Annotated in this window: 56 protein-coding genes and 3 pseudogenes (2 of these 59 only partly in view); 18 read left to right on the top strand and 41 right to left on the bottom strand. The window is 41.0% G+C overall.

Annotated features, from left to right (window positions below; all coding sequences use genetic code 11):
- Both cmk and ACLNCV_RS05490 read right to left on the bottom strand, forming a co-directional pair.
- Positions 1–431, bottom strand: partial view of a (d)CMP kinase gene (gene cmk, locus ACLNCV_RS05495; protein ID WP_084925647.1) — the 5' portion only. The gene continues 241 nt to the left of window position 1, outside the view; 431 of the gene's 672 nt are visible here — the first part of the coding sequence; it begins with the start codon at positions 429–431; the stop codon falls past the left edge of the window.
- 8 nt (positions 432–439) lie between these two features.
- A complete protein-coding gene (locus tag ACLNCV_RS05490) occupies positions 440–925 on the bottom strand; it encodes an SAG1386/EF1546 family surface-associated protein (protein WP_084925649.1) in 486 nt (161 codons plus the stop codon).
- A 45-nt stretch (positions 926–970) separates the two neighbouring features.
- Here ACLNCV_RS05490 and ACLNCV_RS05485 point away from each other — a divergent pair, with 45 nt between their 5' ends.
- A complete protein-coding gene (locus tag ACLNCV_RS05485; RefSeq protein ID WP_004235080.1) occupies positions 971–1168 on the top strand; it encodes a ferredoxin in 198 nt (65 codons plus the stop codon).
- A 57-nt stretch (positions 1169–1225) separates the two neighbouring features.
- Here the strand turns inward: ACLNCV_RS05485 and ACLNCV_RS05480 are convergent, their stop codons facing one another.
- The 6 genes from ACLNCV_RS05480 to ACLNCV_RS05455 all read right to left on the bottom strand — a co-directional run bounded on the left by ACLNCV_RS05480 (position 1226) and on the right by ACLNCV_RS05455 (position 8531).
- Positions 1226–2191, bottom strand: coding sequence for a glycosyltransferase family 2 protein (locus tag ACLNCV_RS05480; protein WP_084925651.1), 966 nt, complete (start codon positions 2189–2191; stop codon positions 1226–1228).
- Position 2192: 1 nt separating this feature from the next.
- Positions 2193–3212 carry a UDP-glucose 4-epimerase GalE gene (galE, locus tag ACLNCV_RS05475; protein WP_024057477.1) on the bottom strand — a complete coding sequence of 340 codons (1020 nt, stop codon included), beginning with the start codon at positions 3210–3212 and terminating at the stop codon, positions 2193–2195.
- A gap of 299 nt (positions 3213–3511) precedes the next feature.
- Positions 3512–4615 (bottom strand): NAD(P)/FAD-dependent oxidoreductase, encoded by a 1104-nt coding sequence (locus ACLNCV_RS05470; protein ID WP_084925653.1) that lies wholly within the window; start codon positions 4613–4615, stop codon positions 3512–3514.
- A gap of 16 nt (positions 4616–4631) precedes the next feature.
- On the bottom strand, positions 4632–5429 hold the full coding sequence (locus ACLNCV_RS05465) for a Nif3-like dinuclear metal center hexameric protein (RefSeq protein ID WP_084925655.1): 798 nt from the start codon (positions 5427–5429) through the stop codon (positions 4632–4634).
- Positions 5416–6093, bottom strand: coding sequence for a tRNA (adenine(22)-N(1))-methyltransferase (locus ACLNCV_RS05460; protein WP_084925657.1), 678 nt, complete (start codon positions 6091–6093; stop codon positions 5416–5418). Before ACLNCV_RS05460 ends, ACLNCV_RS05465 begins: the two co-directional genes overlap by 14 nt.
- A gap of 101 nt (positions 6094–6194) precedes the next feature.
- Positions 6195–8531 carry a cation-translocating P-type ATPase gene (locus tag ACLNCV_RS05455; RefSeq protein WP_261126273.1) on the bottom strand — a complete coding sequence of 779 codons (2337 nt, stop codon included), beginning with the start codon at positions 8529–8531 and terminating at the stop codon, positions 6195–6197.
- 132 nt (positions 8532–8663) lie between these two features.
- On the opposite strand from ACLNCV_RS05455, the gene ACLNCV_RS05450 reads away from it, so the two are divergent.
- Complete coding sequence (locus tag ACLNCV_RS05450; protein WP_084950107.1) at positions 8664–9413, top strand: lysophospholipid acyltransferase family protein; 750 nt, start codon at positions 8664–8666, stop codon at positions 9411–9413.
- Between the two features lie 43 nt (positions 9414–9456).
- Here ACLNCV_RS05450 and ACLNCV_RS05445 read toward each other — a convergent pair whose 3' ends face one another.
- From ACLNCV_RS05445 to rpsO, 6 genes are all read right to left on the bottom strand, one after another.
- Positions 9457–10149, bottom strand: coding sequence for an alpha/beta hydrolase-fold protein (locus tag ACLNCV_RS05445; protein WP_424844951.1), 693 nt, complete (start codon positions 10147–10149; stop codon positions 9457–9459).
- Positions 10130–11140 carry an ABC transporter substrate-binding protein gene (locus ACLNCV_RS05440; RefSeq protein ID WP_424844950.1) on the bottom strand — a complete coding sequence of 337 codons (1011 nt, stop codon included), beginning with the start codon at positions 11138–11140 and terminating at the stop codon, positions 10130–10132. Before ACLNCV_RS05440 ends, ACLNCV_RS05445 begins: the two co-directional genes overlap by 20 nt.
- A 19-nt stretch (positions 11141–11159) precedes the next feature.
- The gene (locus ACLNCV_RS05435) at positions 11160–11915 is read right to left on the bottom strand and encodes an ABC transporter ATP-binding protein (protein WP_049499573.1); all 756 of its coding nucleotides are present in this window, start codon (positions 11913–11915) and stop codon (positions 11160–11162) included.
- A gap of 1 nt (position 11916) precedes the next feature.
- Entirely contained in the window at positions 11917–12963 is a 1047-nt protein-coding gene (locus tag ACLNCV_RS05430; RefSeq protein ID WP_153209865.1) for a FecCD family ABC transporter permease, read from the bottom strand.
- A 233-nt stretch (positions 12964–13196) separates the two neighbouring features.
- On the bottom strand, positions 13197–13817 hold the full coding sequence (locus tag ACLNCV_RS05425) for a CadD family cadmium resistance transporter (RefSeq protein WP_000531713.1): 621 nt from the start codon (positions 13815–13817) through the stop codon (positions 13197–13199).
- Positions 13818–14559: 742 nt separating this feature from the next.
- Complete coding sequence (gene rpsO / locus ACLNCV_RS05420) at positions 14560–14829, bottom strand: 30S ribosomal protein S15 (RefSeq protein ID WP_001018251.1); 270 nt, start codon at positions 14827–14829, stop codon at positions 14560–14562.
- Between the two features lie 202 nt (positions 14830–15031).
- Between rpsO and ACLNCV_RS05415 the strand changes: the two are divergent.
- The 3 genes and pseudogenes from ACLNCV_RS05415 to thrS all read left to right on the top strand — a co-directional run bounded on the left by ACLNCV_RS05415 (position 15032) and on the right by thrS (position 17670).
- Positions 15032–15405, top strand: a pseudogene (locus tag ACLNCV_RS05415) (hypothetical protein).
- A gap of 100 nt (positions 15406–15505) precedes the next feature.
- A pseudogene (locus ACLNCV_RS05410) lies at positions 15506–15686 on the top strand (hypothetical protein).
- 40 nt (positions 15687–15726) lie between these two features.
- Positions 15727–17670: a threonine--tRNA ligase gene (gene thrS / locus ACLNCV_RS05405; RefSeq protein WP_261126272.1), complete on the top strand. Its 1944-nt coding sequence runs from the start codon at positions 15727–15729 to the stop codon at positions 17668–17670.
- Positions 17671–17913: 243 nt separating this feature from the next.
- Here the strand turns inward: thrS and ACLNCV_RS05400 are convergent, their stop codons facing one another.
- The 6 genes and pseudogenes from ACLNCV_RS05400 to ACLNCV_RS05375 form a co-directional block, all read right to left on the bottom strand.
- Positions 17914–18963 (bottom strand): DUF389 domain-containing protein, encoded by a 1050-nt coding sequence (locus ACLNCV_RS05400; protein ID WP_049516469.1) that lies wholly within the window; start codon positions 18961–18963, stop codon positions 17914–17916.
- Positions 18960–19283, bottom strand: a complete 324-nt coding sequence (locus ACLNCV_RS05395; protein ID WP_000825751.1) for a potassium channel family protein — start codon at positions 19281–19283, stop codon at positions 18960–18962. The genes ACLNCV_RS05400 and ACLNCV_RS05395 overlap by 4 nt, the downstream gene beginning before the upstream one ends.
- Positions 19284–19364: 81 nt before the next feature.
- Positions 19365–19562, bottom strand: a pseudogene (locus ACLNCV_RS05390) (DUF389 domain-containing protein); the annotation flags it as partial.
- 290 nt (positions 19563–19852) lie between these two features.
- A complete protein-coding gene (locus ACLNCV_RS05385) occupies positions 19853–21364 on the bottom strand; it encodes an ATP-binding cassette domain-containing protein (protein WP_004242726.1) in 1512 nt (503 codons plus the stop codon).
- Positions 21365–22162: 798 nt separating this feature from the next.
- Positions 22163–23137 carry a sensor histidine kinase gene (locus tag ACLNCV_RS05380; RefSeq protein WP_049551324.1) on the bottom strand — a complete coding sequence of 325 codons (975 nt, stop codon included), beginning with the start codon at positions 23135–23137 and terminating at the stop codon, positions 22163–22165.
- Complete coding sequence (locus ACLNCV_RS05375) at positions 23130–23807, bottom strand: response regulator transcription factor (protein WP_049551323.1); 678 nt, start codon at positions 23805–23807, stop codon at positions 23130–23132. Before ACLNCV_RS05375 ends, ACLNCV_RS05380 begins: the two co-directional genes overlap by 8 nt.
- A gap of 155 nt (positions 23808–23962) precedes the next feature.
- Between ACLNCV_RS05375 and ACLNCV_RS05370 the strand changes: the two genes are divergently transcribed.
- Positions 23963–25036: a DUF2974 domain-containing protein gene (locus tag ACLNCV_RS05370; protein WP_004255618.1), complete on the top strand. Its 1074-nt coding sequence runs from the start codon at positions 23963–23965 to the stop codon at positions 25034–25036.
- Positions 25037–25123: 87 nt separating this feature from the next.
- Here ACLNCV_RS05370 and ACLNCV_RS05365 read toward each other — a convergent pair whose 3' ends face one another.
- From ACLNCV_RS05365 to ACLNCV_RS05355, 3 genes are all read right to left on the bottom strand, one after another.
- Positions 25124–26143: a YdcF family protein gene (locus ACLNCV_RS05365; protein ID WP_004255616.1), complete on the bottom strand. Its 1020-nt coding sequence runs from the start codon at positions 26141–26143 to the stop codon at positions 25124–25126.
- A 68-nt stretch (positions 26144–26211) separates the two neighbouring features.
- Positions 26212–26649 carry an Rrf2 family transcriptional regulator gene (locus ACLNCV_RS05360; protein WP_261126270.1) on the bottom strand — a complete coding sequence of 146 codons (438 nt, stop codon included), beginning with the start codon at positions 26647–26649 and terminating at the stop codon, positions 26212–26214.
- Positions 26650–26724: 75 nt separating this feature from the next.
- Positions 26725–27567, bottom strand: a complete 843-nt coding sequence (locus tag ACLNCV_RS05355; RefSeq protein ID WP_261126269.1) for a metallophosphoesterase family protein — start codon at positions 27565–27567, stop codon at positions 26725–26727.
- Positions 27568–27678: 111 nt separating this feature from the next.
- On the opposite strand from ACLNCV_RS05355, the gene ACLNCV_RS05350 reads away from it, so the two are divergent.
- The 4 genes from ACLNCV_RS05350 to ACLNCV_RS05335 all read left to right on the top strand — a co-directional run bounded on the left by ACLNCV_RS05350 (position 27679) and on the right by ACLNCV_RS05335 (position 30132).
- Positions 27679–28329, top strand: a complete 651-nt coding sequence (locus ACLNCV_RS05350; protein ID WP_261126268.1) for a metal-dependent transcriptional regulator — start codon at positions 27679–27681, stop codon at positions 28327–28329.
- Positions 28330–28449: 120 nt separating this feature from the next.
- Positions 28450–29157 carry a nicotinamide mononucleotide transporter family protein gene (locus tag ACLNCV_RS05345; protein ID WP_261011806.1) on the top strand — a complete coding sequence of 236 codons (708 nt, stop codon included), beginning with the start codon at positions 28450–28452 and terminating at the stop codon, positions 29155–29157.
- Positions 29158–29286: 129 nt separating this feature from the next.
- Positions 29287–29700, top strand: a complete 414-nt coding sequence (locus ACLNCV_RS05340; protein WP_153208917.1) for a hypothetical protein — start codon at positions 29287–29289, stop codon at positions 29698–29700.
- A gap of 18 nt (positions 29701–29718) precedes the next feature.
- Positions 29719–30132: a hypothetical protein gene (locus ACLNCV_RS05335; protein WP_024057131.1), complete on the top strand. Its 414-nt coding sequence runs from the start codon at positions 29719–29721 to the stop codon at positions 30130–30132.
- 38 nt (positions 30133–30170) lie between these two features.
- On the opposite strand, the gene dtd is transcribed toward ACLNCV_RS05335, so the two are convergent.
- Complete coding sequence (gene dtd / locus ACLNCV_RS05330; RefSeq protein ID WP_000691419.1) at positions 30171–30614, bottom strand: D-aminoacyl-tRNA deacylase; 444 nt, start codon at positions 30612–30614, stop codon at positions 30171–30173.
- Positions 30615–30643: 29 nt separating this feature from the next.
- Complete coding sequence (locus tag ACLNCV_RS05325; protein ID WP_261126266.1) at positions 30644–32866, bottom strand: bifunctional (p)ppGpp synthetase/guanosine-3',5'-bis(diphosphate) 3'-pyrophosphohydrolase; 2223 nt, start codon at positions 32864–32866, stop codon at positions 30644–30646.
- On the opposite strand from ACLNCV_RS05325, the gene ACLNCV_RS05320 reads away from it, so the two are divergent.
- The 4 genes from ACLNCV_RS05320 to ACLNCV_RS05305 all read left to right on the top strand — a co-directional run bounded on the left by ACLNCV_RS05320 (position 32817) and on the right by ACLNCV_RS05305 (position 34526).
- The gene (locus ACLNCV_RS05320) at positions 32817–33017 is read left to right on the top strand and encodes a bacteriorhodopsin (protein ID WP_424844949.1); all 201 of its coding nucleotides are present in this window, start codon (positions 32817–32819) and stop codon (positions 33015–33017) included. The genes ACLNCV_RS05325 and ACLNCV_RS05320 overlap by 50 nt on opposite strands.
- 128 nt (positions 33018–33145) lie before the next feature.
- Positions 33146–33460 (top strand): hypothetical protein, encoded by a 315-nt coding sequence (locus tag ACLNCV_RS05315; protein WP_101782547.1) that lies wholly within the window; start codon positions 33146–33148, stop codon positions 33458–33460.
- Between the two features lie 64 nt (positions 33461–33524).
- Positions 33525–33773: a hypothetical protein gene (locus ACLNCV_RS05310; RefSeq protein WP_424844954.1), complete on the top strand. Its 249-nt coding sequence runs from the start codon at positions 33525–33527 to the stop codon at positions 33771–33773.
- Positions 33774–33896: 123 nt separating this feature from the next.
- A complete protein-coding gene (locus ACLNCV_RS05305; protein WP_045611185.1) occupies positions 33897–34526 on the top strand; it encodes an MBL fold metallo-hydrolase in 630 nt (209 codons plus the stop codon).
- Between the two features lie 126 nt (positions 34527–34652).
- Here the strand turns inward: ACLNCV_RS05305 and pepO are convergent, their stop codons facing one another.
- On the bottom strand, positions 34653–36545 hold the full coding sequence (pepO, locus tag ACLNCV_RS05300; RefSeq protein WP_424844947.1) for an endopeptidase PepO: 1893 nt from the start codon (positions 36543–36545) through the stop codon (positions 34653–34655).
- 180 nt (positions 36546–36725) lie between these two features.
- Between pepO and ACLNCV_RS05295 the strand changes: the two genes are divergently transcribed.
- The 4 genes from ACLNCV_RS05295 to tpx all read left to right on the top strand — a co-directional run bounded on the left by ACLNCV_RS05295 (position 36726) and on the right by tpx (position 39868).
- A complete protein-coding gene (locus tag ACLNCV_RS05295) occupies positions 36726–37448 on the top strand; it encodes a metal ABC transporter ATP-binding protein (protein ID WP_424844946.1) in 723 nt (240 codons plus the stop codon).
- Positions 37445–38293 carry a metal ABC transporter permease gene (locus ACLNCV_RS05290; RefSeq protein ID WP_049500957.1) on the top strand — a complete coding sequence of 283 codons (849 nt, stop codon included), beginning with the start codon at positions 37445–37447 and terminating at the stop codon, positions 38291–38293. The genes ACLNCV_RS05295 and ACLNCV_RS05290 overlap by 4 nt, the downstream gene beginning before the upstream one ends.
- A gap of 31 nt (positions 38294–38324) precedes the next feature.
- Entirely contained in the window at positions 38325–39254 is a 930-nt protein-coding gene (psaA, locus tag ACLNCV_RS05285) for a metal ABC transporter substrate-binding lipoprotein/adhesin PsaA (protein ID WP_125455043.1), read from the top strand.
- A gap of 122 nt (positions 39255–39376) precedes the next feature.
- A complete protein-coding gene (tpx, locus tag ACLNCV_RS05280) occupies positions 39377–39868 on the top strand; it encodes a thiol peroxidase (RefSeq protein WP_424844945.1) in 492 nt (163 codons plus the stop codon).
- A gap of 95 nt (positions 39869–39963) precedes the next feature.
- Here tpx and ACLNCV_RS05275 read toward each other — a convergent pair whose 3' ends face one another.
- The 15 genes from ACLNCV_RS05275 to ACLNCV_RS05205 form a co-directional block, all read right to left on the bottom strand.
- The gene (locus ACLNCV_RS05275; RefSeq protein ID WP_424844944.1) at positions 39964–42672 is read right to left on the bottom strand and encodes an FtsX-like permease family protein; all 2709 of its coding nucleotides are present in this window, start codon (positions 42670–42672) and stop codon (positions 39964–39966) included.
- 1 nt (position 42673) lies between these two features.
- The gene (locus ACLNCV_RS05270; protein ID WP_424844943.1) at positions 42674–43375 is read right to left on the bottom strand and encodes an ABC transporter ATP-binding protein; all 702 of its coding nucleotides are present in this window, start codon (positions 43373–43375) and stop codon (positions 42674–42676) included.
- A 245-nt stretch (positions 43376–43620) separates the two neighbouring features.
- Positions 43621–46032, bottom strand: a complete 2412-nt coding sequence (locus ACLNCV_RS05265) for a glycoside hydrolase family 95 protein (RefSeq protein WP_424844942.1) — start codon at positions 46030–46032, stop codon at positions 43621–43623.
- Between the two features lie 52 nt (positions 46033–46084).
- Entirely contained in the window at positions 46085–46777 is a 693-nt protein-coding gene (locus ACLNCV_RS05260) for a phosphoglycerate mutase (RefSeq protein WP_000240129.1), read from the bottom strand.
- 238 nt (positions 46778–47015) lie between these two features.
- The gene (locus ACLNCV_RS05255; RefSeq protein WP_049546526.1) at positions 47016–47492 is read right to left on the bottom strand and encodes a hypothetical protein; all 477 of its coding nucleotides are present in this window, start codon (positions 47490–47492) and stop codon (positions 47016–47018) included.
- A gap of 13 nt (positions 47493–47505) precedes the next feature.
- Positions 47506–47886, bottom strand: coding sequence for a hypothetical protein (locus ACLNCV_RS05250; protein ID WP_000837844.1), 381 nt, complete (start codon positions 47884–47886; stop codon positions 47506–47508).
- A 401-nt stretch (positions 47887–48287) separates the two neighbouring features.
- Positions 48288–51080, bottom strand: a complete 2793-nt coding sequence (gene ileS / locus ACLNCV_RS05245) for an isoleucine--tRNA ligase (RefSeq protein WP_424844941.1) — start codon at positions 51078–51080, stop codon at positions 48288–48290.
- A gap of 252 nt (positions 51081–51332) precedes the next feature.
- Positions 51333–52208, bottom strand: coding sequence for a DivIVA domain-containing protein (locus tag ACLNCV_RS05240; RefSeq protein ID WP_049502424.1), 876 nt, complete (start codon positions 52206–52208; stop codon positions 51333–51335).
- An 8-nt stretch (positions 52209–52216) separates the two neighbouring features.
- Complete coding sequence (locus ACLNCV_RS05235) at positions 52217–53002, bottom strand: RNA-binding protein (protein ID WP_265484964.1); 786 nt, start codon at positions 53000–53002, stop codon at positions 52217–52219.
- Complete coding sequence (locus tag ACLNCV_RS05230; RefSeq protein WP_261099492.1) at positions 52999–53262, bottom strand: YggT family protein; 264 nt, start codon at positions 53260–53262, stop codon at positions 52999–53001. The genes ACLNCV_RS05235 and ACLNCV_RS05230 overlap by 4 nt, the downstream gene beginning before the upstream one ends.
- Positions 53262–53795, bottom strand: a complete 534-nt coding sequence (locus ACLNCV_RS05225) for a cell division protein SepF (RefSeq protein WP_424844940.1) — start codon at positions 53793–53795, stop codon at positions 53262–53264. The genes ACLNCV_RS05230 and ACLNCV_RS05225 overlap by 1 nt, the downstream gene beginning before the upstream one ends.
- Before the next feature lie 9 nt (positions 53796–53804).
- Positions 53805–54476 carry a YggS family pyridoxal phosphate-dependent enzyme gene (locus ACLNCV_RS05220; protein ID WP_024057152.1) on the bottom strand — a complete coding sequence of 224 codons (672 nt, stop codon included), beginning with the start codon at positions 54474–54476 and terminating at the stop codon, positions 53805–53807.
- Between the two features lie 4 nt (positions 54477–54480).
- Complete coding sequence (ftsZ, locus tag ACLNCV_RS05215; protein WP_024057151.1) at positions 54481–55737, bottom strand: cell division protein FtsZ; 1257 nt, start codon at positions 55735–55737, stop codon at positions 54481–54483.
- A gap of 17 nt (positions 55738–55754) precedes the next feature.
- Positions 55755–57134, bottom strand: a complete 1380-nt coding sequence (gene ftsA / locus ACLNCV_RS05210) for a cell division protein FtsA (protein WP_004257776.1) — start codon at positions 57132–57134, stop codon at positions 55755–55757.
- Positions 57135–57348: 214 nt separating this feature from the next.
- Positions 57349–57671 carry the end of a YwaF family protein gene (locus ACLNCV_RS05205; RefSeq protein ID WP_125454885.1) on the bottom strand. 382 nt of this gene lie beyond the right edge of the window, so the window shows 323 of its 705 coding nt (coding positions 383–705); the start codon falls outside the window, past its right edge — the gene reads right to left on this strand; it ends in the stop codon at positions 57349–57351.

The raw sequence follows: 57671 nt of genomic DNA, 5'->3' as shown, positions 1-57671 counted from the left end.
ATTTTTAATTCTGCTTGTGGCAATACAACAGTCCCAATATCGCGACCATCCATGACAATCCCACCTTGCTGGGCAATCTCTTGTTGGAGAGAAACTAGTTTCTCACGCACTTCAGGAATTGCTGCGATGGCAGAAACATGATTGGTCACTTCATTTTCACGGATAGGATGGGTAATATCCACATCTCCTACAAAGACAAGCTGTTCTCCAGTTTCTGAACGCCCAAAACTGATTGGATGCTGGTCCAATAAGTCTAAGAGTTCTTCAACTTGTTCAACTCCTAATTGGTTCCTGAGAGCCATGTAGGTCGCTGCACGATACATAGCACCTGTATCTAGGTAGGTGAATCCAAAATCCTTGGCAATAATCTTTGCGACCGTACTCTTGCCACTTGAAGCAGGACCGTCAATAGCAATTTGAATTGTTTTCATATCAACTCCTATTTGATTTTGACAACATCACCTGGATTAGCAAACCAAGATCCTGTAGCCATATGGCCAGGATTCAAAGCCTCTAGCTGAGCAATCGAGATTCCTGCACGAGCGGCAATGGCTGCTTCTCCTTCTCCAGCTAAGACTTTTGTAGTTCCTTCTGGATCAGTTGGATGTTCTGAGCTACTAGATGACTCTTCTACCTTCTCCTCTGAACTAGAAGATGCCTGCTCTGAACTACTAGAAGATGAAATCTGTACTACATTTGCATCAGAATCGTGAAAATCTTTTAAGGCTGCCGTGCGATTGCTCCCACCCGATGAAAGATAGATCAGAACAATGATCATCACGACTACAATCACAAAGAAAATACTTGCTAAGATAGTTAAGATACGGTTAGCAACGACTCCTCCACCTTGTTCTCTCTTACGACGTTCTGATCTTGTTTCTTCTTGATTCTCATAAATATCTTCTTGCCACGGTTCTTTTGCCATACCTTACTCCTTGTTTTTTTTTACTTTTCTTATTACAATATAAATATGAAAATCACACTTATACCTGAACGTTGCATCGCCTGTGGGCTTTGCCAAACTTATTCTGAATTATTTGATTACCACGATAATGGAATCGTGCGTTTTTACGATGACCCTGACCAACTAGAAAAAGAAATCTCTCCTAGTCAGGACGTCGTAGAAGCTGTTAGAAACTGTCCGACACGTGCCTTGATTAAAGATTAACTCTAACATCGATAAGAACGTTCCACTCCTTCTAGTTTAGCATATTTCCATGCAAAATTATAGTCTTTTCTCTTTATTTTTTTCTGTAAGATCAGGAAGGTCACTTTTTTCTTTGACGAGATAAAGTGGTCTTTTTTTAGTCTCTAGATAAATCTTACTGATATACTTGCCGAGAATCCCAATGGTCAAGAGTTGAATCCCACCAAGAAAGAGAATAACAGCCATCAGAGACGTCCAACCTGATGTCGGATTACCCAAAATGAGGGTCCGAACCACAACAAAAAAGGTCATAAGCAGAGAAATAAAACAAGATAGGAGACCAGCTGCAAAGGCTATAATCAAGGGAAAATCTGAAAAGTTAACAATCCCTTCAATGGAGTAAAAAAAGAGTTGCCTAAAACTCCAACTGGTCTTGCCAGCCTGCCTTTCGACATTTGGATAGTCCAGATAGTGGGTTTTAAAACCCACCCAGGCAAAGAGCCCCTTTGAAAAACGATTGGACTCGGTCAAGCTTAAAATAGCATCGACTACAGACCGTCTCATCATTCGAAAATCACGGACACCTGAGGGCAAGGCTACTGGGCTAATTTTTTTCATAAGGCGGTAAAAGATATCAGCACAGAAACTACGAAAGAAGGGTTCTCCCTCCCGACTGGTTCTCCGTGTTCCTACGCAGTCCAAGTCTGCATTTTGGTCTAGTAAGTTTTTCATCTCAAGCAACATACTAGGAGGATCCTGGAGATCTGCATCCATCACCACCACTAGATCTCCTGTCGCATATTGTAAGCCTGCATAGAGGGCTGCTTCTTTGCCAAAATTTCGAGAGAAAGAAATATAATGAACTGCCGGATTTTGCTCCCGATAGGCCTTTAAGAGTTCCAAAGTCCCATCACTTGATCCATCGTCGACAAAGACATACTCAATTTCTGTTTCCAAATCTGGAAGTAAAGCTTCCAAAGCCTGATAAAAAAGAGGAAGTACTTCCTCTTCGTTTAAACAGGGGACAATGATTGACATCACCATCTTAGTCTTCAAATCCATTTGGATGCTTGCTTTGCCAACGCCATGCGTCTTCACACATTTGGGTGATGCCTAATTCTGCTTCCCAGCCGAGTTCTGCTTTGGCTTTTGCAGGATCTGAATAGCAGGCTGCGATATCCCCTGGGCGACGGTCTACGATGCGGTAAGGAATTGGACGTCCCACTGCTTTTTCCATATTTTGGATAATTTCAAGAACTGAGTAGCCTTTACCTGTTCCAAGGTTATAAACGTTTAGACCTGAACCTTTTTGGATTTTTTTCAGAGCTGCAACGTGACCTTTAGCCAAATCGACAACGTGGATATAGTCACGAACACCAGTTCCGTCTTCCGTATCGTAATCGTCTCCAAACACTTGCACTTGCTCTAATTTTCCAACGGCTACTTGAGTCACATATGGCAAGAGATTGTTTGGAATACCGTTTGGATTTTCTCCCAAATCTCCACTCTCATGGGCTCCGATTGGGTTAAAGTAACGAAGCAAGACAACATTCCATTCTGAGTCAGCTTTGTAAATATCGGTCAAAATTTCCTCAAGCATAAGCTTAGTGCGGCCATATGGATTAGTCACTGAAAGTGGGAAATCTTCCAAGATGGGCACTGTATGCGGATCTCCGTAAACTGTCGCAGAAGAACTGAAAATGATGTTTTTACAGTTGTTTTCTTCCATGACCTTCAAAAGACTAACAGTTCCAGCGATATTGTTGTCATAGTAGGCAAGAGGGATACGTGTTGATTCGCCAACAGCCTTCAAACCAGCAAAGTGAATGACCCCTGTTGGTTCTTCTTGCTTGAAAATATCTCTGAGAGTATCAGTATCACGGATATCTGCCTCATAGAAAGGCACTTCAACTCCTGTGATTCTTTCAACAACTTCTAAACTTTTTCTATTACTATTAACAAGGTTATCCACCACAACAACCTGATGACCTGCTTGGATTAACTCAATAACAGTGTGGGTTCCGATAAAACCTGCTCCACCCGTTACCAAAATCTTTTCTTGCATCTTTTTTCCTCGATTCTCGGATTATTTTTTCTTATTTTACCATTTTTGATAGGGAATGTCATTTGCCATCCTAGAGGGGAGGCTAAAATTTAAGTAAAATGCTTATACTCTTCGAAAATCTCTTCAAACCACGTCAGCCTTGCTTTGCTGTAGGTAGGGTTACTGACTTCGTCAGTTCGATCCACAACCTCAAAACAGTGTTTTGAGCTGACTTCATCAGTTCTATCCACAACCTCAAAGCAGTGCTTTGAGCAGCCCGTGGCTAGTTTCCTAGTTTGTTCTTTGATTTTCATTGAGTATTATTCGCTTTTTACTCGTTTGACATAGTTTTCAATTGGGTAGTTTAGAGGGTCCAAGGTCAACTCCTTGCCTTGGATCAGTTGAGCTAGATGGTAACCAATGATAGGACCAGTTGTGAGGCCTGATGAACCTAGTCCACTAGCAGCATAGACACCTGCCAATTCTGGTACCTGCCCAAAGAAAGGTGAGAAATCACTGGTATAGGCACGGATTCCCACACGCTCAGCTCTTGAAGTCGCTACTGCCAAAACTGGATAGTGAGGCAAGGCTGCCTCCTCCATTTTCTGGAGTAAGGTTTCATCTACCGTCAAATCAAATCCCATGTCATTTTCATGAGTAGCGCCTAAGGATAATTTCCCACCTGCAAAAGGAATCAAATCCCACTCCCCTTCTGGCATAACAACAGGGTAAGTTCCCATGTCTTGGGTAAGTTGATAATCTCGGAGTTGCCCCTTTTGGGGACGAACATCTACTTCATAACCTAAAGACTCTAACAGGTGTCCCAACCAAGCTCCCGTCGCCAAAATAACCTGATCAAACACCTCTTCGCCAATCTGGTAGCCTGATGCTAAAGGTGTCAGAGTCACTTTTTCTTTGACCAGCTTGACCTGACTGGCTTCCAGCAAACGAGTCACTAAGAGTTGACCATCTACTCTCGCTCCACCAGAAGCATAGAGCAAGTGATCAAATCCCTGCAAGCCAGGGAATAATTCATTAGCTGATGCTTGATCCAGAATGGCTAATTGCCCTATCAAAGGAGATTCTTCTCTACGCTGGAGGGCTAGTTGATAGAGTTCTTCCAACTTAGTTTCATCCTTTTTCAGGAGAAAGACTCCCGAACGCTGGTAAAAGTCGATTTCTTGTCCTGACTTCTCTAAATCAGCTAATAAATCCACATAAAAGTCAGCCCCCAAGCGCGCCATTTTGTACCAGGCCTTATTGCGGCGTTTGGAAAACCAAGGGCTGATAATTCCTGCTGCGGCCTTGGTAGCCTGACCTTGTCCATGGTCAAAGACGGTTACTTCTAGGTCACTTTCTTTAGAGAGGTAGTAGGCAGCTATTGCTCCCACAATTCCTGCTCCGATAATGGCAACTTTTTTCATTGTTTTCACTTTCTAACTAGATATGGTGGAAAGGATTGGTCGATACTTGACTAGGTACAATATCAATTGTCCATCCATTTTCAGCCTTCCATTGAGTAAGGAGTGCAGAAATTTTTTCCACAAAAAGCACTTCAATATAGTGACCTGGGTCCAATGCCAGTAACCCATCAGACAACATATCCTGGGCAGTGTGGTAGTAAATATCACCAGTGATATAAACATCTGCCCCCTTTGCCAAAGCATCCTTATAGAAAGACTGCCCGCTACCACCACAGATGGCCACTCTTGAAATAGGCTTCTGCAAATCACTCTCTTGATAATGTACCATTCGAAGGCTATCTAAACCAAAGACTTGCTTGACATGTTGGGCCAATTCCCCAAATGTCTGAGGCTGAACATTCCCAATACGTCCAATTCCACGTTCAGGGCCAGTTTCCTGCAGATAGATAGTTTCCTCGATACCTAGCATCTGACAGAACCAATCATTGAGACCATTTTCAACGATGTCAATATTGGTATGGCTGACATAAACTGCAATGTCATGCTTAATCAGGTCTATATAAATCTGATTTTGTGGACGGCTAGCTACCAAATCCTTGATGGGACGGAAAATCGGCGCGTGCTTAACAATAATCAAGTCCACACCCTTTTCAATGGCTTCAGCCACCGTTTCTTCACGAATATCCAGAGCAACCATGACACTTTGGATATCCTTGTCCAAAGTTCCAATTTGCAGGCCACGACTGTCTCCCTCCATGGAAAACTCCTGAGGGCAAAAAGCTTCATACGCGTTAATCACTTCACTTGCTAGCATGGAGAACCTCCTTGATGGCTTGAATTTTATCTACTAGAACTTGACGTTCCTCCAGATTTTTTTCTGGGATTTGTCCGAGGGCAAACTCTAGCTTAACAGCTTCTTTTTGCCATTTTTGGACAAAGACTGGACTGACCTCTTTGCACAAGAAAGGTCCAAAGCGGACATCGCTGGCTGATAGCTTCATTTGTCCTGCTTCCACCACCAAAATCTCGTAAAACTTGCCAGCTTCTTCTAAGATGCTTTCAGCTACAATCTGAAACCCATTCTCTTGTAGCCAGATACGCAAGTCGTCTTCACGATTATTAGGCTGGAGGATCAATCGTTCTACATTAGCTAACTTGTCCAAGCCTTCTTCTAAAATCCTAGCAATCAAACGCCCACCCATACCTGCAATGGTAATGACAGACACTTGGTCTGCCTCTTCAAAGGCTGCTAGGCCATTGGCTAAACGGACTTGGATTTTCTCCTTTAAGCCGTGAGCCTCAACATTTTTAACCGCAGACTGATAGGGACCTTCCACAACCTCGCCTGCAATGGCGCTTTTGATTTGACCTCTCTCAACCAACTCAATTGGCAGATAAGCATGGTCACTCCCCACATCTAGTAAAATAGCCCCTTGGGGAACAAAGGAAGCCACCAATTCTAATCTCTTTGAAATCATCTTCTCTCTCTTTCCAAAACTCTGTTACCTCTTATTATACCACATTTCAGCTGGCAATCTTGCACCTAAAAAAACCGCAATCCACAGATTGCAGCCTTTCTTTATTTTCTGGCTTGATAGCGACTAGTCAGGATGAAAATCACGGTAAAGACCAACATCATGGCCCCATAAACAGGTAACGTTTGTCCATTCAAGGTTGAAATTTCAAGCAGTTTTTGAATTCTTGGGAAGAGAGCTGTAGCTAGGAAGCCTCCTACTGACCAAACAATCAAGAGGACACGCCATAAGGTAAATGGCATGCAGGCTCTAAATACGGATAAGAAACCAATTGACCCCAAGAGATAATAGAGTAGAGTTGAGATTTCTAACTCAGACCAACCTTGGCTACTTCCAAATATTTTCACAAAAAGAACGCTGAACACAACCATGAGAGCACTTGGTAGAGCACGAAGCATGGATCTTCTGAGGAAGTTTGGCTCAACAGGTTTGATATTTCGCTCAAAAGTCAGAACGAATGGTGGGAAACCTTCCACGAACTGGTCAATCATGGTAATCTGGATCGGAATGAAAGGGAAGATCAAGATCCACTCAGATCGTCCCAGAAGAGCACTGGCGATACAGATAACTGCGAGCAAGAAAGAATAGATGGTCTTTATCAAGAAAATCGGGGCGATATGGGCAATGTTATTGACCACGCGACGACCTTCAAAGAGAATCTCAGGAACATCATTAAAGTCAGAGTTCAAGAGAACCAGATTGGCAATCTGACGCGTCGCCGGATCCCCTTCCGCCATCACGATAGAACAATCCGCCTCACGAAGGGCGAGAATATCATTGACTCCGTCTCCTGTCATAGCTGTTGTATGACCCGCTTTTTTCAGCGTTTGGATGATGAGTTTCTTTTGATGAGGGGAAACACGTCCGAAAATAGCTGTCTCCTCAGCCATAGCAATCAATTCCTCATCCGTGATTTTTGAGCAATCTACATAGCTGGCATAGTCCACAAAACCAGCCTTCTGGGCAATGCTGGATACAGTGACTGGATTGTCACCAGAGATAATCTTGAGGCCCACTTCCTGAGAACGGAGATAGTCCAGCGTCTCTGCTGCTCCCTCGCGAATCGGGTCCAAGATTTCCAGCAAGGCTAGAGCCTGAATATCAGATGGTTTCTGTGGCTTGTGATGGTCCAGTTTTTCCTGACTGAGAGCTAAGACCAATACACGTGAACCTCTCTCCAAGGCCTCTCTGGCTTCTGGGACCTCAGAATCCAGCAACATCTCAGGTGCACCTAAGAAAACTGTTCCCAAACCTTCCAATTCCATTGCTCCCCACTTGCGGTCGCTTGAGAAGGGAAGATTAGAGAGCATAGGATAGGCTACTTGGCCTTGGAAACGCTGGCGAATGGCTTGGGCAGTTGGATTTTTATCCTCACTGTGGGCTATGTAGCTGGTCAGGATGCTAGCAATAGTCTCTTCACCATAAGTTGCCGTCAGCGGAAGAACAGCCTCTACCTGCATCTTTCCTTGGGTGATGGTACCCGTCTTGTCCAGACAGAGCATATCCACACGAGCCAAGGTCTCAACAGAGTACATCTCCTGCACCAAGACCTTTTTCAAGCCCAACTTAATCACCGCAGTCAAAAGCGAAGTAATGGTCAAAAGGGCAATTCCCTTAGGTAACATCCCCAGAAGGGCTGTCGACGAATTTACAACGGACGACTTAAGAGGCAAGCCTTTTAAAAGCAAGGCTTCTAGTAAGAGAGCCAGACCAAAAGGAATGATAATCTTCCCAGTAAAACCAGCTAGCCTGTCCAAAGATTTCATGATACGAGAGTTGATTGGTTTAACGGTCTTGGCTTCCAGCATGAGTTTGGCAGCATAGTTGTCTGCACCGACATGGTGAACTTGAGCTAAAACTGACCCACTGGCTAGGAAACTTCCTGACAAAAGCAAGGCATCCACTTCCTTTTGCACCAAATCACTTTCCCCCGTCAACATGGCTTCATTGACTTCCGCAAAGCCTTCCAAAACCAAGGCATCACTGGGAATCTGCTCTCCTGCAGACAAACGAATGACATCTCCTAACACCAATTCTTCAGGATTCAGAGCCACTTCTTGGCCATCACGAATAGTCTTGACCTTTTCCTTGGTCATGAGATTGAGCTTGTCCACCATGTGTTTAGCCCGCAGCTCGGTCACAATCCCAGAAAAAGCGTTAAAGCAGATAACAGCAAAAAAGACCAAATTGCTCCAAGCCTGCACAAAGGCAAGGGCCAAAGCAATGGCAAAGTTCAAAGCGTTAAAAAGGGTAAAGACATTTCGTTTAACGATTTGCCAAGTGCTAGTACTGGCCGATGCAGTAAAATCATTGACCAAGCCCTTAGCCTGTCTTTCCTTGACATCTCTTTGGGTTAATCCCATAATCTTATTTTTATCCATAAATTCTATCATATCATTTTTTTTAACAGAATTCTAATCTCACCCCAAATATGCACCTAGTCAAGGGAAAAGTTTGCCAGCCCTCCTTTGATAAGGTATAATAATAACAAGAAAATAATCGAAGGAGATCGCATGTTTTATACTTATTTACGTGGATTGGTTGTCTTGCTCCTATGGTCCATCAATGGCAATGCCCACTATCATAATACTGATAAAATTCCTAATCAAGATGAAAATTATATTTTGGTTGCGCCTCACCGCACTTGGTGGGATCCAGTTTACATGGCCTTTGCGACCAAGCCAAAACAATTTATCTTTATGGCCAAAAAAGAACTCTTTGCCAACCGTATATTTGGTTGGTGGATTCGTATGTGCGGTGCTTTTCCTATCGACCGTGAAAATCCAAGCGCCTCAGCCATCAAATACCCTATCAACGTCCTTAAAAAAAGTGATCGCTCTCTCATCATGTTTCCAAGTGGGAGCCGTCACTCAAACGATGTAAAAGGTGGCGTAGCTCTGATTGCCAAAATGGCCAAGGTCCGTATCATGCCGGTTACCTACACAGGTCCCATGACCTTGAAAGGCTTGGTTAGCCGTGAGCGTGTCGATATGAACTTTGGAAATCCAATCGATATCTCAGATATCAAGAAAATGAATGATGAAGGCATTGAAACAGTCGCCAATCGCATTCAAGCAGAATTCCAACGTTTGGACCAAGAAACGAAACAATGGCACAATGATAAAAAACCAAACCCACTCTGGTGGTTTATCCGCATCCCTGCTCTCATCCTTGCCATTATCCTCGCTATCCTAACCATCATCTTTAGCTTTATCGCAAGCTTCGTATGGAATCCAGATAAAAAGAGAGAAAAACTTGGTTAAATAAATACAACAATCCCTTGGCAAAAGCCAAGGGATAAATCTTTTATTCGATTTTCCATTTTTGGGCCAACCAGCTAGAAAAAGCTAGAAATCGCTCATCCACTTGTTCATGATGCCCATAAGGGTCAAAGACAAACTGACAGTTCGGATAGTGTTTCTGAAGACTGGTATGGATCTGCTCAGCATAGACTGGTGCTTGAGCCAAGCGATTAGTATGATGAGCTCCTTCTGTTTGACCATTCTGTAAATACAGCAAACAGTCCAAATTTTTCACATTTTCTTCCTTGCAGTAAGTCACAAAATCAGGATACCAAAAGGAACCGCAGATGGAGAAGACACAGGAAACCTTGTCAAAGCTGAAAAGACTGTAAACTGCCACCAAGCCACCTAGTGAATAACCTCCGTAGGCAAGGCGAGTTTCGTCCAGGCGATAAAGTGAGTGCAACTTATCTAAAAGACCTCCAAATAAATGTTCATGATAGACGTTGGCCTGACCGCCAAAATCTGGAAATCCATCTCTCAGAGCAGCTGACTTCCAGGGCGTGTAGTCATCTAGGCGATTTTTAGAGGTCAAGCCCACTAAAATCACAGATTCGGAAAGGGACGATAGGAAGTCCAAGTTGCCATCATTCAATAAAATAGCCGGATAGGTTTGATTGGGGTCGTAGTTAGAAGGAAGGCTGATTTTGACTTGAATTCCTTCCCAATCAAACTTATTATTTATTGATAAAGTCATTGATTTTCTCAAGGGAATCAATCACTGCTGGACCATAGTCCATCAATTCATCGTAAGAGATGGTCATGATTTTTTGATTCTTAATAGCAGGAACGCTTTCCAAAACAGCATTTGCCTTCATCAACTCTACTGCTTTTTCATCCAATTTTTTATTGCGGTCGCTGGTTACATAGATAATCAATTCAGGATCCATTGACACGAGATTTTCCAAGGTCAAGCCTGATGTCCCCGTAGCAACGTTTGTATAACCAAGTTGGTTCAGCAAACTTTCTTGCAAAGCAGACTTGTAGGCACCGAAGGTTTCATCATTATAAGCAACCATAATCAAAGCCTTTTTCTTTTCACCTTGGCTTGCTGGATTTGCTTTCTTAACAGCATCAATTTTAGTTTGTAATTGTGCTGCGTATTCATTAGCCTTGTCCTGAACATTAAAAATCATTCCAAGATTTTTGACATCTTCTACGATATTCCCCAAATCTTGCTGAATTGTTGAGAGAGAAGCTTTTTGTGTATAAACTGGGATTTTATTTTCATTCCAAGTGCTAACTGTCCCCAAGGATTTTTCAGAAAACATCATGTTTCGACCCATTACAGCGTCTGGCTCATAAGAAAGGACTGTCTCCTGTGAGACTGTTTTTTTATCCCCAATTTGAGGAATCGTCGCAATCGCGTCCTTGTATTTGTCCGTCACAGCATTATCAGGGTTAAGCATGCCAACAATTTTATCCTTCAACCCCAACTCCAATAAGATTTCAGTGGTTGAAAGATTGTTGGTGATAACTTTTTCAGGTGCCTTGTCAAAGACTTGTTCGACTTCATTCCCTTTCGCGTCATAGGTTTTGATAGTTAGCGGATAAGTCGTCTCTGCTTTAGCCTTTTGACTTGTCTCTGTGCTAGATTGTGTGGTAGCTTTTTCTGTAGTAGTGTTACCACAAGCTGCCATGGTTAAGGTAGCTACTGTTACGAGTAAAATACTGAGTGTTTTTTTCATCTTGTTTTCCTTTTCATTCTTATAAATAGTGAATCATGGCTTGCTGATCATCGGTCCAAGTAACCTGACTTTGAACTCCGTATACAGTTTGCAATGACTCAGGGGTGATGGTCTCCTTTGGAGTCCCTTGGTAAAGGATTTCCCCCTCTTTCATCAGATAGAGATAATCCGAATAGCGACAAGCAAGTTGAATATCATGTAGGACAGCTAGAACATTGATCTTAAGATTCTTCACAATGGCTAACAAGTCTAGCTGATACTTGATATCTAGGTGATTGGTTGGTTCGTCCAGGAGCAAGAGAGTCGGTTCTTGCGCCAAGGCACGTGCTAATAAGACTCGCTGCTTTTCTCCCCCTGACAGAGACGAATAGAGACGAGTTTTCTTCTCAAGCATATCCACCTTGACAAGAGCATCATGAACGAGGGCATAATCCCTTTCCTTTTCCTTCTGTAAAAAAGAGAGATGGGGCGTTCTTCCTAGCAAGACGATTTCCTCAACTGTACAATCAAACTGCAATTGATTAAACTGGGTTACAACTGCCATTTGCTTGGCTGTTTCTTTTAGTGACCAATGCTCCAGTGGCTTTCCATCTAGGCTTATCAAGCCTTTGTCTGCCTTTTCCTGACGATAGAGGAGTTTAAGCAGGCTGGTTTTCCCACTTCCATTTGGTCCTAGTATCGTGTGAAATTGATGCCCCTCAACCCTAAGAGAAACACCTTTGAGGATTTTTTTCTCTCCTAGTCCAAAGTGGATATCCTGACAAATCAAGTCCATATCAAGCCCTCACCTCCCTTCGCCTACCTCCAACAATGTAGATAAAGAAGGGAGCACCTACTAAGGCTGTGAAAATACCAATTGGCAGCTCAGCATTTTGAATAATGACACGAGAGAGTACATCTGCCCAGATAACGAAAAGGGCACCTAGTAAAGTCGCAACAGGAAAAAGTCTCCTGTAATTCGTTCCTACTAACCCTCGAGCTAAATGTGGAGTAATCAGACCGACAAATCCAATAATCCCACAGGTCGCCACCAAGACTGCTGTCAACACAGCCACCATGGTCACATAAAGATACCAATAAAAGCGTAAGGGAACCCCCAAAGTTAAAGCAGCCTCATCTCCCATCATCATCGCATTAAAAACACGATACTGCGTAGAAAAAAATAGAAAGGCCATTCCCACTACTATAGTTGGCAAAACTAAGTCAGACCAGGTAGTCCCAGCAAGCGAGCCCATGGTCCAAAACTTAATAGTCATCACACTGTCAGCATTAGCACCAACTGAGATAATAAAGTTGGAAAAAGCCAGAAAGAGAGCATTGACAACCGTTCCTGATAAGATCAGACTGGAAGTCGTCATCCTTCCCTGCATAGAGGCAATGATGAGGACAGCAATTGTTGCCAAAATAGCTCCAAGAAAAGCGCCAAGGCTAATCATCACTTTCAAACCAAGAATGATGCTCAAGGTTGCCCCTAGAGTTGCACCCGCAGAGATTCCTAAGACATAGGGCTCAGCGATGGGATTGTTCACTGTGGACTGCATCACGCTACCACACATAGAAAGACCAGCCCCTACTATCAGCCCCAGCAATACTCGGGGGAATCTCATGTTCCATACAATGGCAAGAGTGGACTTTGGCACCTCTCCTATCTCAAGAGGAAACCCCAACCTGCTCAAAATAATCCGATAGGTATCTCCTAGATGAATCGCAACAGATCCCATTGAAACTGCTAGAAAGAGGGAAATCCCTAAAACACCTAGCAAGACACCTAAAAGCAACACAAATTGCAGGTCCTGTCGGCTTCCAGAAAATTTGGAAAGCATGCAAACCTCCTTTGATAGAATCTTAAAAATTTAGAAAATTCTCATGAAAAGTATACCATATTTTCAACAATGGAACAAGATGAGAAAAATGAATATAGTTGGTCTTACAGTGCTAATAATCGTAACCGAAGATTATACTTGAGTATATCGAGGTAAGAGGACAACATAAAAAGCCCTCTAAAATTAGAGAGCTGATTTGAGATTGGGATAAAATCCTAGTGAAACAAAAAAATCTACACGGTCAGAAAAGTCTCTATCGTGCCATTTTCATACATGATGTATAGTCCAAGTAGAATGAATACTAAGGGCACAATGATTCGCTCGTATTTTTCAATTGTCTCGAATATTAAGGGAATAGAGGATAACACCCGACTAATCTCGCATAAGATAATTATGCCGATTACAAACACAAGCAAGGCCACGAGGGTCTGTGACCAATCTAACGAAGCAAAATAAGGTATATAGATACCTAAATTATCTCCGCCAGACGCAATTGTCAGCAATGTAACTGTCCAAAACAGTTGATTTGCCTTGCTTTGTTCTAATCTTTCAATAATTTCTTCCTCTTCTTCCTCTTCTTCCTCACCTTCTCCAACAATTGCAAAGCGAATCCCTAAATAGATAGGGATTAAACCAAGCAATCCAACCATCCATTCTTCAGGCACGAAATTAACGACATAAGCAGCAACTAAACTCGCCCCTACAAGTAAGCCTGTGCCTAGATATTGCCCCGCATAAATATGCCATTTTTGTTTATTCTGTGATAGCTGTGCAAATAAAATAAATAAAATAATTAAATAATCGATACTGGTGGAAATATAAACACCAATAGCAGATATGATTGTCTGTCCCATAAAAACCTCCTGTATTAGTCAGTAATAAATCAGCAGATTTTAGGAGAGCACAGACACATTAATTTAGCTATCGCTAGTGGGTAATGTCGAACATAGGAAAGCATTTTACTCCTCCTCAAAACGTAGTTACAAAGTAATTTCTAACTGGAATTCGGTGACTACTTCCATGTAAAGTATAACATACTATACTTTACTTCGTAAAGTGTGGGCTCTCCGAAGGGGCTTGCAGACAGCTACTCGGCTTTTCAAGCCGAGTAGCTACGCACCCTTATGGTGTAATTAGCTGATACCATTTGAGGTTTTTGTAGTCTCCAAAATTGTGACCGATAAAACACACAATCCGCTATTAAGGTGGGTTACTCAGTTTTTGTAGTCTCCAAAATTGTGACCGATAAAACCTCAATAAAAAAGCCCTCTGAAGTCAGAGAGCTGATTTGAGCCCGGGCTAAAATCCTAGTGAAAAAGATGAAACTCCTTGTGTTCATCGAACACTGTGTCATTTCCCTATTTTCATACGGATTTCTTACGCCCTTAGCATCATGATTCTTGCTGGATAAAACGTTTATAGATTAGACGGCGAGGAGAAGAATGTACGAAACTTTCAGTGAAACAAAAAAAATCTCCCCGAAGGGAGATCATTCTGGTTTATTTTACCTTACAGTGCTAGGAACCGTAACCGAAGATTATACTTGAGTATATCGAGGTAAGGTAACAACGCAATGTAAGTGGAAAATAAAGCAGATTAGCGACGAAGTCCTAGAGAGTTGATTAACTCACGGTAACGGTTAACGTCGTTTTTACGCAAGTATGCAAGCAAGTTACGACGGCGACCGATTTTCTTCATCAATCCACGGTAAGTAGCGTGGTCTTTTTTGTGTTGTTTGATGTGTTCGTTAAGGTGGTTGATTTCCCAAGTAAGGACAGCAACTTGAACCTCTACTGAACCTGTATCACCTTCGTGACGTGCATATTGTGCGATGATTTCATTTTTTTTCTCTTTTGAGATTGCCATGATGTTTCTCCTTTTTATTTGGCTTCATCCGAGTGACAGGTTGGCATGCCTGTAACCAAGAAGAAGTTATTTGTCTTTACGACAATCCCTATTCTACCAATAACTAACTTCTTTGTCAACAGATTTACTTTCTTGTTTTAAACATGCTATAATAATCATAGCAAGAAATCTAAGTTATCTGTTTTTAAACGAGGTGATTATCATGCCTAGATTCTATTCCCATCTCCCCTACTATTTGGTCATCTTTTTCTTTTACTGGCCACTTTATGAGTTGTTATCACTAATCGTTTCTGACTCCCTTACACTCAAGAGTCTCTACGTAAATAATATTCTCTTCTATACACCTCTAGTAATCTTCATTGTGTCGTTACTATATAGCTACCGTTTCCGTTTCTCACTTTGGTGGTTAATTGGTAACGGACTGCTCTTTTGCTTTACTATCATAACTTTTGGTGAGTTTATACTAATTTACTTGCTAATCTATGAAACCTTGGCTCTGGTGGGCATGGCTTCCGGTATTGGCATCAAGCATATTCTACAAAAATGAAAAACAAAAAACTTTCACAAAATCCTTGAAAAATCTCACAATCATGCTATAATAATCCATAGAGACAAGTCACTTAGTTCCTTTCTACTAGAGAGTGCGTGGTTGCTGGAAACGCATAGGAAGCCTAAACTGATACTACTCTTGAGTTTTTATGAAAACATAAAACGGTGGCCACGTTAGAGCCAATCAGAGGTGTCCCTCTTTTTTGAGGAACATAAATGAAGGTGGAACCACGTTGCGACGTCCTTTCGAGGATGTCGCTTTTTGTTTTTCTAGCTTTCACAATCCTCTGTCCCTGTTTTTAGAATAGGGTTAACACATTCGTCAATAATATAAGTAAGGAGAACATCATGATTAACATTACTTTCCCAGATGGCGCTGTTCGTGAATTCGAATCTGGCGTTACAACTTTTGAAATTGCCCAATCTATCAGCAATTCCCTAGCTAAAAAAGCCTTGGCTGGTAAATTCAACGGCAAACTCATCGACACTACTCGTGCCATCACTGAAGATGGAAACATCGAAATTGTGACACCTGATCACGAAGATGCCCTTCCAATCTTGCGTCACTCAGCTGCTCACTTGTTTGCCCAAGCCGCTCGTCGCCTTTTCCCAGACATTCACTTGGGAGTTGGTCCAGCCATCGAAGACGGCTTCTACTACGATACTGACAACACTGCTGGTCAAATTTCTAACGAAGACCTTCCTCGTATCGAAGAAGAAATGCAAAAAATTGTCAAAGAAAACTTCCCATCAATCCGTGAAGAAGTTACTAAAGACGAGGCACGTGAAATCTTCAAAAATGACCCTTACAAGTTGGAATTGATTGAAGAACACTCAGAAGACGAAGGTGGTTTGACCATCTACCGTCAGGGTGAATATGTAGACCTTTGCCGTGGCCCACACGTCCCTTCAACAGGTCGTATCCAAATCTTCCACCTTCTCCATGTAGCAGGTGCTTACTGGCGTGGAAATAGCGACAACGCTATGATGCAACGTATCTATGGTACAGCTTGGTTTGACAAAAAAGACTTGAAGAACTACCTTCAAATGCGTGAAGAAGCCAAGGAACGTGACCACCGTAAACTTGGTAAAGAGCTTGACCTCTTCATGATTTCTCAAGAGGTTGGTCAAGGTTTGCCATTCTGGTTGCCAAATGGTGCGACTATTCGTCGTGAGTTGGAACGCTACATCGTTGACAAAGAGCTAGCTTCAGGCTACCAACACGTCTACACTCCACCACTTGCTTCTGTTGAGCTTTACAAGACTTCTGGTCACTGGGATCATTACCAAGAAGACATGTTCCCAACTATGGACATGGGTGACGGGGAAGAATTTGTCCTTCGTCCAATGAACTGTCCGCACCACATCCAAGTCTTCAAACATCATGTTCACTCTTACCGTGAGTTGCCAATCCGTATCGCTGAAATCGGTATGATGCACCGCTACGAAAAATCTGGCTCCCTTACTGGTCTTCAACGTGTGCGTGAAATGTCTCTCAACGACGGTCACCTCTTTGTGACTCCAGAACAAATCCAAGAAGAATTCCAACGTGCTCTTCAGTTGATTATCGATGTTTATGAAGACTTCAACTTGACTGAATACCGCTTCCGTCTCTCTCTTCGTGACCCTCAAGATACTCATAAGTACTTTGACAACGATGAGATGTGGGAAAATGCTCAAACCATGCTTCGTGCAGCCCTTGATGAAATGGGCGTGGACTACTTTGAAGCCGAAGGTGAAGCAGCCTTCTACGGACCAAAATTGGATATTCAAGTTAAGACAGCCCTTGGAAAAGAAGAAACCCTTTCTACTATCCAACTTGACTTCTTGCTTCCAGAACGCTTCGACCTTAAATACATCGGAGCTGATGGTGAGGAACACCGTCCAGTTATGATCCACCGTGGTGTAATCTCTACTATGGAGCGCTTTACAGCTATCTTGATTGAGAACTACAAGGGTGCCTTCCCAACATGGCTTGCACCACACCAAGTAACCCTCATCCCAGTATCTAACGAAAAACACGTGGACTACGCTTGGGAAGTGGCTAAGAAACTCCGTGACCGTGGTGTTCGTGCAGATGTAGATGAGCGCAATGAAAAAATGCAGTTCAAGATCCGTGCGTCACAAACAAGCAAGATTCCTTACCAATTGATCGTTGGGGACAAGGAAATGGAAGACGGAACAGTCAACGTTCGTCGCTACGGACAAAAAGAAACACAAACTGTCTCAGTTGATGACTTTGTTCAAGCTATCCTAGCTGATATCGCCAACAAATCACGCGTTGAGAAATAAGAGATAAAATCCTAGCTACCTAAAAAGCAACAACTATTTCAGCTGTTGCTTTTTATATTTTTACTCAATGAAAATCAAAAAGCAAACTAGGAAGCTAGCCGCAAGCTGTACTTGAGTACGGTAAGGCGACGCTGACGTGGTTTGAATTTGATTTTCGAAGAGTATTATTTAATCCGAGCTAGTAGTGATTGACCAAACCACCACACAAGATTTGCTTTCATGAGTTAGATAAGGTCAATATCCTCAATCCTTGTCTGCTTCATTTTCTTTTACGAGATCTTTTTGTGAATCTTTTTCAGAGAGTTTTTGATCAATATACTTGTCAATGTTTTCATAAAATTCCTTGGTCGCTTCACTATCTAATGTTGGCGAGTTCTGAACTTGATTCACTTTCAATTGAACAGATTGAATACCGTAAGAGGCTTGTTTTTGGTGGAGTGTTTCTAATTCTTCTTCTGAAATCGGATCTCCAACAACCGTCAAGACCAATTCATTGTTACTTGACTTGTAGACTTGATTAATAACCGTATAATTGGCGAACTCTTTTCCTACAAACTGTTTGATCCCTTCTTTGCGCGCTTGTTCTATTGTCAGAGTAACTGCCGAATAGCTAGCTGGAAGAATCAACAATACAATCAAAGATATCAAGCCAATTCTCATTTTAATGCTCAGCTCTTTAAATGAAGTTAAAGGAGATTTTCTCATCAAAATTCTTGTTCCAACAATGTTGGCTAGCATGATAAAGACACAGTTGATCAAGAAAAGATAGAGAGCCCCCAATAAAAATCGTACATTCCCATTAGCTAAACCATAGCCAGCAGTACAGATAGGCGGCATCAGAGCTGTAGCAATGGCTACTCCTGGCACGATATTGTTTGCTTCTTTTTTCCTTGAACCGATCACACCAGCAATCCCACCAGCAATAGCAATGAGGACATCCCAAATGGTTGGAGAGGTTCGTGCAATCAACTCGCTACTTGCATAAGACAAGGGAGAAATCCAGAAATACAGAGTCGAGACAAGCAAACTGACCAACACTTGAGTCAATAAAACCTCTAGAGATTGCTTGATTAAACGCGTATCAAAAATAGCTAAACCGAATCCCAGTCCAACAATCGGTGTCATGAGAGGTGAAATCAACATGGCTCCTATAATGACAGCTGTTGAATTCATATTTAGTCCGATAGAGGCAATAAAAATTGCACACATCAAAATCGCTGTATCTCTCAATCGAACATGAAGGTCATCGTATAATTTCTCACGGTATTCCCGTGTTGAATAATTGGCAGTCATTTGTCCTCTCCTCTTTCCTTATTTAAATTGGTATAATAATTAAAAATAACAGCTGATAAACAGCCAAAAAATATGAGCCCATAAATCGTCAAGAAGACACTGGTAATCCTTCCAATCAAGGTCACAGCTAGGAGATCCCCGTAGCCGACAGTCGTCGAAGTCACAAAAGCATACCAAAGACCGTCTCCGTAATTTGTGATAGCAGGTTCAACTAGGAAAAGCACCCCTCCTGACCCAAAAACAAAGGTCACAAAACTCAGAGCAAACCGAGTAAAACCCGTAACCTGCATAATATGCCATAACATTTTTAAACGTTTCATTTGTTCTCCTTATTCATACTAGCTCCTGACCGAGCCGTTTTTTTCCAATAATCAAAGTGAAGATAGGACATGATCTCCATCACCAAACCCCAGTCCAACAATCGGTGTCATAAGAGGGGAAATCAGCATGGCTCCAATAATGACAGCTGTTGAATTCATATTTAGGCCAATAGAGGCAATAAAAATCGCACACATCAAAATCACTGTATCTCTTAATCGAACATGAAGATCATCATATAATTTCTCACGGTATTCACGTGTTGAATAGTTTCCAGTCATTGGTTACTCCTTTTATTTCGTATAATTTTGTTTCTGCATGGATGATGGTAGAGAGACTTCTGTCCAATCTTACATATTTTTCTTCTCACCTGTTATTCTTTTGAAAATTATCCTTTAAATATCCGTCAGTCCATCCTTAACATTATATCAAAAATTTTACAGTCTTTCTTCGAAGAAATCTATCAATTGAATAGATAGATGAAGCAAGAAATTTTTGTTTCCTTATCCGAAGAAGGAAAAACGGTATCTCCTGAACCTTGATACTATGCGTTTTATTCTTTATAATTTAGCTATTTCAAAATTACAAGTTCTCCATTCTTAATTTCCCAAACTTGGTCAAACTTACTTAATAATTCGTTTTGGCGATGTAAAGTAACAATGACGGCACTTGGTAGTTCCAGAACTCTTTCCAATTCCATTTTAAACTGATTAGTATCCAAGGCAGAGAAAGGTTCGTCTAGGATAAGCAATGGATTTTTACGATTTTTCTCACGATTTAAATACATTCGTTGTTGCTGACCACCTGACAGGGATTGTGGTGGAATTTTTTCAAAATCTTCTTCTCTGAATTTTTCATTGAAACTATTGAATAGCGTTACATTATTTTCATAACTCGAAATAAATGTATGTTCTTGTTGCAGAATCATACCGAATCTTCCCCAAAGATGGTCCAAAACAAGCCCATCTAGCACAATTTGTCCTTCAAAATCTTCATCTGTTCCATTTAAAATGTTGAGAAGACTACTTTTTCCAGACCCATTCTTACCAATAAGCGCAATTTTATCCCCTTTTTGAATCGTAGCGGAAGTAATTATCAATTTTGATTCTCCCAGTTGTTTGGAAATGTTTTTCAAAGTAATCGTATCAAAAGAATGTTGAGGTGCTTGAACTGAAACGGGTCTCCCAACAATGTTTTGAAAACTCTTGATTACAGGCTTTACGGACTCTAACATTTGTAAATCATAAAGGATTTCCTGTATTGGTTCAGAAAAAGCATTAATATATCCGAAACTCGCCACCACCTCAGGAATACCGAGTTGCTGGTGAGATAGAGAGTAGGCTAAATAAATAAACAGAACAAGACTAATGAATTCAAAAGAAACACCTGTCAATAAGATGCCTGTAATTTTTGTCAAACCATACTTAAAATACTTATCCTGCAAATTCTTTAGAGAACTCTTTTGTTGATTCAAAAAATGCGACATAGTTAGTTTATTTACCAAATGATGTCCCATGAGCAAATCCTCCAAAGTTCGATAGTAATCTCCTTGTTTTTTCAAGTAAACCTGTCTACGATTAGCGGTCAACTTCCCAACGATTTTAGGAATTTGAATACTAATTCCAGTAGAAAAGATTAAAATCAGTGATACAATAGGATTAATTGTTCTGCTAATAATGAAAGCGTAAATGATGATACGTAAAATTTGTTTGATAAAACTCATCAATGGAGGAAGGTAATCCTTTTCCAACGAATCTAGGTCATTAGATTGATAGGAAATATACTCTGCTACTGTTTTCTGCTTGAAATCGTGGTGACTGAGTCCCAGAAGTGAACGAAACCACTCATTTTTCAAAGTAGTCGAAAAGATAATCCCCTGCTTCCAATCAAGTATCATTTGGATATAGTTACAACTCAAATAGCCAGCCACTGACATAGAGTAACCATATAGAGCTACTTGATAATCCCCTTTGATTAATGCCTGCGTGAAATACGGTAACAAAGCTGTGCAGATATTCGATACTACACCAAAAAGAAAATTAAAGAAGAGATACCATCTAATAGTTTTAAGATATGGTAGCATATACGATACTCCTTGCTAATGCGTTTTTTTACATATCGCAGAACAATCTCTACTATTCCCTATTTCAGATAGTCCGATACTCGGACATTGAGTGCAATAATTGTAAATCACACAAGTACTGCAGTTTTTACTATCATTCAAAATATAATTTGCTATTTTGTAAAATATAGGTCTATCCCATGTTTCTTTGATAGATGTAAAATGAATATTTCCAATACTTCTATTGAAAGTAAGCTTTTTCAGTTTTTCTAACGATTTAGGCTATTTCGTGACACACCCACAATCCGTGAAAATTCTGGTTATATCAGATTATGTGATTTTCGTAAGAATTTTATATTGTCTCCAATCATGGCAGTCTCCTTTTACTTGATAAAACTATTATAATATTTAGAAATTAAAAACTGGTTCAAAATCAATAGAATGTGTGTATTCGATACATTCAATAAATTCTTGGAAACAGTTCTACACCAGTTACATAAATCTATATACACCTATCTCATTCAAAATAAAAAGAAAGCTGCAGTTCTTTTAATCCTGTATCAACGATTCATTCTGAAATCGAATAGGAGACATTTCCCAAGTCTACAATTCACTTCATCTCAAATTAATTTTTGTAATTCACCCTTAGTTTATAGATTTTATACTCAACAAAAGTATAAAGCATACAAAACTTCACTTTGAACCAGTATTTATACTATATTCCGTATTAAAAATTCTATTATTGGTTTTGTAAAAAACAGTCTTCAAATATCCTGAAATATAGCAAAAAGAGATTGGGTAAAAACTCATTGTCTCTTCTCACTCAAGGACTAAGTTTACTTGAGCAAACTGAATCCGCACTATCGTTCCTTTTCCAACCTCAGACTCGATACGAATCTGGTGCCCCAGTTCTTCAGAAATTTTCTTAGATAGATAGAGGCCAAGTCCAGATGACTGCTGGGTCAGGCGTCCATTATATCCTGAGAAACCGCGTTCAAAGACTCGGAGGACATCACTGTTTTTTATCCCGATTCCCGTATCCTTGATACAGAGTTCCTGGCCTTCCATATAAATCTCCAGACCACCTTCCTTGGTGTACTTGAGACTATTTGAGATAATTTGTTCAATGACCACTAGTAACCACTTCTTATCCGTCACAATTTCTTTATCAAGGTCATATAGGTTGACATTTAGGCCTTTTTGAATAAAGAAAAGAGCATATTTACGAATTATTTCCTTGACCAAGTCCTCAATTTGCACCTGCTTCAAGACCAAATCATCATGGAAACTTTCTAAACGCAGGTACTGTAAAACTAGATTGGTATAGGAATCAATCTTGAAAATTTCCTGTTCTAATTGCTGCTTCAGTTGGCGGTCGGCTACTTCTGCAACTAAGAGTTGACTGGCTGCAATGGGGGTCTTAATCTGATGGACCCACAAGGTATAGTAATCCAGTAAATCCGTCAGTTTTCTTTCTGAATCTGATCTCTGCTGATAAAGTTCCATCTCACGCGCTTCTAATTTTTCTGCTAAAACTCTTTCCAAAGGAGACTGAGCTTCCCTCTCCCCATAGAGAATTTCCTGACGATATACCTGCATTTCTACCAATATGTCCCAAGCGAAAAATAAAATGGTTACAAAGCAACACAAGAGGAAAAAGTAGAGAAAGTAAATTCCCAAACTGGCAAATAAAAACTGAAAGAGCAAAACTAGAAATGCTAAAGCAAGCAGATAGACAAACAGACGACTACGGGAGCGCAGATAGGCTAGAAAAAATTGTTTCCAATCAAGCATGCTTTAATCCGTACCCTATTCCTTTCTTGGTCTCGATAAATCCAATCAAGCCCTGCTCTTCCAACTTTTTACGCAAACGAGCCACATTGACAGAGAGAGTATTATCATCAATGAAAAAGTCACTGTTCCAAAGTTCTCGCATCAGGTCGTCACGCGCTACGATATTACCTGCATGCTCAAACAACACGCGTAAAATCTGGAATTCGTTCTTGGTCAAGTTCAAGACTTGCCCTTGATAATGTACATCCATTGATTTGGTATTGAGGATAACACCGGCATATTCCAGTAAACTCTCGTCACGCCCAAACTCATAGGAACGACGCAACAAGCCCTGAACCTTGGCTAAAAGAACCTGCTGGTCAAAAGGCTTGGTCACAAAGTCATCCGCCCCCATATTGATTGCCATGACAATATCCATAGCCTGGTCTCTCGAAGACAGAAACATGATAGGCACCTTGGAAATCTTGCGGATTTCCTGACACCAGTGATAGCCATTAAACAAGGGCAATCCAATATCCATGAGGACCAGATGAGGCTCCGACTGGACAAAAAGACTCAAAACTTCCATAAAGTCTTCTACCAGAACCACTTCAAATCCCCATTCAGAGAGCATTTTTCCGACTTGTTGACGAATAACCTGATCATCTTCTACTAATAAAATCTTGTGCATCTGATTCTCCTTTGCTATTATTATAACAGATTTTTCAATGCTAGAAGATCTGAAACTGAATTTGAAGCAGCTTGTTTTTAGGCAACAAAATGAGGCAATCCTACTAGCTAATTTAAGGGAAATTTGATAAGATAAATAAAAAGAAAGGAGTTCTTATGACCAATATTTTTGACTACCTGAAAGATGTCGCACACGATTCCTTTTACGATCTTCCTTTAAATGAGTTAGACATTCTAGCCTTAACAGAAATCACCTACCTCTCCTTTGATAATTTGGTCTCCACAACTCCTATGCGACTTTTAGACCTGGCACCTCAGGTCCCAAGAGAATCTAACATGTTGACCAGCAAAAATCGCCTCCAGCTATTAGATGAACTAGCTCAACACAAGCGCTTCAAAAATTGCAAACTCTCCCATTTTATTAATGACATCGACCCTGAACTGCAAAAACAATTTGCGGCTATGACCTACCGCCTCACTCTCGACACCTATCTGATTGTCTTTCGTGGGACAGATGACAGTATCATTGGCTGGAAGGAAGATTTCCACCTAACCTATATGAAGGAAATTCCTGCTCAAAAGCACGCCCTTCGCTATTTAAAGAACTTTCTTGTCCAACATCCTAAGCAAAAGGTCATTCTGGCCGGGCATTCCAAGGGAGGAAATCTAGCCATCTATGCTGCTAGTCAAATTGAGCAAAGCTTACAAAATCAAATCACAGCAGTTTATACCTTTGATGCGCCTGGTCTCCACAAAGAACTGACACAAACCGAGGGCTATCAAAGGATAATGGATAGAACCAAGGTCTTCATCCCTCAAGGATCCATTATCGGTATGATGATGGAAATTCCTAACCGCCAAATCATCGTGCACAGTACTGCCTTAGGTGGTATCGCCCAGCACGATACCTTTAGTTGGCAGATTGAGGACAAACGCTTCGTCCAACTGGATAAGACCAACAGTGATAGCCAACAAGTCGACACAACCTTCAAGGAGTGGGTGGCCACAGTCCCTGACGAGGAACTCCAGCTCTACTTCGACCTCTTCTTTGGCACCATTCTAGATGCTGGGATTAGCTCCATCAATGACCTGTCTTCCTTAAAGGCGCTTGAACACATTCATCATCTCTTTGTCCAAGCTCAATCCCTCACTCCAGAAGAAAGGAAAACTATGGGTCGCCTTACCCAATTATTGATTGATACCCGTTACCAAGCCTGGAAGAATAGATAATACTCTTGAAAATTAAATGTATACAAAACAAAAGACCTAGAATACATACTTTCATGTGCATTCTAAGTCTTTTTAAATAAAATCTAACTACCAAATAATCCCTTTGTAGGCTATCAAAATGAGGACTGATAGCAGGACATAAAAGGCAAGGAAAAGCCATTTCATCTTAACACAGAGCGCTACGTACTCCCGAATAAAAGCAGATGGTATGTAGTAGCCTGCCGTCCTACATCCGAGGCCATCTCCCTTCATATTTAACTTACGCGCATAGGTACTGGTACGAAAAACATGATAGTCATTTGTTACAAAGAGAAATTGAGGTTTGGCTACCAGTTTCTCGCCAAGTTCCTTAGAAAAGAGAAGGTTCTCATAGGTAGTCCTTGATTGATCCTCCAGAATAATCGCATCTTGGGGAACATCTGTCTCTTCAAGCAGATAGTTTGTAATAGCCTGCGCTTCAGAAATCTTCTCATCTCCTCCTTGACCACCGCTGGCAATAATTTTTATGTTAGAATTTTTAGACTTGTAGTAAGCTTCTACTGCCTTATCAATTCTCTTCTTCAGCAAAGGTGTTACCTTTTCTCCGTCTAACAAACCTGCACCATGAATGATAATAAAATCATAATGCTTCTTCTTAGGAATAAAGAGATACAAGATAGAGTACAGCATAAAACCCGTAAAAGCAAAGCCAAAAATAAAATAAGAGTAGAAAATGAATACAAATAAAATATTTAGAAAGTGATTGGTGTAAAATAATTCATGTCGTCCTCCCAATCGAAATGACATCAAAGCAAAAAATAGCAAAATGACTATTCCAAGGAGCATGGAGAGATAATTAGCCTTTGAACGTCCCTCTCGCTTCAACAAAATGACCCCATTATAGATTAGAAAGATGCCACTTAGAAAAAGCAAAAAAGGAAGTAAAATAAAGGGAAATATAAAAAAAGCGAAATGAATCTTCTCATACCCATTTTGATAAAAAAGGTAGCCTAGATAAAAATAACTGGAAATGAGGGATAATAAGAATAATACTGGATTCCACAAACTTCTATTATCCTTCCAAAATGACACTATAAAGGCTAATACAATTCCTATAACGAGATACATTTCTTCCTCCTTTAATAACTACATTTTATCATAATTATCTAAAGAGAAAAAGAGGGCATCTATCCCTCTTACTCCTTCATCTGACTTTCTGCATCGGCCACGACTTGTTCTAGGTTGGTCTGACCAAGTTCAGTCTCCATAGCCAGCTGAATTCTCTCCAATTTTTGATCCAAAACCTCATGAATATGAGCTCCGACTGGGCAATTTGGATTTGGATTGTCATGGAAACTAAAAAGTTGGCCTGTCTTACCAAGACACTCAACCGCCTGATAAACATCTAAAAGACTAATATCTTTGAGATCTTTGACAATCTCTGTCCCCCCTGTTCCACGCGCTACTGATATCAGCTCTGCCTTCTTCAACTGGGACAAGGTTTTTCTGATAATGACAGGGTTAACCCCAACACTAGCAGCCAGAAAATCACTGGTCACCTTGCTTTCCTTCCCCTCGAGGGCAATAATTATCAGCATATGAGTCGCAATGGTAAATCTACTTGGAATTTGCATACTCTTCTCCTTTTTACGAGGCTAGCCTACCTCTACTCTTCTCTTTCTTTTATTATACCCTTTTTGGTTGTAATGTCAATTATTACCACTTTTCAACCAAGCATCTAATTCCCTATCATAGCCCTCTTTCTGGGCCAATCCTCTCAGAAATTCCTGATGATGAGTATGGTGGATACCATTGACCAGACTTTCATAGTAAACCTCAAAATAGGGAAGTTTGAGGTCTTTAGCTAGCTGCAATTCAGCTGCCACATCGTAGTCCACCCGTCGGAAGTCCATATCTACCAAGCCCTTGTCATCAAACTCCAAAATCATATACTGGGCCCGTAAGTCCTTCCGCAACTGGGCATCTAGAAAGAAAGGTTGCCCAATCGAACCTGGATTGACAATCAATTGCCCACCAGTCCCGTAACGAAGCAACTGCTGGTGGATATGACCATAGACAGCAATATCACAAGGCGGATTGGTCACCAAGCGGTCAAAATCCTCTTGTTCTCCAGTGTGAATCAACTCTCTCCCCCAGTTCTTATCAGGAAGATGATGGCTAATTCCCACCGTCAAATCCCCAAACTGACGATGAATCTGGAGAGGTTGATTGTGGAGCAGTTCAATTTCTTCTAGGGAAATTTCCTCTAAAACATACTGACACTGGCGCAAGAGATAGCGTTGACTGGGACGAGTACTATCCAATTCCTTGCGGACACCATGCCACAAACTGTCTTCCCAGTTTCCCAAAACTCTAGCCGTAATCGGTAGTTCAACCAACAAGTCCAAAATCCTTCTACGCCCTGTCCCTGGCATGAGAATGTCTCCCAAAAGCCAGTATTCATCCACTCCTAGCTGCCGCGCATCTGCTAAAACTGCCTCTAAAGCAGTGGTATTACCATGAATATCTGAAAGAAGAGCTATTTTCGTCATATCCATCTCCTCGTTTTTTCTCTTGCAATAAGTATAACATAAAAAGTCACAGCTAGAGAAATCTAGCTTTTTTTGATATACTAGATATAGATATTAGACAAGAGGAAGCGAATGACCCCGAATAAAGAAGACTATCTAAAATGTATTTATGAAATTGGCATAGATTTGCATAAAATCACCAACAAGGAAATTGCGGCTCGCATGCAAGTCTCTCCCCCTGCCGTAACTGAAATGATTAAACGGATGAAGAGCGAAAACCTCATCCTTAAGGACAAGGAATGTGGCTATCTACTGACTGACCTCGGCCTCAAATTGGTCTCTGAGCTCTATCGTAAGCATCGCTTGATTGAAGTTTTTCTAGTCCATCATTTAGACTATACAAGTGACCAGATTCACGAGGAAGCTGAGGTCTTGGAACATACTGTCTCTGACCTGTTCGTGGAAAGACTGGATAAATTGCTAGGATTTCCCAAGACCTGTCCTCATGGAGGAACTATTCCTGTCAAGGGAGAACTCTTAGTTGAAATCAATAACCTGCCACTAGCTGATATCAAGGAAGCTGGCGCCTACCGCCTGACTCGTGTGCACGATAGTTTTGACATTCTCCATTATCTGGATAAGCACTCACTTCACATCGGTGACCCGCTCCAAGTCAAGCAGTTTGATGGCTTCAGTAACACCTTTACTATCCTTAGTAAAGACGAGGATTTACAAGTGAATATGGACATTGCAAAACAACTCTATGTCGAGAAAATCAACTAATTTCTCAAGTCCCCCAACCAACCCTGAAAGTTTTATTTTCAGGGTTTTATTTCTATCATTTGATTTTGCTTTCATTTAATTGTAGAATATTTGTAAAAAAAAAGAAAGATAGTTTAAACTATGAAAAAATCACTAAAAATTTTTGCTACATCTAAATGGTTTGACCTCTTTGGAGTTGCTCTGGTCGTTGGGATTGCAATTGCATCTGGTTACCTCAACTCCCGTCTCGACAAATTCGTAGACTGGGGACCATGGACAGCTCTTGTACCCTTTGGATTGATTTCCGTAACCAACGTTGGGATTTCCATGTTGTCCACTCGTTTCACGGGGAAATTAAGCAAATGGGGAAATTACTTTGGTATTGTTAATACCATTTTGTCCGGTGCTATTGATTATATCCTTGGAAATAAGGCGGCCATTATCACCTATCCTGTCACCTTCCTCATTTATACCTTTGCTATTAAGAAATGGGAAGTTTCGCAAGAAGGCAGACCCAACCAAATGAGCCAAAAACAGCTAAAATTGGCAGCCATCATCATTTCAATCATCGCCTTCCTATTTGCCTTTGCGACCAACTATATCGGCTATGGGGGCAAGATGAATCTCCTGGCCTACGTAACAACTATTGCCTTTGCACTCTCCCTCATTGCCAATGCTTTGAATGCATTGAAACTGACAACTCAGTGGGGCTTTTGGTTGATTTACAATTTCGTTCAGCTGACAAAAGCTGGTATTCAAGGAAATTTTGCCAATATCGGAAAATACATCTTTTATATCCTCAATGCAATCGGAGCTTTATTTGTCTGGAATGATGAAGAAGTAAGATAATAGAAGAAAACTTAAATAAAAAAACAAGTCGACTTAAGAGAATCTCCCTTCTGCTATTTTTATCATTTTACTTGTAACTCCCATTCTTTTGGAGTAGAATGAAGTTAGATAAAAGAGGGAGGTCATCTTATGAAAAAACTCTTTAGAATCCATTTTACAGCAATTGCAGTCATCGATTTGCTACTATTCGCATTTTTTAACAAAAGACCCGAGACATCTTTGGAGTGGCTCTTGCTATCTGGTTTTATTTTCCTCCTTACTCAAGGACTCCTGTTATTTCGCTTGGTTGTCCGACTCAAACATCAATTCGCTGAGATTTATCCTAAAATCAATAAAAAGATTCGCTTCTACTATTTAGGGATTCTCTCCATTGATTTTCTATTTTTTGTCCTTTTAACCTTCGTTAGTTCTCAGCGTTTTCTCTCTCTTATGCCAATCATCACTGCTTGCCATTCTACTTTATATTATATGACGGCCGACTACCTAAGAGACAACTATCCAGACTTTTACGGCAAACATATCTCTTTATGGGAGTGTCTCTAAGGAAAAGGAGGGGTTATCATGAAAAAAATCATCTCCATCAAAACCATTCAACTCCTTATCATCGATGGAATTATGCTGGCATTTTTGACATTTAAAGAGGGACTTACTTGGGATTGGATGTTGATTTATAGCGGTTGGCTCATTTTCTTTCATCCTGTGCTATTGACCTATCTTTCCAACCAACTTTGTGACCACTTTAGTCACCTTTATTCCCAGATTAGACCGAGATTCTGGCGTTTTGCCTTACAAATCCTCCTATGGGATAGCCTGATCATTCTCTCCTTGCTGATTGTAAGGGGTATCCCACTTTTCCTTCAGGGAACTCTCCTCATCCTAGGACATCTCGTCCCTTCCTATCGCATCTGCCAAAGCCTGAAACAAGATTTCCCCAAGGCCTATCAAGAACCGATTTCATTTTGGAATATTTTATGATAGATAAGAAAAACCAAGCCAGCTGGGCTTGGTCTTTCTTATCTATTTTTAGTATCAAGGATAATGGTGACTGGTCCGTCATTGACCAGCTCAACCTGCATATCCGCTCCAAAGATCCCTGTCTGAACGGGTACTTCTTGCGCTAATTTTTGATTGAAAGCATCATAGAAGTCTGATGCCATATCAGGCTTGGCTGCGCCTGTAAAGGCTGGACGATTTCCTTTCTTAGTATCCGCAAAGAGGGTAAACTGAGAAATAGAGAGGATTTCTCCTTCAATATCTTTGACAGACAGGTTCATCTTGCCTTCTGCGTCTGAAAAAATCCGCATATTGACCAGTTTTCTCACAGCATAGTCCAAATCTTCCTCTTGGTCCTCTGGTCCAACACCAACCAGCAATAAGAGTCCCTGATTGATTTTTCCCTGAACCTGACCTTCGATACTCACTTGGGCTTTTTTAACCCGTTGGATAATGATTTTCATAATAGCCTTTCTAGTAAGAGCTAGGACAATTAGCCATTGGTCCGTTTAACAGAGTAAACTTCTGGCACACTCTTAATCTTGTCCACGACCGTGGTCAATGTAGAGAGGTTGGCAATACCGAAGGACACATGGATATTAGCAAACTTCATATCCTTGGTTGGTTGAGCGTTGACTGTTGATATATTCTTGGTTGTGTTTGAAAGAACTTGTAGTACATCGTTCAACAGTCCTGTACGGTTGAGGCCGTAAATATCGATATGGGCCATATACTCCTTATTTGAGCTAGAGTACTGGTCTTCCCACTCCACATCAAGAAGGCGTTGCTCGTAGTTTTCTTGAGCACGCAGGTTCATACAGTCCACACGGTGAATAGCCACACCACGACCCTTGGTGATATAGCCGACAATATCGTCACCAGGAACAGGATTACAACACTTGGCAATCCGCACTAGGAGACCTGAGGCACCTTCAATGACCACACCACCCTCATGCTTGACCTTGAGGGTTTCTTTATTTTCAACCTTGATCTCGCCACCTTTGACAAGTTCTTCTGCCTCCGCTTTGGCCTTGGCACGTTCTTCCTCACGGCGTTCCTTTTCAGTCAGACGGTTAAAGACCGTAATAGCACCGATTTCGCCAAAACCAATAGCCGCAAAGAGAGATTCTTCTGTCTTGTAGCTAGTCTTTTGCAGAACTTGATCCATATGGCGCTTGTCCATGAATTTATTAGCCACATAGCCGTTTTCTTGGAACTGGGCCATCAACATTTCACGCCCCTTGTTGACAGACAATTCCTTATCTTGATTTTTAAAGAACTGGCGAATCTTGTTACGCGCCTTGCTGGTCTTAACCATATTGAGCCAGTCACGACTTGGTCCAAAGGAGTTGGGGTTGGTGACAATTTCAACCTGATCCCCTGTCTTGAGCTTGGTTGTCAGTGGAACCATACGGCCATTGACTTTGGCACCAGTTGCTTTTTCACCGACCTTGGTATGGATTTCGTAGGCAAAATCAATCGGTCCTGAATCTTTGGGAAGAGAACGGACAGCTCCATCTGGGGTAAAGACGTAAATCTCCTCAGCCAGATAATTTTCCTTAACTGAATCCACAAATTCCTTGGCATCATCAGCCTGGTCTTGGAGCTCCATCATCTCCTTGATCCAGTTCATCCCAATAGCTGATTCCTTGCTGTTGACCTGCCCCTTAACGCCTTTCTTATAAGCCCAGTGAGCCGCAACCCCGTACTCAGCCACCTCATGCATGGCCTTGGTCCGAATTTGGAATTCGATCGGCCCTTTTGGTCCATAAACAGTCGTATGGATAGACTGATAACCATTGGCCTTGCGGTTAGCAATATAGTCTTTGAAACGACCAGGCATGGGTTTCCAAAGCTCATGCACATAACCAAGCATGGCATAAACATCACTTTGGGTATCTAAAATACAGCGAATGGCAATCAGGTCATAGATTTCCTCAAAACGTTTTCTCTTATCCTGCATTTTGCGGAAAATAGAGTAAATATGCTTGGGACGACCATAAATCTTCCCTCTCAAGTGATGATCCGTCGTATATTCCTCTAATTTTGTGACCACCTCATCCACCAAGGCCTCACGCTCCCTACGCTTTTCCTTCATCATATGGGTAATCTTGTAAAACTCCGTTGGATTGAGGTAACGGAAAGATAGGTCTTCCAATTCCCATTTGACACTGGAAATACCCAAACGATGGGCAAGTGGGGCATAGATTTCCATGGTTTCTTTGGAAATACGCTCCTGCTTGTCTTTTCGAAGATGTTTCAGGGTCCGCATATTGTGCAAGCGGTCAGACAGTTTGACCAAGATAACACGGATGTCCTCAGACATGGCCATGAGCATCTTGCGATGGTTTTCAGCCAACTGCTCCTCGTGAGACTTGTACTTGACCTTACCAAGCTTGGTAACCCCATCTACGATTACCCGCACATCAGGACCAAACTCTCTTTCCAAATCGTCCAAGGTCGCATCAGTATCTTCCACCACATCATGCAAGAAACCACAAGCTACCGTTACAGCATCTAGCTTAAGTTTGGCTAAAATACCTGCCACTTGGATAGGATGAATGATATAAGGCTCGCCTGATTTGCGGTATTGACCACTATGGCATTCCACCGCATAGACCAAGGCCTTATGGACAAAATGGACATCCTCTTCCGTTAAATATTCTTTGGTTAAAGCGACAACTTCTTCGCCTGTTAAATTCACTTCTTTTGGCATCTCTACTCTCCAATTCTTCCTACCATTTTATCACTTTTTTAAGAATATGAAAACTAGATTGGAACAGAATAAGAAAAAAATATTTCAGAATTGCTTGACAATTCTGAAATGTTTTTTTATAATATGTTATACAGTTAGATTTTCTATTTAGGTGATAGAAGGAGAGATAGAAGAACGGAAACCATATTGTAATCTAAATATAATTTAACTCCCTATGCTTATTACTTCTTCATTCAAGTAAATATATTTGAATGACATGATTTTACAAAGGAGTATCCTATGAAAAAAATTGTACTAACACTATTAGGAGCTACTGCTCTATCTATTGCCGTTCCGATCAATGCTGCTGAAACCAATACAACAAATAACTTTGAAGGCCCTCGTTATGAGCGTATATATTCTCATAGTTATAGTAAAACAGTAACAAAATACTATAACGATGATGGTTACATCCCACCAACTATCTACTATTCAGAATATAATGATGGTTTCCATTCAACCTTCAAAGGAACACTTGAAATAGATAGTGTACGAAGATCAAACGGTGGAACTCGTGTCACATACACTGGTACCTTGACTGGATTTTGGAATTAAAATCCTCAAGAGACTTTCTTTTATCCTTTAGTTTATAAGGAGAACACCTATGAAAAAAACTGCTATTTCTATCTTTGCTCTCCTAGTATTAGGAGTTAGTTGCCTGTTTCTATTCAGCCAGCAAGGCTATAAAAAAACAGTCGTTCAATACTATGCTAACGACCAGAACCTGCCCAATAGAATAACTTATAGTGAATATAGCGATAAACGAGAAGCCAACTACGGTGGCACTCTAAACATCACGTCTATCAAACAAGCTAATGACGGAGTTTATGCAACCTATGAAGGGCAATTGACACCTCTCCAATATTGATAAATTGATAACCAGCCTGTCTTCCTCTAGTCATGCTGGTTTTTAAGTTCATTCTAAATCCTTACCTATTCTCCCTAACTGTGCTATACTTATCTTAGTACATTCTTTGAGATTGGAGCTAATATGAAAATCCATAAAACCGTGAATCCTGTTGCCTATGAAAACACCTATTACCTGGAAGGTGAAAAACACCTCATCGTCGTCGATCCTGGTAGTCATTGGGAAGCCATTCGTCAGACAATAGAGAACATCAACAAACCGATCTGCGCTATTCTCCTTACCCACGCCCATTATGACCATATCATGAGTCTGGACTTGGTTCGCGAAACTTTTGGCAATCCTCCGGTCTATATTGCAGAGAGTGAAGCCAGCTGGCTCTATACTCCCGTCGATAATCTCTCTGGGCTTCCTCGTCACGATGATATGGAAGATGTAGTCGCAAAACCGGCTGAGCACACTTTTATCTTTCACGAAGAATACCAGCTAGAGGAATTTCGTTTCACTGTCTTGCCAACACCAGGACATTCTATCGGTGGTGTTTCCCTAGTATTTCCTGATGCTCACCTAGTCTTGACAGGTGATGCCCTGTTCCGTGAAACTATCGGACGAACGGACCTTCCGACTGGTAGCATGGAACAACTCCTCCATAGTATCCAGACTCAACTCTTCACCCTACCAAACTACGATGTCTATCCAGGACATGGTCCAGCTACTACTATTGCTCATGAAAAAACTTTCAATCCTTTTTTCTAACAAGATGGTGACAATGACTATCGCATTTTAAGTACATTATCCAACAGTCTTTCCACTATAAAAGGCATCCAGTCAAGGTTTTCACACCTGATTGAATGCCTTTTTCTGATGACTAGATTTTTTGCCTTACCAAATAATCACGCGCTCCTCTGGCGAACGCCACATACCGTCTCCTTCTTTGACATCATAGGTTGTAAAGAAATCATCGAAGTTTGGTACTTGTACATTGACACGGAGTTTGGCTGGCGCGTGCACATCAACGCTAGCCAAGAGTTTCATAAATTCTGGACGACCTTTCATGCGCCAGATGCGACCGAAGTTATGGAAGAACTCTTCTGCTGAGAAGTCTGGTTCTCGCTTGGCTGCTTCAAGCGCTGCAGCGATTCCTCCCAAGTCAGCCACGTTTTCTGATACCGTCAATTTACCGTTGATGGTTGCACCATAAGAATCCTGTCCATCAAACTGGTCGATAACTTTTTGTGTTTTCTCCTTGAAGGCAGCATAGTCGCTCTCTGTCCACCAATCCTTGAGGCTACCATTTTCATCAAAGGAAGCTCCGTTGGTATCAAAAGCGTGGGAAATTTCATGGGCAATAACCGCACCAATACCACCGTAGTTAGCAGAAGATGACTGATGCAAGTCATAGAAAGGTGCCTGTAAGATAGCTGCTGGGAAGACAATCAGGTTCTTCTGTGGATTGTAGTAGGCATTGACCATATGAGCAGGCATACCCCATTCCTTGTAGTCGACAGGCTGATTCCACTTGCTCCAACTGTGCTTGATTTCCACACGCGCAAAGGCAAGAGCATTGTCAAAAAGACTAGCCGTTTCATCCACTACCTTGTCCTTATAGCGTTCTGGTAATTCTTCAGGGTAACCGATATAAGGCTTGATGACATTGAGTTTGACGATGGCCTTGTCACGAGTTTCAGGAGTCAGCCAGTCATTTTTAGCCAAGCGTTCCTTATAGACATCAATCATAGTTGCTACTTTTTTCTCCACATCCGCCTTAGCCTCTGGAGAGAATTTTTCATGGGCATACCAAAGACCTAAGGCTTGTTTGAAAGGACCTTGTGCTAGTTGATAAGCTGCCTTGACCTTGTCTTTGGCTTCTGGAACTCCTGAAAGCGCACGGCTATAGGCACCTGACAAGACACGGATTTCTTCTGTTAAATAGCTGGTTGAGAGATTCACAACACTTAAAATTAAGGTTGCCTTGAGGAGAGGCCAGGCCTCTTCACTATAGAATTGGTCTGCTGCTTGCCAGAAACGTTCTTCGTCTACAATAACCTTGTCTGGTACTTGTCCAAGAACGGCTTGGAAAAAGTCATCCAAAGGTAGGGCAGACGCAAATTTCTTGAAATCTTCGTAAGCATATGGATGGTAAAGTTTAGCATACTCTGAACTTTCTTCATTAGAGAGCACCACTGCCGCAACTCGACGGTCCAATTCTAGTCTTTTCTCTAGCAAGTCTTCGATTTCTTCATCAGAGAAATCATAGGCTTTAAGGAGATTAGAAGTACTTTCTTTCCAAAGGTTCAACAATTCCTCACGCTGAGGATGGTCTTCAGCATAGTAGGTCGTATCTGGCAGGATTGTGCTTGGGGCACTAGCCCAAAGAACATTGATTCTGGCATCCATAAAGTCTGGTGATACACCAAAAGGAAGGAAGTTTGGTTTTCCAGCAAGCTCAAACTCTGCTAGTTTAGCTGTAAAATCCGCAAAAGTCTCCAATTCTTGAAATTCTTTAAGAAGTGGTAAGACAGGAGTGATACCGTCAGCTTCTCTCTTGTCAAAATCACGAACTAGGCGGTGGTATTTGACAAAGTTTGCCAAGATAGCATCCTCAGTCACCTCTTCACCTGTCAACCACTTGTCTGTTGTCGCCAACATCAAGTCTTCAATTTCCTGATCTAAATCAACAAAACCTCCAGTTTGAGACTTATCTGCTGGGATTTCTGCTGTTTTCTGCCATTCTCCATTGATTGCATCATAAAAATCATCTTGATAACGTGTCATCTTGTTCTCGCTTTCATTTTTTTAAGTTATTGCTAGCTTAACAAAAATTGCTTGGGAATGCAATTAAAAATGAACTTTCTCTTGCCATCATTTTTCAGTTATTATTTTAATTTTTTTAAAAATTAACTTGACTTAATTTTTTTTTTAATGTATATTAAGAGACAGGAGGAATATAAATTTATGATACGTATCGAAAACCTCAGTGTCTCCTACAAAGAAACGTTGGCACTTAAGGATATTTCACTAGTGCTCCATGGACCAACAATTACCGGTATCATTGGTCCAAACGGTGCTGGAAAATCAACATTATTAAAAGGGATGCTGGGAATTATCCCACATCAAGGTCAGGCATTTCTCGATGACAAGGAAGTTAAAAAATCCTTACACCGAATTGCCTATGTCGAACAAAAAATCAATATCGACTACAACTTTCCCATCAAGGTCAAGGAATGCGTCTCGCTAGGACTATTTCCCTCTATCCCACTCTTTCATAGTTTAAACTCTAAACATTGGAGAAAAGTAGAGGAAGCCCTTGAAATCGTCGGCCTAGCTGACTATGCTGAACGGCAAATCAGTCAACTGTCTGGAGGTCAATTCCAGCGGGTTTTGATTGCCAGATGTTTGGTGCAGGAAGCCGATTATATCCTCTTGGATGAACCCTTTGTTGGGATTGATTCTGTCAGTGAGGAAATCATCATGAATACGCTGAGAGATTTGAAAAAAGCTGGGAAGACGGTTCTCATCGTCCACCACGACCTCAGCAAGGTTCCTCACTACTTCGATCAAGTCTTGCTTGTCAATCGAGAAGTGATTGCCTTTGGTCCAACCAAAGAAACCTTTACCGAAGCCAATCTCAAAGAAGCTTACGGTAATCGACTCTTTTTCAATGGAGGTGACCTATGATTGCAGAATTTATCGATGGATTGCAAAAATTCCATTTCTTACAAAATGCCTTGATAACAGCCATTGTCGTCGGGGTCGTAGCTGGAGCTGTAGGATGTTTCATCATCCTACGCGGGATGTCACTCATGGGAGATGCCATTTCACATGCTGTCTTGCCAGGTGTAGCCCTCTCCTTCATCTTGGGCGTTGACTTCTTTATCGGAGCCATTGTCTTTGGATTGCTAGCTGCTATCATCATTACCTACATCAAGGGGAACTCGATTATCAAAAGCGATACCGCCATCGGCATTACCTTTTCTTCTTTCTTAGCCCTCGGTATCATCTTGATTAGTGTCGCTAAAAGTTCAACTGACCTTTTCCATATTCTTTTCGGAAATATCCTGGCCGTCCAAGATACGGATATGTTTATTACTATGGGTGTTGGGGCAGTCATTCTCTTGTTAATCTGGATTTTCTTCAAGCAACTCTTGATAACTTCCTTTGATGAACTCTTGGCTAAAGCCATGGGAATGCCTGTCAATTTCTATCACTACCTTCTCATGGTACTCTTGACTCTCGTGTCTGTGACAGCCATGCAAAGTGTCGGAACTATCCTGATTGTAGCCATGCTGATTACCCCAGCTGCAACTGCTTATCTTTATGCTAATAGCCTGAAAAGCATGATTTTCCTTTCCTCAACCTTTGGAGCGATAGCTTCAGTTTTGGGACTCTTTATCGGTTATAGCTTTAACGTTGCGGCAGGTTCTAGTATCGTGCTCACAGCTGCTAGTTTCTTTCTCATTAGCTTCTTTATCGCTCCAAAACAACGATATTTGAAACTGAAAAATAAACATTTGTTAAAATAAGGGGCAAAACCCCAATAAATTGGAGGATCTAATGAAAAAATTAGGTACATTACTCGTTCTTTTTCTTTCTGTCATTGCTCTTGTAGCATGTGCTAGTGGAAAAAAAGATGCAGCTTCTGGTCAAAAACTAAAAGTTGTTGCTACAAACTCAATCATCGCTGATATTACTAAAAATATTGCTGGTGACAAGATTGATCTTCACAGTATCGTTCCTGTTGGTCAAGACCCACACGAATACGAACCACTTCCTGAAGACGTTAAGAAAACTTCTGAGGCTGACCTCATTTTCTATAACGGTATCAACCTTGAAACAGGTGGCAATGCTTGGTTTACAAAATTGGTAGAAAATGCTAAGAAAACTGAAAACAAAGACTACTTTGCAGTCAGCGAAGGCGTTGATGTTATCTACCTTGAAGGTCAAAACGAAAAAGGCAAAGAAGATCCACACGCTTGGCTCAACCTTGAAAATGGGATGATTTTTGCTAAGAATATCGCAAAACAATTAAGCGCTAAAGACCCTAGCAACAAGGAATTCTACGAGAAAAATCTCAAAGAATATACTGATAAGCTAGACAAACTTGACAAGGAAGCTAAGGAGAAATTTAACAACATCCCTGCTGAGAAGAAATTGATCGTAACCAGTGAAGGATGCTTCAAATACTTCTCTAAAGCCTACGGTGTCCCAAGTGCCTATATCTGGGAAATCAATACTGAAGAAGAAGGAACTCCTGACCAAATCAAGACCTTGGTTGAAAAACTTCGCCAAACAAAAGTTCCTTCACTCTTTGTAGAATCAAGTGTGGATGACCGTCCAATGAAGACTGTTTCACAAGACACAAACATCCCAATCTACGCACAAATCTTTACTGACTCTATCGCAGAACAAGGTAAAGAAGGCGATAGCTACTACAACATGATGAAATACAACCTTGATAAGATTGCTGAAGGATTGGCAAAATAAGCCTCTGAAAAACGTCATTCTCACGTGAGCTGGCGTTTTTTCTATGCCCATATTTCCGGTCAAATCATTGGAAAAATCCAACCATTTCAGCTAAAATGAAAGAAAAAAGATTGGAGTATCCTATGGTAACTTTTCTCGGAAATCCTGTGAGCTTTACAGGTAAACAACTACAAGTCGGCGACAAGGCACTTGATTTTTCTCTCACTACAACAGACCTTTCTAAAAAATCTCTAGCAGATTTTGACGGTAAGAAAAAAGTCTTGAGTGTCGTGCCTTCTATCGATACAGGTATCTGCTCAACTCAAACGCGTCGTTTTAATGAAGAACTGGCTGGACTGGATAACACTGTCGTCTTGACTGTTTCCATGGACCTACCTTTTGCCCAAAAACGTTGGTGCGGTGCTGAAAGTATTGAAAATGCCATCATGCTCTCAGACTATTTCGACCATTCCTTTGGACGTGATTACGCCCTCTTAATCAACGAATGGCACCTATTGGCACGCGCAGTCTTTGTCCTAGATACGGACAATACGATTCGCTACGTTGAATACGTGGATAATATCAACTCTGAACCAAACTTCGAAGCCGCAATTGCAGCTGCTAAAGCCCTATAGAAAAAATCCTCTGTCACAAAGAGTTCCCTACTCTTTAAGACGGAGGATTTTTGTTTACGAGTAAATATAAATTCAATCAGATAAAAACAACTACCTTACTCTACAGATTTCAAAGCTTCAAGCATATCAACCTTTCTCAGATGATAATTGACAAAGAAACCAAGCAAGGTCAAAATGATGCTTACTGCTGCCACTGGGATTACATAGACCTCCCAGCCTACCTGCGGATAAAAGAGAATGGTCGCAGGCGAAATCATTTGAATCAAAAATTGGTGTAAATAGAAACCAGATACCAAACCCAGTACGATTCCCACAAGGGACAGCACAATCGTCTCACGGTAAATGTAGAAAGTGACTTCATTATTATGAAAACCGAGAACCTTGATAGTGGAGAGTTCACGGATTCTCTCAGCTACGTTAATGTTGGTTAGATTGTAAAGGATAACAATAGCCAATAGAACCGATACGATGACCAAGATGGTCATGGTCTGATTGAGTGAGCTAGCGACGGAGTCAAAGAGTCGAATGGCTGAAGCATTCTGGACAACGCTGGACACCGCAGATTGATTCATAAGTAAGCCGGCCTGTCTTTCGATACTAGGCGAACTAGAATCCTTTAGCGAAACCAGATAAGTGTTGGCTTGGGGTAGCTGTCCGTAAAGTTGCTCATAGTCAGTCTGACTCATATAAATAAAGTGACCAACGTAGTTCTCAGCAATAGCAGCGACCTTTAGCTTCTTACCTTCAATTTCTAGAGTCTGTCCAACCTTGACACCTGCCAGCTGGGCAAGTTTATCTGTGATGACAACTCCATCTTTTAATGTCAACTCTTGCTGATGATGTTGCAGATGAATAAAGGGAGTCAAATCCTCCTTCTCTGTCATCATAAGGGTAATGGTCTGAAGACCCGCCTTACCTTTGAAATCCTTGTCTAGCGTTTTTGAATAGATTTTCTGGTAGGCTTGAATATCCTGACCTTTCAACACTTCTTCTAGATTTGCCTTGTCCTGATTGGTCGCACTAGGATTTTCAGAGACAATCGTCTGATACTGTTGGATTTGTTGAAACTGTCTAGACGGAACTCCTGCTACAGAGGATTGGATTCCCAAACCTGCAAAGAGCAGAGCGACTGAACCTGCCACACCAAAGATCGTCATCAACATCCGCTGTTTATAACGGAAGATATTACGGGCTGTTACCTTATGGGTAAAACTGAGACGGCGCCAAATAAAACCGATGCGCTCCAGTAAGATTTTAACTCCTTTAACAGGAGGTTTAGGCAGTAAAAGCTGGGCTGCTTCATCATGAAGTTCCCTACGAGCTACCAAGTAGGCTGGCAACACACTCGCCAACCAACTCAAGACAAGAGCCAGAAAGCTATAGGTCCAATAGAACTGAATCTGGGTTTCTCCCACCACCATGTCTTTTGTAATGACACTTGAAATCACATTGGCTAGTAAATAATGGCCAAGGATACTGCCTAGAGCCGTTCCGACAGTCCCAGCTACTAGACCGTAGAGGAGAAACTTGGCGATAATATCCTTACTGCGATAGCCCAAGGCCTTAAAAATCCCTGCATGTGTTCGCTCTTCATCCACAAAACGAGTCATAGTTGTAAAGGTCACCATAGCTGCTACGGCATAAAGCACTACAGGAAAGATATTACCTACTGCCCGAATACTGGCTGAAGCATTACTGTACATGAGGTAGCCTTGACCGCCAGGCATGGTCTGACGATTATATACTTGATACTTGGGCTCAGCTAAATCATCCAAGACTTGCTGATGTTTTTCTATTTTTTCCTTTTCTTGGGCTAGATTTTGTTCAGCCTGCTTTAGTTTGTCCTCTTCCTTGTTCAATTCCTGCTTGACTTGGGTAAGTTGAGCACTGGCCTGCTCTCTCTGAGCTTGAGGGAGCAAGGCTAGTTGACTTTCTTGAGCCTGTATACGAGCTTGAGCAGCTACTAAACGACGCTTGCCTTCCTGCAGATTAGTCTCAGCCTTGCCAAGGGTCTCTTGACCTTTGTCTAGAGACTCTTGGCCTTCTTTTTTCAAGAGTTGCAGACGTGCCTTGCCATTATCTGATAGAGCTTGTTCAAGGTCTTCCTGATGTTGCTTGGATTTTTCTTCATAAGCTTCTGAAAAAGCATTTAAGTCTGCTAAATCTTGATATTTCAAACGAGCTATATTGTAGACTTTCTGATCAAACTGACTAGATAAAATCACCCCATAGGCTGTCAGAGTCCCACTTCCACTTCCTGCGTAGCCCATATCTCGCTGGGAGAGGATTTCAGCTGAATCCACAAAACCAGTAATGGTATAAGTATGGTCTTTTAAAGAGGAATGACCCTCTTCTTTTTCTTTAAAACTAATCTCCCGTCCCACGCTGTATTGGCCTTGCAAATGAGTGGCCAAAGCGATTTCCTTGTCTGACTGCGGAAGTCGTCCCTCTCTTAGCTGAAAGGTTGAAATTCGCTCTGGTTTGGAGTACAGCCGAATGGCATCCTGCCCATTTTCCATAGTCACATCTGTCAAATAGCCAAACTCAACCTCTGCACCCTGCGTCTGTCCTAGTTCTTCTTGATCTGCTTGATCCAAACCATAGTTAGACATGACTGCCAAATCCAAGGTTTGAGCAGTTGTTAAATAAGCATTAGCTGTCGCCTCCATGTTGGGGCTAGTCACTTTGAGACCTACTAAGGCTAGAGACCCTAACATCATCAAGGTTAAGATGGATAAAAAACGCCCCTTGGAGCCTGTGAAGGACTGAATTAAGTCCTTCCAATAAGTTTTTCGCTTGATCATGCTAGTACTCCAAACTGTCGATATCCTGAGGATGCTGGTTCATCACCACATCCTTGACACTGGCATCGTGCATATGAATCACGCGATCAGCAATGGGCGCCAAAGCTCCATTATGAGTCACAATGATCACTGTCGCTCCCTTTTGACGAGACATGTCTTGGAGGATTTCCAAAACCTGCTTGCCCGTCTGATAATCCAAGGCTCCAGTCGGTTCATCACAAAGGAGAATTTTAGGATTTTTGGCTACTGCGCGTGCAATGGAGACTCGCTGTTGCTCCCCTCCAGAAAGCTGGGCTGGAAAGTTATTGAGACGATGAGCCAGACCTACATCTGTCAAGACCTGTTCAGGATTCAAGGCATCTGTCACGATTTCTGAAGCCAACTCCACATTTTCCTTAGCGGTTAGATTGGAAACTAGATTATAAAACTGAAAAACAAATCCTACATCATTGCGGCGGTAATTGGTACGCTGGTGGGAACTATAGTCTGCAATATTGGCACCATCAATCCAGATTTCCCCTTCATCATTAGTATCCATCCCCCCAAGAAGGTTAAGAACCGTTGACTTGCCTGCACCAGACGCACCTAGAATAATAACCAATTCACCCTTTTCAATCTCAAAATTCACATCGCGATTGGCCACAATCTCCGTGTCCCCAACCTGGTAACGCTTGTAACAGTGTTTCATCTCAATATAAGCCATAAGCCCCACCCTCTCTCAAACAAATTATACTACTCGAAAATCTCTTCAAACCACGTCAGCTTCCATCTGCAACCTCAAAACACTGTTTTGAGCAACCTGCGGCTAGCTTCCTAGTTTGCTCTTTGATTTTCATTGAGTATTACTTCCTACTACCATTATAACGCTTTTTCAACTAGTTGGAAACTGCTTACATTCTCAAATCCTTATTAAAAGGCAGTTTCAAATTACTGCCTTTTATCATCTTCTTAAAAATAAAATTGAACAAGATCACCTTCTGCTGTTGCCACCGAAATACAATCTTTCTCTATGCATTTCACTTTTGCTTTTTCTTGATTCACTTCAATCACACTTTTTTCAATACCTGGATAAGATACTCGCAAATCTCCTCCACTTCTTGATAAAATGGTCATCTGTAAGAGTTTTTTATCCTCCCACCGTATACTAACTTCAAAATGTCCACGTGCCACTAAGCCTGAAACAGAACCCCTTGACCATGCATCAGGTAGGGCAGCTAGGGGCACCAGAGAAGCTGTATGAGACTGGAGCAACATTTCTGCTATGCCACTCGTAGCACCAAAATTACCATCTATCTGAAAAGGAGGATGGCTACACCAAAGATTTGGCAAGGTGGATAACTTTAACTGCTCTGCTAATAATTTATGGGCTCGATTACCATCTCCCAGACGTGCCCAGAGATTGATCTTATTGGCCTTAGACCAGCCTGTGCCGCCATCTCCACGATCATTGAGGCTAGAACGCGCCGCTTCAAGATACTCTTGTCTCTTGTAGCTAAAGAGATTGCCAGGATAGAGTCCCACTAGATGGGAAGCGTGCCGATGCTGGGCCTCCACTTTCTCATTTTGAAAATGCTGCTCTTCCTCCTCATACCACTCCCTGATTCGACCAGATTGAGTGATTTGAAGAGGATTAAGCAGGTCAAACTTCTCCTTGACTTCAGCCAACAAGTCCTCATCCAGCCCCAATTCTTGAGCAGCCTGAATAAAATCATTGAATAATTGCCAAATCAGAGATTGGTCATAGGTATTGCCAATCGAAATCGGACCATGTTCTGGGGAATAAGATGGAGAAGATACCCAACGTTGCGCCTGCTGATCCTCATGTAAAAAATCATTCCAAAAACGAACTGTTTCCCTCAACATGGGATAAATTTTCTTCCTGAGATAGTCTTGATCCCTATAAAATGAATAGGCTTCATAAACCGTTTGCATCGTCCACGCATTGGCAGCTGGTGACCAACCCCAATAGTAATCCCAACCAGGTGCCGTCCAACCAAAGGGAGTCGCTTGAGTATGAACTAACCAACCATTCTCCTCCCCTTCTTGAGAGACGATTCCTGCATACCTTGCAGCCGCTAGACGACCATAGACTCGCAAATCATCGATATAGTTGATGACTGGAAAAGCCGTCTCTAGGAGATTGGTAACATAGGCTGGCCAATAATTCATCTGCAGGTTGATATTCAGGTGATAGTCCGAATTCCAAGGAGGATTATCGACCGCATTCCAGACTCCCTGTAGGTTAGCTGGTAGAGCCTCTGGACAATCTCTGGAAGAACTAATCAATAAATACCGTCCATACTGGAAGAACAATTCCTCCAAAGCCTGCCCTTCTTGTGGCTTATAATTTTTTAACAAATCATCTGTAGTGGATGCGTCAACATCAGCTCCCAAATCCAATTGAACACGCTGGAATAAAGTTTGGTAGTCCTGAATATGCCTTGATTTCAATTGGGTATAGCCCTTTTCTTTAGCTATCTCCACCAAGTCTTTTACCTGTTGCTCTAAATCTAGTTTCTTGCGATAATTGCTAGCAGGATTTTGGGCAAAATCTGTCTTAGCTGCTAAGAAGAGATTGGCATAACTGGCTCCTGATATCTGAACCTTATCTGACCAAACTCTAATATCTCCATCCGTTTGCCAAGCTAGATAACTAGCAAACCGCAGGTCATTATCCTTAACTCGCCCCTTCATCAAGATATAAGAATCAGTAATATCCAGCTGGCACTCCTTGTAATCAGATTTTTCCTGCTCATACTTTCCATCAGAAGCCAAATCACGACTTAGCGACAGTTCTATAGTAAAATCTAGAGTTTCTGCCCCTTCCTTAGTAAAGCGCTGAATCAAGAGATCATCTGGAAAACTCGCAAAAGCTTCACGTTCAAATTTCGTTCCCTTATAGACATAAGAAGTCGTCGCAACTGCCTTACTAATATTCAGCTGTCTCTGATAGTCCGCCACCTGAGACAAAGTCTTGCCTTGATTACTAAACTCAATATGAATATCCCCAAAGGACAGATAGGTCCCATATTGACTCGTTTTTGGCCCGACTAGGTGCTGTTCAGCCAGTTCTTTAGCCCGATTGTAATCTCTCTTTTCCAAAGCCTGCCGAATCTCAGCTAAAAAACCATACTGGTCCTGAAGATTTCCACCCTGATAATCTGAACTATCAGGAAGTGGACCTCCAGACCAGAGACTTTTTTCATTGAATTGAATCCGTTCAGCCCCAATAAGACCAAATACTTTTGCCCCTAAAGAACCATTGCCTATTGGTAAGGCCTCTTCTTCCCAACCCTTATATGTTGTTGACGCTGGTTGCTTGTAGACCAATACATAATCTTGTTTTTTATTCCTTATCATACTACCATACTAACATAAAAAGCCTAGAAATCAATTCTAGACTTACAATTTTTTATTTTCCAAGGTAGTATTCAGAAACTACGTTCAATTTTTCGTCGAATTCGAATACCAATGGTGGGAAGTTAGGGATTTCCACATCCATGATTTCGTCATCTGACAAACCTTTGATGTGTTTTACAAGGGCACGGATTGAGTTACCGTGAGCTCCTACGAATACGTTTTTACCATCTTTAAGAGCTGGAGCGATTTTATCTTCCCAGAATGGAAGGGCACGTTCCAAAGTCACTTTCAAGTTTTCAGCATCTGGAATAACTGAGTCGTCAAGTGAAGCGTAACGACGGTCAGTGTGAGCTGAGTGCTCATCATCACGATCCATGTTTGGAGGCAATACATCGTATGAACGACGCCAGATGTGAACTTGCTCATCACCAAATTGTTCAGCAGCTTCAGCTTTGTTTTTACCAGTCAAACCACCGTAGTGACGTTCGTTCAAGCGCCATGATTTTTCAACTGGAACCCACAATTGGTCAGAAGCTTCAAGAGCCAAGTTAGTTGTTTTGATCGCACGTTTCAATACTGAAGTGTAAGCTTGGTCAAATTCGATACCAGCTTCTTTGATCAATTTACCAGCGTCAATCGCTTGTTGTGTACCTTTTTCAGACAAATCAACATCAGCCCAACCAGTGAAAAGGTTAGCTTTGTTCCATTCAGACTCACCGTGGCGAGCAAAAACCAATTTTACCATTAGATGGATTCTCCTTTAAATTTTCCGAGGTTTCCCCTCGTTTATCTATTCTATTTTACACAATTTTTCACAAAAAAGCTAGTCAAAACCAAAAAGGAAAGGACTGTTTGGCAATCACATTGTTTTTGGTTATTTCTATTCTATCTTCATTATTTAACCTTTAAAAAACACCCCATTTTCTAACATTTGGGGTGTAATTTAACCAATTATTCTCAATTACTACAAAAAAATTTCTATCTTACTGTAGTTGAGATGTCAAAGTTTTCAACTGTTTTTGCAAATTGTCTCTAAAGTCTTTCAATTGTTGAGACAATTTTGATTTATCATCTTCCTTGAGCTCAGTAGACCCTAGCAAATCATATATTTTTTTCTGCGCATCGAATAATTTTTGAGTTGACTCTTTTAGTTTGGTAAACGACTCATTATTTTCCATAGCTGTGCCTTTGAAACTTTCCTCAGCTTTAGTAAAATAATCATCAAAAATCTTTTTATAAAGATCTATATAATCTGCATAAGTACGTATTGATTCAATCGCATCGTCTGTTACAACCGGTGTATCAAGAGTGATTGTTTCTTTTGAGGTATTAGATGTTGCTACTGTCTTCTCATCATTACTTGTTGAAGTAGTCTTTGAATTTTGTACTCCACATGCAACGAGAAGAGAAACAGATAATAGAACTATTCCTAGACCGATAAACTTTTTTGTTCTTTTCATGCCAAAATACCTTTTATTCTTCTGATTTGAATTTCTTCAATGTTGCAAGGAATAGAGATCCTCCAATAATGGCAAGAATCCCCCCAACCCATCCTAAGAATGGAATGAGACTAACTCCACCAGAAACAATCATTAATACAGACGGAGCTGCACCTACACGATTATCTCCTTTATAGTAAACAATAGCAATGATACCAAGAACAAGATTTGCAATCTTCAAGGCATTCAAGAGTAAGGCAACACCTGAAACAGCCCCTGCAGTAGCTCCTCCATTAAGAGTTGTAGCAGCTGTATTTACCGCTGTTCCCAACAAGACAAAAGGACCAATAAGAAGTAAAATTCCTCCCACAAGACCGACGATACCACTAATTAAAGCAAGTGTTTTTGATTTCATAATAAAATCTCCTTTTTATTTTTTTCAAATAAAATTGTATCATATTTGCTAAAAAAAAAAAGTATTTTCTGATATTATAAAATAAAAATTTGTATAATATGAAATAAAATATAATACTTTTTAGAAATCAAAAGCAATTACACAAATTTATTATTGTAAAAATGTGACACAATTTTCCAATCTTATCCGCAATATCAAATTCGTATTTTATCTTACTGCTGTTAGCTTGCTAAGTTTCTCTTTGATTCTTGTTGAGTATAAAAAGTCACACCTCGCAAATTTTCAAAATAAATAAAAACGCATCGTATCAGGTGTTCACAAGCTTGATACAATGCGTTTAATAGACTATAAAATTAGTTGTCTTTTCTTCTCAAATTGAGTTTTGCCTAGACTTTTCAACCTTATTTCTCTTCAAATCCTTCTGCTACTGCTTCCGCAAAGTTTTCTTCTACGATGCTTGCACAGTGGTCACAGATAACTGCGTGGTAGCTGCGTTCTGCTGTTGTTGGGTCGATACGACGGCAACGGTCACATACTTCACCTGCAGCGCGTTCTACTGTGAAGGCTACATCTTCGAAGCTAACAGCAGTTTCTGGAGCTGGTCCCTCTGCGATAGTCAATTCAGACACGATCAAAAGTTGTGCTACATTGCTGTTTACTGCTTCGAGTAGAGTTTGCACCACTTCATTTGGGTAAACTGTCAAGTGTGCTTCAAGCGATTTCCCGATAACTTTGGCATTACGAGCTTCTTCCAAGGCTTTTTGAGCTTGTCCACGGAAGTCCATGAAGGCTGCCCATGTATCCAAGATTTCTTCTTGGTTAGCAAAAATTTCTGCTTCTGGTAATTCTGATAATTGAACGAAGTCTTCTGCTTCAAACTCAAGATATGACCAGATTTCTTCCGCAGTGTGAGGAAGGATTGGAGTCAAGAGTTTCGTGATTTTCACAAGAATGTCATAGAAAACAGTCTGCATTTGACGGCGTTCCAATGATTTGGCACCTTCGATGTAAACAACATCTTTAGCAAAATCAAGGTAGAAGGCTGACAAGTCAACGTTGATAAAGTTCACCAAGGCCTTGTAGATTGTCAAGAATTCAAAGTTTGCGTAAGCATCACGAATGGTCTTGACAAGCTGGTTAAAGCGAATAGTCATGTACTTATCAACTGAGCGAAGCTCATCGTAAGCTACTGAATCTTGAGTTGGGTTAAAGTCAGATGTATTGGCAATCAAGAAACGAAGGGTGTTACGAATCTTACGGTAAGTTTCAGAGACTTGGCTCAAGATATCCATAGAGATACGCACGTCGTTGCTTGAGTCAACACTTGTTACCCAAAGACGCAAGATTTCAGCACCAAATTGTTTTTCAACATCGCTTGGAGCAATGGTATTTCCAAGAGATTTAGACATCTTCTCACCTTTACCGTCAAGGGCAAAACCTTGTGACAAGATTTGTTTGTAAGGTGCTACGCCATGGTTGGCAACAGATGTGATGAGTGATGAGTTGAACCAACCACGGTATTGGTCAGAACCTTCTAGGTAAAGGTCTGCTGGGTAAGTTAACTCAGGACGGTTTACCACAACTCCATTCCATGATGAACCTGAGTCAAACCAAACGTCCATGATATCAGTTTCTTTTTTGAACTCGCCATTTGGTGAACCTGGATGAGTAAATCCTTCTGGCAAGAGGTCCTTAGCATCACGTTCCCACCAAATGCTTGAACCATGTTCCTCAAAGAGTTGAGCCACGTGTTCAATAGTTTCAGCAGTCATGATCGCTGTACCGTCTTCAGCGTAGAAGATAGGAAGTGGAACACCCCAAGCACGTTGACGAGAGATAACCCAGTCGCCACGGTCACGAATCATATTGTAAAGACGAACTTTACCCCATTCTGAGTGGAATTTCACTTTTTCAATTTCATCCAAAATTTCTTGGCGGAATTTAGAAACTGAAGCAAACCATTGTGGTACTGCACGCCAGATGATTGGTTTCTTAGTACGCCAGTCAAATGGGTATGAGTGAGAGATTTCTTCTTGGGCAAGAAGGAGGTTACCAAGTTTCTCGATAACAGTTGGAACTACCTTTTCATAGAATTGACCTTCAAACTCAGGACCAGCATTCTTCATCATGATACCACGTTCGTCAACAGTCACTGCGACTTCAAGACCATTAGCAATACCAACATTGTAGTCGTCCTCACCAAAACCAGGGGCGGTATGGACAATACCTGTACCAGAATCTGTTGTAACGTGGTCACCAAGGATAACCAATTCATCTACAGCTGTATCCCATGGGTGTTCTGTTACGATATGATTCAATTCTTGACCACGGTAAGTTGCCAAAACTTGAACATCAGCCCAGCCAAATTTCTCAGACAAGCTAGTCAATAATTCTGCAGCAACCACAAACTTACGAGTTTCACCAGCAGGTTGAACCAAAACGTAATCAATATCTGCACCAACAGTCAAACCACGAGAAGCTGTGATGGTAAATGGAGTTGTTGTCCAGACTACGATATAAGTATCTGTATCTAGAACACCTTTACCATTTTTTACCTTGTTGGCATAGTAAAGGGAAGTTGAAACCAAATCATGGTATTCAATCTCCGCTTCAGCAAGAGCCGACTCAGATGACCAAGACCAGTAAACTGGTTTAGCACCACGGTAGATGTAACCTTTATTAGCCATCTCACCAAATACACGGATTTGGGCTGCTTCATAGTCAGGAGTCAAAGTCACATATGGATTTTCCCAGTCACCAGAAACACCCAAACGTTTGAAGTCTTCGCGTTGTTTATCTACTTGAGAAAGAGCGTATTCACGGCAAAGTTTCAAGTACTCAACCAAGTCCATTTCTTTGCGTTTGATACCTTGTTTTGCCAAAACTTGCTCGATTGGCAGACCATGTGTATCCCAACCTGGAATATAAGGAGCATAAAATCCTGACATAGACTTAGAACGAACAATGATATCTTTTGAAATCTTGTTCATAGCGTGTCCAACGTGAATATTTCCGTTCGCGTATGGAGGACCATCATGCAAGGTGAAATGAGGTTTTCCTTGGTTCAATTCTTGACGACGTTGGTAAAGTTTTGCATCTTCCCATTCCTTTTGCCAAACTGGCTCTTTGGTAGGAAGGCCTGCACGCATTGGGAAAGCTGTTTTCCCAAGGTTAAGGGTATCTTTGAGTTTCATGGTATCTCCTTTATAAATAATAACAAATTAAAAACCACGACTGCCAAAAAGGACGAAAATCGTGGTACCACCTTTATTCGGAAAAAGATTTAGTCTTTCTCCCTCTTATCCCGTAACGTGGGGAACGTCAAATCTTACTTCATTCAGACTTGAGTTTTTGAGAGGATAATCTTATCGTTAGGGAATGCAGGACTCACACCATCTCCTGCTCGCTGGAAATATAAGGATAAGATATTGTTCTCAGATTATTTCTTATAAAATTGTAACAGATTCTTGCGGTGCCGCAAAACCTGGTTCTGAGCTTACAGCTTCAGTAGCTGGTGTTGGTCCTGAATAATGGCTTGGAGCTACTTCTGGCTCTTCATACATTGGACCAACTGGATGAGCTGGACTTTCTTCAACAACCGGAGCTGGTGAAACCACTTGTTCCTGCTCAGCTCTTGCTTCGGCTTCTGCAAGTTCCTTATTAGCCGCTTCGATACGCGCTTGCAACTCAGCCATTTCCTCGGGAGAAAACTGGCGAGTAATATCAATTGGTTCTTCCTCTGGATGTTGTTGTAAGACAGAGTCACCTAAGACTTCGCTGACCACTTCTTTGAAGGCCTCATCACTTGTCTGAAGATAAGTCGCTGTTGGGCGAAGAATATCTTCCCAATCTGAAGATTCAACAATTGCTAACTGGCTCTCAATTGTAGATTTAAGACGTTGGTGGAAGACACGACTCTTGTTTTTCAATTCTTCTGTTTCAACAGCAACCTTCTTAGCATTGTCAGTTGCTTGACGAAGAATTTCATTTGCCTTGTACTTAGCTTCTTCCAACAAACGTTGGGCATCTTGCTCTGCTTGTTGGATAATATTGTTTGAACGTTCCGTTGCAGCTTGTTTTACTCGCTCTGCTGTATCTTGTGCAATCAATACAGATTGACTCAATGAATCTTTCATCTCATCAAAGTAAGACAAACGCTCTTCCAAACTCTTAATATGTAAATCCTTATCATGATTAGAGCGAACCAAATCTTCATAATCACGGACTACAATATCTAAAAACTCATCTACTTCTTCTTGATCAAACCCTCTGAAGCGTGTGCTAAAAGTTTTATCTTTGATTTCTAACGATGTAATTGGCATATTTTTCCTCACTTACTTAATAACAATTGGACCGATAATTTCCTTTTATCTTTTTTTGTTTGCCCATTATCTCTAACGAGTTTCAATCGACCAAATTTCCTTACACTAATCAGATCACCAACTTGAACTGCATAATCTGATTTTTCAACTAAATGGTAATTCACTTGGACTGCCTGTTTTTCAATTAACTGACTTGCCTGATTTCTAGACAGCTTGAAGACACCTGCTAGAAAAACATCTAATCTAGAACTAGCAATACAAATATCTAATTCTTGATAATCTTCTACTGTAGTAATTTTCTCAGTAAAATCCCGTTCTTCTAGACGAACCGGTAAACGAGCAATTTTCGTAATGCCGTCTTGAAAAAGGAGCATAAACTGTCGATTAATGATAATCTGTGCTCTCTCTTCGTTGACTAAGATATCACCAAATAGCTTCCTATCGATTCCTAGCTGATTTAAAACAGTTCCTAATATTTTCGCATGTGTTAGGCGTTCAAACTTATTAGGATAGACAATTTCTTGCAAGGAAAGTTCAAAATCAGAGAATCCCGGCTCAAAATAATCAGGATACAGGAGTACCCGTACATATTCAGTTTCAAGAAACTGCCGACTGCTCATATAGGAGATGCCGTTGGTCGATGCTAGAACCTTTAAAATCTTTTCTTGGTGGGGATTTACAAAAGGTGATAAAAAAGGAGAATAAGAATCTTCTACCTTTTTTATCCATTCTACTCCCTTATCAATAAAAGACGAATCATTCTTAGAAAAGTGTTGATAAATCATCTTGTTCATAGAAAGATCACTAAAAATCGAATCAACTGTTCCCCTAGGAAGTGAACTAGTAATACCGCAATCCAGACAGACAAGTCAAGACCTGCAATCTGGAGGGGCAAACGTTGCAAGGGAGCTACTATCGGTTTCACTAAACTAATAATCAAGCGTCCAAGACGTGATTCATAAGCATTGGGAAACCAAGACATCAGAGCAAACACGATTAAAATCAGTGAATAGATATCCACTGCATTTTGAACAAAACGAATGAGAAAGATCATTATCTCACTCTCGTACGTTTCATATCAAAGCCAAATTCACCATTTTGTGATTCATCTGGGATTTTAATATCTTCAATATTAACGACAACATCAACTGGTGTCAGCAGGTACATAGTAGATGCTACCTTTTTCATGTTACCAGCTAAAACGTGGCGTGCCCCGTCCAGATAATCCAAACAACGACGTGCTTGAACTTCTGTCATATATTGGAAATCAATCAAAATACTTTCATTACCAGCTAATAAATCAACAATATCTGTGGCATCTTCGTATTTACGTGGATAACGAACATCAATTGTCACCTTATCAGTAGAACGTTGACTTTGCATAGCCAACTCTTGTTGACGGGCATGAAGACGAGTGATGTTTTTATCTTTAGATAGCGTGCTACCAGCTTGTTGAGGCAACTCTTGAACAGAAGGGACTGGAGTCACAATTGGCTCTTCAGCTTTAGGCTGATAAGTAGTACCAACATCTTCTCCATCTTCTGTAAAATAATCTATAAATTTATCAAATCTATCTTTTAAAGACATATTTCTTTCCTATTTAAAAAATGCTGTACCAATTCTGACAAATGTTGAGCCAAATTCAATCGCTTCCTTGTAGTCACGACTCATACCCATACTCAAGTCCGTCATTGGCATATTGGGAATTTGTTTTTCTCTAATTTCTAGTTGCAAATCCTGCGTAGCTTTAAAAATTTCTTTCAACTCATCACTACTAGCTTCAAAAGGAGCCATGGTCATCAAGCCGACATATTCAATTTTATCTAAGGTGGCCAATTCTGGCAAGAGCTCTAATAGTTCTTCCCTTGAAAAACCATGTTTGCTCTCTTCCCTTGAGATATTTACTTGTAAGAAACACTTAACAACTCTGTCACTTCTTTTTTGAATTTCTTCTGCTAGCTTTAATGAATCCAAAGCGTGGAAATAATCAACATACTGAATGACATCTTTGACCTTGCGTCTTTGCAAGGTTCCAATCAAATGCCAGGTAATATTTCTATCTTTTAAAGCTTCATATTTCTCAAGAAATTTATCCACACGATTTTCACCAATATGATGCACACCTAGCGGAAGCAAGGCCTCCGCTGTCGGTATGTCTACATATTTTGTAACAGCAACAACCGAAACAGAATTGGCTTCTCTTCCTGACTGCTGACTTGCATCTTTTATTTGTTGAAAAACACGTTCTGTATTTTCTTTCAAATTCATTTACTTAACGATTTTTGAAAAATGGAGGAGTGTCTAATTCATCCTCATCGTGTAAAGATGGCGCTTCGAAACGTTCAACTGGTGATACCACTGAATCAGTTGGTCGAACAATTGTCTCACGACGCAAGTCCCAATCACCAAATGCTGAAGTTTGAGAAGTTTCTGTGCGACGAGGTGCTGGACTTGGAATTTCTGCAGTTTCAGCCATATCAAACTGACGATTATGATTGTGTGCATGACTAGGACTTACTTGTTCATGACGAACAGCTTGTCTTGGTGCATGGCCCACAACTTTTTCCACACGATCTTGACGAACACCAGTTGCAACGACTGTAACACGGATTTCATCTTTCATGTTTTCATCGATTGATGTTCCAAGCCAGATGTTCACTCCTTGGCCAGCTGCTTGGTTGACGATCTCTGAAGCTTCTTCTGCCTCAATCAAAGTCAAGTCGAGACCACCAGTAACGTTGACGATGACATCCTCAGCACCGTCAATAGTTGTTTCAAGAAGTGGTGAGTAGATTGCCTTACGAGCTGCTTCTACCACACGTTCTTCACCACTACCGATACCGATACCCATTAGGGCGTTTCCTTTATTTGCCATAACTGTTTTCACATCGGCAAAGTCAAGGTTAATCAAACCAGGATTTGTAATCAAATCAGTAATCCCTTGAACACCTTGGCGAAGTACGTTATCTGCTTCGCTAAGAGCTTCAAGAAGTGGAGTTTTCTTATCAACAATTTCAAGCAAGTTGTTGTTTGAAATAATCAATAGAGTATCTACATGTTCGCGAAGCTGATTGATTCCTTCTACAGCGTACTGACCACGTTTGCTTCCTTCGAAACCGAAAGGACGTGTCACAACACCAACTGTAAGAGCACCTAAATCTTTAGCAATGCGGGCAATAACAGGAGCAGCACCAGTACCTGAGCCACCTCCCATACCTGCAGTAATGAAGACCATGTCTGCTCCAGTAATAGCTTGAGTTAAGGCTTCTTCGCTTTCTTCGGCTGCCTTTTGACCGATTTCAGGTCGACCTCCAGCACCCAAACCACGAGTCAATTTAGGACCTAACTGAATTACAGTCTCAGCTTTTGTACTACTTAAAGCTTGTACATCTGTGTTTGCTGCGATAAATTCTACGCCTGCAACACCTTCGTCAACCATGCGGTTAATGGCGTTTCCGCCACCTCCACCAACACCGATTACTTTAATCACTGCACCTTGAGCAGCCGCTGTATCAAATGAAAATGTCATAGTTTATTTTTCCTCTTTTATTCATCAAACATACTTCCAATTAAACCACGGAAGCGATCTGCGATTTTTGGTTTATTTTGAGAAGATACTTTATCTTCTTTCGGAGCAACTACGTTTGTAGAAGCTGATTGCTCTACCTCAGTATTTTGAACTGGTTGAATAGGGGTCGGTTGTGCTACTTGCGTAACGCGTTGAATCATCCCACCAAAATTAATTGGTTGGTGACGCAAAGTATCCTCACCCTTGACTGCTCTTTGTGCTAATAAATGCACCTCAGTCAATTGACCAGCAAATTCAGACAAGCTAATCACATGAGCGAAGGCAGGATTACGGATTCCAACTTGATTTGGAACGTAAAGTTTGACACCAACGCCAAAGACTTCCTGTGCAAGTTCTACAACACCTGGTAAAATAGCATTTCCACCAATCAGAACAATCCCACCTGGAAGATCCAACAAATGTCTTCTTTCCAACTCTTGTTTGATTTGTTCAAAAATGTGCTTAATGCGGGCTGAAATAATCTCTGCTAGGTAGCTTTCTGTAACTTCTACAGGCTCTACTTCACCAATTACTTCAACTTGGAAGGTTTCATTGCTTGCAAGTGAAGGGTAGGCTTCACCATAGTTTAATTTCAATCCTTCAGCTAATTTCTGTGAAGTCTTCAAGACTTTAGAGATATCTTTTGTGACATAATCTCCACCTTCTTGAAGAATATTTGTAAACTGGAGTTCTTGGTTACGGATTGTAGCAACAGTTGTTTGACCTGCTCCCATATCAATCACAGTAGCTCCAAATTCACGTTCTCCTTCGTTCAAGACTGAACGAACCAAAGCCAATGGTGAAATAATAATATTTTCAACTTGAACACCTGAGCGCTCAACTGTCTTGCGTAAATTGTGAAGAATAGTACGTGGACCTGTGTAAAGCAAACCACGCATTTCAAGACGAACCCCCATCATACCACGTGGGTCACGAATACCTTGGAAACCATCTACGATAAATTCTTCTGGAATAAAAGTAATGACTTCACGATCTGGTGTCATACTCTTTGTCAAGGCTGATTTAACAACATTTTCAACATCTTGATCTGTAATTTCTTTTGTATCAGATGTAACTGGAATCATACCTTGAGTTGGTTCTACCTGCAAAAGATTTCCAGGCAAACCAACATTCACTGATTTGATTGAAATGCCAGCTTTCTCTTCTGCTTGGGAAATAGCTGACTTGATAGCAGTTGCTGCTGCTTCAATGTCAACGATAATCCCATCCTTTACACCTTTACTCTTGGCATTACTTACACCAATTACGTTTAGTTCACCATTTCTATGCTCGGCAACCAATACTTTAATCGAATTAGTTCCGATATCTAAGCCTGTAAAAAAACCATCTCTAGCCATTACATCGCATCCTCTCTCTTCCAAGTTTCAAACTTCTATTCAATATAGCTAAAATAGGGCATAGCTATTCACAGAATATTATAACACAAAAAATCCAATCGTGCTTAGTTTTTCCTAAATTTACTTACCATTTTTTCACATTCGCTCATCAAATTTTTTTATTTTCCAAACAAGTTATAAAAAATCAGATTTATGAAAAAAAGAAAGCTCATTTCTAAGCTTTCTTTGCAATCATTTTTTCTGCTTCTTGTTCTAAAAATAGTTCCAAGATTTTCTTTGTTAACGTAATCGCTGCTGATAAGGCCAGGGAAACGATTAAATAATTAGCTACTAAGCCATGGTCTCCAACCAATGGTGGTTTTGTCAAGAATCCGTAATCTCCACCTGTTACTAAATTGACCACAAAAATCAAGGCATTTAGTGCAAAGGTCATGAGAAAAATTCCCTTCACATCCAGCAATCGCGCGTTATACTGTCTCAATAGATAAACTAAAGAGTTCCCCAAGAGAGCTAAGTGGCCAAAGATAAAGGATAAAA

This window comes from Streptococcus sp. CL5.50 (genome assembly GCF_049738015.1).
Taxonomy (GTDB): Bacteria; Bacillota; Bacilli; order Lactobacillales; family Streptococcaceae; genus Streptococcus; species Streptococcus mitis_CA.
The sequence above is the reverse complement of the archived record's forward strand: the minus strand, read 5'-3'. Positions and strand labels throughout refer to the sequence as shown.

What these genes read in the sequence shown, in the direction of transcription:
- ACLNCV_RS05220 (WP_024057152.1), bottom strand. Translation starts at nt 54,476, where the DNA reads ATGAATTTGAAAGAAAATACAGAACGTGTTTTTCAACAAATAAAAGAT.
- ACLNCV_RS05340 (WP_153208917.1), top strand. Translation starts at nt 29,287, where the DNA reads ATGAAAAAACTCTTTAGAATCCATTTTACAGCAATTGCAGTCATCGAT.
- ACLNCV_RS05270 (WP_424844943.1), bottom strand. Translation starts at nt 43,375, where the DNA reads ATGGCTTATATTGAGATGAAACACTGTTACAAGCGTTACCAGGTTGGG.
- ftsA (WP_004257776.1), bottom strand. Translation starts at nt 57,134, where the DNA reads ATGGCTAGAGATGGTTTTTTTACAGGCTTAGATATCGGAACTAATTCG.
- rpsO (WP_001018251.1), bottom strand. Translation starts at nt 14,829, where the DNA reads ATGGCAATCTCAAAAGAGAAAAAAAATGAAATCATCGCACAATATGCA.
- ACLNCV_RS05455 (WP_261126273.1), bottom strand. Translation starts at nt 8,531, where the DNA reads ATGGATAAAAATAAGATTATGGGATTAACCCAAAGAGATGTCAAGGAA.
- ACLNCV_RS05325 (WP_261126266.1), bottom strand. Translation starts at nt 32,866, where the DNA reads ATGCCAAAAGAAGTGAATTTAACAGGCGAAGAAGTTGTCGCTTTAACC.
- ftsZ (WP_024057151.1), bottom strand. Translation starts at nt 55,737, where the DNA reads ATGACATTTTCATTTGATACAGCGGCTGCTCAAGGTGCAGTGATTAAA.
- ACLNCV_RS05225 (WP_424844940.1), bottom strand. Translation starts at nt 53,795, where the DNA reads ATGTCTTTAAAAGATAGATTTGATAAATTTATAGATTATTTTACAGAA.
- dtd (WP_000691419.1), bottom strand. Translation starts at nt 30,614, where the DNA reads ATGAAAATCATTATCCAACGGGTTAAAAAAGCCCAAGTGAGTATCGAA.
- ACLNCV_RS05380 (WP_049551324.1), bottom strand. Translation starts at nt 23,137, where the DNA reads ATGCTTGATTGGAAACAATTTTTTCTAGCCTATCTGCGCTCCCGTAGT.
- ACLNCV_RS05255 (WP_049546526.1), bottom strand. Translation starts at nt 47,492, where the DNA reads ATGAAAAGAACAAAAAAGTTTATCGGTCTAGGAATAGTTCTATTATCT.
- ACLNCV_RS05440 (WP_424844950.1), bottom strand. Translation starts at nt 11,140, where the DNA reads ATGAAAAAAACACTCAGTATTTTACTCGTAACAGTAGCTACCTTAACC.
- ACLNCV_RS05435 (WP_049499573.1), bottom strand. Translation starts at nt 11,915, where the DNA reads ATGGACTTGATTTGTCAGGATATCCACTTTGGACTAGGAGAGAAAAAA.
- ACLNCV_RS05480 (WP_084925651.1), bottom strand. Translation starts at nt 2,191, where the DNA reads ATGGTGATGTCAATCATTGTCCCCTGTTTAAACGAAGAGGAAGTACTT.
- ACLNCV_RS05355 (WP_261126269.1), bottom strand. Translation starts at nt 27,567, where the DNA reads ATGACGAAAATAGCTCTTCTTTCAGATATTCATGGTAATACCACTGCT.
- ACLNCV_RS05335 (WP_024057131.1), top strand. Translation starts at nt 29,719, where the DNA reads ATGAAAAAAATCATCTCCATCAAAACCATTCAACTCCTTATCATCGAT.
- ACLNCV_RS05230 (WP_261099492.1), bottom strand. Translation starts at nt 53,262, where the DNA reads ATGATCTTTCTCATTCGTTTTGTTCAAAATGCAGTGGATATCTATTCA.
- ACLNCV_RS05235 (WP_265484964.1), bottom strand. Translation starts at nt 53,002, where the DNA reads ATGAACAAGATGATTTATCAACACTTTTCTAAGAATGATTCGTCTTTT.
- pepO (WP_424844947.1), bottom strand. Translation starts at nt 36,545, where the DNA reads ATGACACGTTATCAAGATGATTTTTATGATGCAATCAATGGAGAATGG.
- ACLNCV_RS05360 (WP_261126270.1), bottom strand. Translation starts at nt 26,649, where the DNA reads ATGCAAATTCCAAGTAGATTTACCATTGCGACTCATATGCTGATAATT.
- ACLNCV_RS05470 (WP_084925653.1), bottom strand. Translation starts at nt 4,615, where the DNA reads ATGAAAAAAGTTGCCATTATCGGAGCAGGAATTGTGGGAGCAATAGCT.
- ACLNCV_RS05250 (WP_000837844.1), bottom strand. Translation starts at nt 47,886, where the DNA reads ATGAAATCAAAAACACTTGCTTTAATTAGTGGTATCGTCGGTCTTGTG.
- ACLNCV_RS05490 (WP_084925649.1), bottom strand. Translation starts at nt 925, where the DNA reads ATGGCAAAAGAACCGTGGCAAGAAGATATTTATGAGAATCAAGAAGAA.
- ACLNCV_RS05430 (WP_153209865.1), bottom strand. Translation starts at nt 12,963, where the DNA reads ATGCTTTCCAAATTTTCTGGAAGCCGACAGGACCTGCAATTTGTGTTG.
- ACLNCV_RS05370 (WP_004255618.1), top strand. Translation starts at nt 23,963, where the DNA reads ATGACCAATATTTTTGACTACCTGAAAGATGTCGCACACGATTCCTTT.
- galE (WP_024057477.1), bottom strand. Translation starts at nt 3,212, where the DNA reads ATGCAAGAAAAGATTTTGGTAACGGGTGGAGCAGGTTTTATCGGAACC.
- ACLNCV_RS05345 (WP_261011806.1), top strand. Translation starts at nt 28,450, where the DNA reads ATGAAAAAATCACTAAAAATTTTTGCTACATCTAAATGGTTTGACCTC.
- psaA (WP_125455043.1), top strand. Translation starts at nt 38,325, where the DNA reads ATGAAAAAATTAGGTACATTACTCGTTCTTTTTCTTTCTGTCATTGCT.
- ACLNCV_RS05385 (WP_004242726.1), bottom strand. Translation starts at nt 21,364, where the DNA reads ATGCTACCATATCTTAAAACTATTAGATGGTATCTCTTCTTTAATTTT.
- thrS (WP_261126272.1), top strand. Translation starts at nt 15,727, where the DNA reads ATGATTAACATTACTTTCCCAGATGGCGCTGTTCGTGAATTCGAATCT.
- ACLNCV_RS05465 (WP_084925655.1), bottom strand. Translation starts at nt 5,429, where the DNA reads ATGCTAGCAAGTGAAGTGATTAACGCGTATGAAGCTTTTTGCCCTCAG.
- ACLNCV_RS05445 (WP_424844951.1), bottom strand. Translation starts at nt 10,149, where the DNA reads ATGACTTTATCAATAAATAATAAGTTTGATTGGGAAGGAATTCAAGTC.
- ACLNCV_RS05400 (WP_049516469.1), bottom strand. Translation starts at nt 18,963, where the DNA reads ATGACTGCCAATTATTCAACACGGGAATACCGTGAGAAATTATACGAT.
- ACLNCV_RS05240 (WP_049502424.1), bottom strand. Translation starts at nt 52,208, where the DNA reads ATGCCAATTACATCGTTAGAAATCAAAGATAAAACTTTTAGCACACGC.
- ACLNCV_RS05365 (WP_004255616.1), bottom strand. Translation starts at nt 26,143, where the DNA reads ATGTATCTCGTTATAGGAATTGTATTAGCCTTTATAGTGTCATTTTGG.
- ACLNCV_RS05260 (WP_000240129.1), bottom strand. Translation starts at nt 46,777, where the DNA reads ATGGTAAAATTGGTTTTTGCTCGCCACGGTGAGTCTGAATGGAACAAA.
- tpx (WP_424844945.1), top strand. Translation starts at nt 39,377, where the DNA reads ATGGTAACTTTTCTCGGAAATCCTGTGAGCTTTACAGGTAAACAACTA.
- ACLNCV_RS05425 (WP_000531713.1), bottom strand. Translation starts at nt 13,817, where the DNA reads ATGGGACAGACAATCATATCTGCTATTGGTGTTTATATTTCCACCAGT.
- ACLNCV_RS05375 (WP_049551323.1), bottom strand. Translation starts at nt 23,807, where the DNA reads ATGCACAAGATTTTATTAGTAGAAGATGATCAGGTTATTCGTCAACAA.
- ACLNCV_RS05450 (WP_084950107.1), top strand. Translation starts at nt 8,664, where the DNA reads ATGTTTTATACTTATTTACGTGGATTGGTTGTCTTGCTCCTATGGTCC.
- ACLNCV_RS05305 (WP_045611185.1), top strand. Translation starts at nt 33,897, where the DNA reads ATGAAAATCCATAAAACCGTGAATCCTGTTGCCTATGAAAACACCTAT.
- ACLNCV_RS05485 (WP_004235080.1), top strand. Translation starts at nt 971, where the DNA reads ATGAAAATCACACTTATACCTGAACGTTGCATCGCCTGTGGGCTTTGC.
- ACLNCV_RS05315 (WP_101782547.1), top strand. Translation starts at nt 33,146, where the DNA reads ATGAAAAAAATTGTACTAACACTATTAGGAGCTACTGCTCTATCTATT.
- ACLNCV_RS05460 (WP_084925657.1), bottom strand. Translation starts at nt 6,093, where the DNA reads ATGATTTCAAAGAGATTAGAATTGGTGGCTTCCTTTGTTCCCCAAGGG.
- ACLNCV_RS05275 (WP_424844944.1), bottom strand. Translation starts at nt 42,672, where the DNA reads ATGATCAAGCGAAAAACTTATTGGAAGGACTTAATTCAGTCCTTCACA.
- ACLNCV_RS05295 (WP_424844946.1), top strand. Translation starts at nt 36,726, where the DNA reads ATGATACGTATCGAAAACCTCAGTGTCTCCTACAAAGAAACGTTGGCA.
- ACLNCV_RS05350 (WP_261126268.1), top strand. Translation starts at nt 27,679, where the DNA reads ATGACCCCGAATAAAGAAGACTATCTAAAATGTATTTATGAAATTGGC.
- ACLNCV_RS05395 (WP_000825751.1), bottom strand. Translation starts at nt 19,283, where the DNA reads ATGAAACGTTTAAAAATGTTATGGCATATTATGCAGGTTACGGGTTTT.
- ACLNCV_RS05265 (WP_424844942.1), bottom strand. Translation starts at nt 46,032, where the DNA reads ATGATAAGGAATAAAAAACAAGATTATGTATTGGTCTACAAGCAACCA.
- ileS (WP_424844941.1), bottom strand. Translation starts at nt 51,080, where the DNA reads ATGAAACTCAAAGATACCCTTAACCTTGGGAAAACAGCTTTCCCAATG.
- ACLNCV_RS05290 (WP_049500957.1), top strand. Translation starts at nt 37,445, where the DNA reads ATGATTGCAGAATTTATCGATGGATTGCAAAAATTCCATTTCTTACAA.